52 protein-coding genes (2 of these 52 running past the window's edge) are annotated in these 57,671 nt (G+C 54.7%); 45 read left to right on the top strand and 7 right to left on the bottom strand.

The window, feature by feature from the left end; translation table 11 throughout:
• The 7 genes from fmt to FD19_RS02615 form a co-directional block, all read left to right on the top strand.
• On the top strand, positions 1 to 445 hold the end of the coding sequence (gene fmt, locus FD19_RS02645; protein WP_054749513.1) for a methionyl-tRNA formyltransferase. 512 nt of this gene lie to the left of the window's left edge; only the last 445 of its 957 coding nucleotides appear in the window; the start codon falls outside the window, past its left edge; its stop codon occupies positions 443 to 445.
• Positions 432 to 1,772 carry a 16S rRNA (cytosine(967)-C(5))-methyltransferase RsmB gene (rsmB, locus tag FD19_RS02640; protein WP_054749512.1) on the top strand — a complete coding sequence of 447 codons (1,341 nt, stop codon included), beginning with the start codon at positions 432 to 434 and terminating at the stop codon, positions 1,770 to 1,772. The genes fmt and rsmB overlap by 14 nt, the downstream gene beginning before the upstream one ends.
• Before the next feature lie 15 nt (positions 1,773 to 1,787).
• On the top strand, positions 1,788 to 2,537 hold the full coding sequence (locus tag FD19_RS02635) for a Stp1/IreP family PP2C-type Ser/Thr phosphatase (RefSeq protein ID WP_054749511.1): 750 nt from the start codon (positions 1,788 to 1,790) through the stop codon (positions 2,535 to 2,537).
• On the top strand, positions 2,530 to 4,461 hold the full coding sequence (pknB, locus tag FD19_RS02630; protein WP_056969057.1) for a Stk1 family PASTA domain-containing Ser/Thr kinase: 1,932 nt from the start codon (positions 2,530 to 2,532) through the stop codon (positions 4,459 to 4,461). The genes FD19_RS02635 and pknB overlap by 8 nt, the downstream gene beginning before the upstream one ends.
• Positions 4,462 to 4,496: 35 nt before the next feature.
• A complete protein-coding gene (rsgA, locus tag FD19_RS02625) occupies positions 4,497 to 5,399 on the top strand; it encodes a ribosome small subunit-dependent GTPase A (protein ID WP_056969056.1) in 903 nt (300 codons plus the stop codon).
• Positions 5,400 to 5,911: 512 nt separating this feature from the next.
• Positions 5,912 to 6,574 carry a ribulose-phosphate 3-epimerase gene (rpe, locus tag FD19_RS02620; RefSeq protein ID WP_054749510.1) on the top strand — a complete coding sequence of 221 codons (663 nt, stop codon included), beginning with the start codon at positions 5,912 to 5,914 and terminating at the stop codon, positions 6,572 to 6,574.
• The gene (locus FD19_RS02615) at positions 6,574 to 7,242 is read left to right on the top strand and encodes a thiamine diphosphokinase (protein WP_056969055.1); all 669 of its coding nucleotides are present in this window, start codon (positions 6,574 to 6,576) and stop codon (positions 7,240 to 7,242) included. Before rpe ends, FD19_RS02615 begins: the two co-directional genes overlap by 1 nt.
• A gap of 167 nt (positions 7,243 to 7,409) precedes the next feature.
• Here FD19_RS02615 and rpmB read toward each other — a convergent pair whose 3' ends face one another.
• Positions 7,410 to 7,595 carry a 50S ribosomal protein L28 gene (rpmB, locus tag FD19_RS02610; RefSeq protein WP_054650255.1) on the bottom strand — a complete coding sequence of 62 codons (186 nt, stop codon included), beginning with the start codon at positions 7,593 to 7,595 and terminating at the stop codon, positions 7,410 to 7,412.
• A 227-nt stretch (positions 7,596 to 7,822) separates the two neighbouring features.
• Between rpmB and FD19_RS02605 the strand changes: the two genes are divergently transcribed.
• The 9 genes from FD19_RS02605 (at position 7,823) to FD19_RS02565 (ending at position 20,232) form a co-directional block, all read left to right on the top strand.
• Entirely contained in the window at positions 7,823 to 8,188 is a 366-nt protein-coding gene (locus FD19_RS02605) for an Asp23/Gls24 family envelope stress response protein (RefSeq protein WP_054749509.1), read from the top strand.
• A gap of 99 nt (positions 8,189 to 8,287) precedes the next feature.
• On the top strand, positions 8,288 to 9,946 hold the full coding sequence (locus FD19_RS02600; RefSeq protein ID WP_056969054.1) for a DAK2 domain-containing protein: 1,659 nt from the start codon (positions 8,288 to 8,290) through the stop codon (positions 9,944 to 9,946).
• Positions 9,947 to 10,024: 78 nt separating this feature from the next.
• A complete protein-coding gene (gene recG / locus FD19_RS02595; RefSeq protein ID WP_056969053.1) occupies positions 10,025 to 12,064 on the top strand; it encodes an ATP-dependent DNA helicase RecG in 2,040 nt (679 codons plus the stop codon).
• A 12-nt stretch (positions 12,065 to 12,076) separates the two neighbouring features.
• Positions 12,077 to 13,093 carry a phosphate acyltransferase PlsX gene (gene plsX / locus FD19_RS02590; RefSeq protein WP_056969052.1) on the top strand — a complete coding sequence of 339 codons (1,017 nt, stop codon included), beginning with the start codon at positions 12,077 to 12,079 and terminating at the stop codon, positions 13,091 to 13,093.
• Between the two features lie 82 nt (positions 13,094 to 13,175).
• Positions 13,176 to 13,424 (top strand): acyl carrier protein, encoded by a 249-nt coding sequence (gene acpP, locus FD19_RS02585; RefSeq protein ID WP_054749508.1) that lies wholly within the window; start codon positions 13,176 to 13,178, stop codon positions 13,422 to 13,424.
• A gap of 146 nt (positions 13,425 to 13,570) precedes the next feature.
• Positions 13,571 to 14,266, top strand: coding sequence for a ribonuclease III (gene rnc, locus FD19_RS02580; RefSeq protein ID WP_054749507.1), 696 nt, complete (start codon positions 13,571 to 13,573; stop codon positions 14,264 to 14,266).
• 27 nt (positions 14,267 to 14,293) lie between these two features.
• The gene (smc, locus tag FD19_RS02575) at positions 14,294 to 17,863 is read left to right on the top strand and encodes a chromosome segregation protein SMC (protein WP_056969051.1); all 3,570 of its coding nucleotides are present in this window, start codon (positions 14,294 to 14,296) and stop codon (positions 17,861 to 17,863) included.
• Between the two features lie 62 nt (positions 17,864 to 17,925).
• Entirely contained in the window at positions 17,926 to 18,963 is a 1,038-nt protein-coding gene (ftsY, locus tag FD19_RS02570; RefSeq protein ID WP_054749506.1) for a signal recognition particle-docking protein FtsY, read from the top strand.
• A 9-nt stretch (positions 18,964 to 18,972) separates the two neighbouring features.
• Positions 18,973 to 20,232 (top strand): methionine gamma-lyase family protein, encoded by a 1,260-nt coding sequence (locus FD19_RS02565; protein WP_054749505.1) that lies wholly within the window; start codon positions 18,973 to 18,975, stop codon positions 20,230 to 20,232.
• Positions 20,233 to 20,391: 159 nt separating this feature from the next.
• On the opposite strand, the gene FD19_RS02560 is transcribed toward FD19_RS02565, so the two are convergent.
• Complete coding sequence (locus FD19_RS02560; RefSeq protein WP_056969050.1) at positions 20,392 to 20,958, bottom strand: TetR/AcrR family transcriptional regulator; 567 nt, start codon at positions 20,956 to 20,958, stop codon at positions 20,392 to 20,394.
• A 303-nt stretch (positions 20,959 to 21,261) separates the two neighbouring features.
• On the opposite strand from FD19_RS02560, the gene FD19_RS02555 reads away from it, so the two are divergent.
• Positions 21,262 to 22,623 (top strand): Nramp family divalent metal transporter, encoded by a 1,362-nt coding sequence (locus FD19_RS02555; RefSeq protein WP_056969150.1) that lies wholly within the window; start codon positions 21,262 to 21,264, stop codon positions 22,621 to 22,623.
• A gap of 97 nt (positions 22,624 to 22,720) precedes the next feature.
• Here the strand turns inward: FD19_RS02555 and FD19_RS02550 are convergent, their stop codons facing one another.
• Complete coding sequence (locus FD19_RS02550) at positions 22,721 to 24,799, bottom strand: Orn/Lys/Arg family decarboxylase (protein ID WP_056969049.1); 2,079 nt, start codon at positions 24,797 to 24,799, stop codon at positions 22,721 to 22,723.
• 267 nt (positions 24,800 to 25,066) lie between these two features.
• On the opposite strand from FD19_RS02550, the gene FD19_RS02545 reads away from it, so the two are divergent.
• The 9 genes from FD19_RS02545 to FD19_RS02505 all read left to right on the top strand — a co-directional run bounded on the left by FD19_RS02545 (position 25,067) and on the right by FD19_RS02505 (position 31,380).
• Positions 25,067 to 26,515: an APC family permease gene (locus FD19_RS02545; protein WP_420836026.1), complete on the top strand. Its 1,449-nt coding sequence runs from the start codon at positions 25,067 to 25,069 to the stop codon at positions 26,513 to 26,515.
• 134 nt (positions 26,516 to 26,649) lie between these two features.
• Positions 26,650 to 26,994 (top strand): putative DNA-binding protein, encoded by a 345-nt coding sequence (locus FD19_RS02540; RefSeq protein WP_054749503.1) that lies wholly within the window; start codon positions 26,650 to 26,652, stop codon positions 26,992 to 26,994.
• A 12-nt stretch (positions 26,995 to 27,006) separates the two neighbouring features.
• The gene (gene ffh, locus FD19_RS02535) at positions 27,007 to 28,440 is read left to right on the top strand and encodes a signal recognition particle protein (protein ID WP_056969047.1); all 1,434 of its coding nucleotides are present in this window, start codon (positions 27,007 to 27,009) and stop codon (positions 28,438 to 28,440) included.
• A gap of 221 nt (positions 28,441 to 28,661) precedes the next feature.
• Positions 28,662 to 28,934 carry a 30S ribosomal protein S16 gene (gene rpsP, locus FD19_RS02530; protein WP_054749502.1) on the top strand — a complete coding sequence of 91 codons (273 nt, stop codon included), beginning with the start codon at positions 28,662 to 28,664 and terminating at the stop codon, positions 28,932 to 28,934.
• 2 nt (positions 28,935 to 28,936) lie between these two features.
• Positions 28,937 to 29,179: a KH domain-containing protein gene (locus tag FD19_RS02525; protein ID WP_054749501.1), complete on the top strand. Its 243-nt coding sequence runs from the start codon at positions 28,937 to 28,939 to the stop codon at positions 29,177 to 29,179.
• Between the two features lie 78 nt (positions 29,180 to 29,257).
• The gene (rimM, locus tag FD19_RS02520) at positions 29,258 to 29,779 is read left to right on the top strand and encodes a ribosome maturation factor RimM (protein WP_054749500.1); all 522 of its coding nucleotides are present in this window, start codon (positions 29,258 to 29,260) and stop codon (positions 29,777 to 29,779) included.
• Complete coding sequence (trmD, locus tag FD19_RS02515) at positions 29,769 to 30,566, top strand: tRNA (guanosine(37)-N1)-methyltransferase TrmD (RefSeq protein ID WP_056969046.1); 798 nt, start codon at positions 29,769 to 29,771, stop codon at positions 30,564 to 30,566. Before rimM ends, trmD begins: the two co-directional genes overlap by 11 nt.
• A gap of 135 nt (positions 30,567 to 30,701) precedes the next feature.
• Positions 30,702 to 31,049: a 50S ribosomal protein L19 gene (rplS, locus tag FD19_RS02510; protein ID WP_054749499.1), complete on the top strand. Its 348-nt coding sequence runs from the start codon at positions 30,702 to 30,704 to the stop codon at positions 31,047 to 31,049.
• Positions 31,050 to 31,152: 103 nt separating this feature from the next.
• Positions 31,153 to 31,380: a YneF family protein gene (locus tag FD19_RS02505; protein WP_054749498.1), complete on the top strand. Its 228-nt coding sequence runs from the start codon at positions 31,153 to 31,155 to the stop codon at positions 31,378 to 31,380.
• An 80-nt stretch (positions 31,381 to 31,460) separates the two neighbouring features.
• Here FD19_RS02505 and FD19_RS02500 read toward each other — a convergent pair whose 3' ends face one another.
• Positions 31,461 to 32,144 carry an NAD-dependent protein deacylase gene (locus FD19_RS02500; protein ID WP_054749497.1) on the bottom strand — a complete coding sequence of 228 codons (684 nt, stop codon included), beginning with the start codon at positions 32,142 to 32,144 and terminating at the stop codon, positions 31,461 to 31,463.
• 221 nt (positions 32,145 to 32,365) lie between these two features.
• Between FD19_RS02500 and FD19_RS02495 the strand changes: the two genes are divergently transcribed.
• Positions 32,366 to 34,126: an ABC transporter ATP-binding protein gene (locus FD19_RS02495; protein WP_056969149.1), complete on the top strand. Its 1,761-nt coding sequence runs from the start codon at positions 32,366 to 32,368 to the stop codon at positions 34,124 to 34,126.
• A complete protein-coding gene (locus FD19_RS02490) occupies positions 34,116 to 35,915 on the top strand; it encodes an ABC transporter ATP-binding protein (protein ID WP_056969045.1) in 1,800 nt (599 codons plus the stop codon). Before FD19_RS02495 ends, FD19_RS02490 begins: the two co-directional genes overlap by 11 nt.
• Positions 35,916 to 35,991: 76 nt before the next feature.
• On the opposite strand, the gene FD19_RS02485 is transcribed toward FD19_RS02490, so the two are convergent.
• From FD19_RS02485 to FD19_RS02475, 3 genes are all read right to left on the bottom strand, one after another.
• Entirely contained in the window at positions 35,992 to 36,597 is a 606-nt protein-coding gene (locus FD19_RS02485; protein ID WP_056969044.1) for a TetR/AcrR family transcriptional regulator, read from the bottom strand.
• Positions 36,598 to 36,780: 183 nt separating this feature from the next.
• Positions 36,781 to 38,187: an APC family permease gene (locus FD19_RS02480; RefSeq protein ID WP_056969043.1), complete on the bottom strand. Its 1,407-nt coding sequence runs from the start codon at positions 38,185 to 38,187 to the stop codon at positions 36,781 to 36,783.
• Positions 38,188 to 38,370: 183 nt separating this feature from the next.
• Complete coding sequence (locus FD19_RS02475) at positions 38,371 to 39,021, bottom strand: lysophospholipid acyltransferase family protein (protein ID WP_054749495.1); 651 nt, start codon at positions 39,019 to 39,021, stop codon at positions 38,371 to 38,373.
• 104 nt (positions 39,022 to 39,125) lie between these two features.
• Here FD19_RS02475 and FD19_RS02470 point away from each other — a divergent pair, with 104 nt between their 5' ends.
• The 17 genes from FD19_RS02470 to infB form a co-directional block, all read left to right on the top strand.
• Entirely contained in the window at positions 39,126 to 39,863 is a 738-nt protein-coding gene (locus FD19_RS02470) for a tRNA1(Val) (adenine(37)-N6)-methyltransferase (protein WP_054749494.1), read from the top strand.
• Entirely contained in the window at positions 39,856 to 40,134 is a 279-nt protein-coding gene (locus FD19_RS02465; RefSeq protein WP_054749493.1) for a GIY-YIG nuclease family protein, read from the top strand. The genes FD19_RS02470 and FD19_RS02465 overlap by 8 nt, the downstream gene beginning before the upstream one ends.
• Before the next feature lie 224 nt (positions 40,135 to 40,358).
• On the top strand, positions 40,359 to 41,129 hold the full coding sequence (gene rpsB, locus FD19_RS02460) for a 30S ribosomal protein S2 (protein WP_056969042.1): 771 nt from the start codon (positions 40,359 to 40,361) through the stop codon (positions 41,127 to 41,129).
• 80 nt (positions 41,130 to 41,209) lie between these two features.
• Complete coding sequence (tsf, locus tag FD19_RS02455) at positions 41,210 to 42,091, top strand: translation elongation factor Ts (protein ID WP_054749491.1); 882 nt, start codon at positions 41,210 to 41,212, stop codon at positions 42,089 to 42,091.
• A 207-nt stretch (positions 42,092 to 42,298) separates the two neighbouring features.
• Entirely contained in the window at positions 42,299 to 43,021 is a 723-nt protein-coding gene (pyrH, locus tag FD19_RS02450) for a UMP kinase (protein ID WP_054749490.1), read from the top strand.
• Positions 43,021 to 43,578 carry a ribosome recycling factor gene (frr, locus tag FD19_RS02445; protein WP_056969041.1) on the top strand — a complete coding sequence of 186 codons (558 nt, stop codon included), beginning with the start codon at positions 43,021 to 43,023 and terminating at the stop codon, positions 43,576 to 43,578. Before pyrH ends, frr begins: the two co-directional genes overlap by 1 nt.
• Positions 43,579 to 43,868: 290 nt before the next feature.
• On the top strand, positions 43,869 to 44,549 hold the full coding sequence (locus tag FD19_RS02440) for an isoprenyl transferase (RefSeq protein ID WP_156639605.1): 681 nt from the start codon (positions 43,869 to 43,871) through the stop codon (positions 44,547 to 44,549).
• Positions 44,550 to 44,569: 20 nt separating this feature from the next.
• Entirely contained in the window at positions 44,570 to 45,361 is a 792-nt protein-coding gene (locus tag FD19_RS02435; RefSeq protein WP_054749488.1) for a phosphatidate cytidylyltransferase, read from the top strand.
• A gap of 40 nt (positions 45,362 to 45,401) precedes the next feature.
• Positions 45,402 to 46,640, top strand: coding sequence for an RIP metalloprotease RseP (rseP, locus tag FD19_RS02430; RefSeq protein ID WP_082619492.1), 1,239 nt, complete (start codon positions 45,402 to 45,404; stop codon positions 46,638 to 46,640).
• A gap of 60 nt (positions 46,641 to 46,700) precedes the next feature.
• Complete coding sequence (locus FD19_RS02425; protein ID WP_056969038.1) at positions 46,701 to 48,422, top strand: proline--tRNA ligase; 1,722 nt, start codon at positions 46,701 to 46,703, stop codon at positions 48,420 to 48,422.
• A gap of 119 nt (positions 48,423 to 48,541) precedes the next feature.
• Entirely contained in the window at positions 48,542 to 52,912 is a 4,371-nt protein-coding gene (locus tag FD19_RS02420; protein WP_420836025.1) for a PolC-type DNA polymerase III, read from the top strand.
• 150 nt (positions 52,913 to 53,062) lie between these two features.
• Complete coding sequence (locus tag FD19_RS02415) at positions 53,063 to 54,178, top strand: lactate oxidase (protein WP_054749487.1); 1,116 nt, start codon at positions 53,063 to 53,065, stop codon at positions 54,176 to 54,178.
• Positions 54,179 to 54,524: 346 nt separating this feature from the next.
• A complete protein-coding gene (rimP, locus tag FD19_RS02410; protein ID WP_056969036.1) occupies positions 54,525 to 54,998 on the top strand; it encodes a ribosome maturation factor RimP in 474 nt (157 codons plus the stop codon).
• A 17-nt stretch (positions 54,999 to 55,015) separates the two neighbouring features.
• Positions 55,016 to 56,236, top strand: coding sequence for a transcription termination factor NusA (gene nusA / locus FD19_RS02405; protein ID WP_054749486.1), 1,221 nt, complete (start codon positions 55,016 to 55,018; stop codon positions 56,234 to 56,236).
• A gap of 11 nt (positions 56,237 to 56,247) precedes the next feature.
• Complete coding sequence (gene rnpM, locus FD19_RS02400; RefSeq protein WP_054749485.1) at positions 56,248 to 56,547, top strand: RNase P modulator RnpM; 300 nt, start codon at positions 56,248 to 56,250, stop codon at positions 56,545 to 56,547.
• On the top strand, positions 56,544 to 56,843 hold the full coding sequence (locus FD19_RS02395; RefSeq protein ID WP_054749484.1) for a YlxQ-related RNA-binding protein: 300 nt from the start codon (positions 56,544 to 56,546) through the stop codon (positions 56,841 to 56,843). Before rnpM ends, FD19_RS02395 begins: the two co-directional genes overlap by 4 nt.
• Positions 56,844 to 56,862: 19 nt before the next feature.
• On the top strand, positions 56,863 to 57,671 hold the start of the coding sequence (gene infB, locus FD19_RS02390) for a translation initiation factor IF-2 (protein WP_056969035.1). Its footprint extends 1,951 nt past the window's final position; the window shows 809 of its 2,760 coding nt (coding positions 1–809); its start codon is at positions 56,863 to 56,865; the stop codon falls past the right edge of the window.

Raw genomic sequence — 57,671 nt, 5'->3', positions numbered from 1 at the left:
TCTGGGTCGTGACTTATTGTTGCAAACTTTACCGCACATTATCGACGGGACGGCGACCTTGACGCCGCAAGATCCCGACCAGGTCACCTTTGCACCCAACATTACCAAGGACCAGGAACACCTTGACTTGACCCTACCTGCCACCCAGGTGGACCAGTGGGTGCGCGGTTTACGGCCACATGTTGGTGGTTGGGTCAGGCTCAACGGCCAGCGCGTCAAGCTGTGGGACGTCACGCCGTTAGCGGACACGACTACCCAAGCACCTGGCACCGTGGTCGCACTGGGCAAAAAGCGTCTAGTGCTGGCTGCTGGTAAGGGTACCACGTTACAGATCAACACACTGCAACCGGCGGGTAAAGCGCGGCAGCCAATTAGTGCGTACATGAACGGAACGGGACGTCAGCTGGAAGTTGGCGCACAGGTGATAACTAATGGAGAAGAATAATGTGCGCCTGCTGGCGGTAGAGGTGTTGAGTCGAGTGGGTGGCCGCGGTGGCTACTCCAACTTGACGGTTGATAGCACCATTCGGCAGGGCCACCTGGCGGACCGGGACGCGGCACTGTTGACCAACATCGTTTACGGGGTCATTCAGCACCAACTGACGTTAGACTACTACCTGGCGCCATTTGTGGGGCGCCGGGAGCTGGACCCGTGGGTGCGCCAATTGCTGCGGACCGCGGTGTACCAGATGCACTACCTGGATAAGGTGCCGGAACGGGCCATCTTCTTTGATAGCACCGAAATCGCCAAGCTGAAGGGCCACACGGGCATTGCCAAGTTCGTGACGGCCATTTTGCGTAACATTCAGCGCAAAGGGTTGCGGGACGTCAGCGCCATCCAGGATCCCGTGAAGCGGTTATCCGTGGCGGCCTCCGTACCAACGTGGCTGGTGCAAAAGTTGTTCGACCAGTGGGGTGAACTGGAAGCAACTGCCCTGTTGAACAGCATTAATTCCGCGCCGCACGCGTCGGCCCGGGTCAACCGGACCCTGACGACGCGGGAGGCGTTAGTAACGCGGTTACAGGATCGGTTCCCTGACGTGCGGCCGAGCACCCTTGCTACTAGTGGGGTGGTTGCCCCAGGTGGCCACCTCGCGGGTACGCCGGAGTTTGCGGACGGCCTGTTGACCATGCAGGACGAAAGTTCTCAGCTAGTCGCTCCCAGTTTAGCGTTACAACCGGGTGACCAGGTTTTAGACGCGTGCGCGGCTCCGGGTGGCAAAACGACGCACATTGCGGAATGGCTGGACCCCGCAGCTGGCGGGCACGTGACGGCCTTAGACTTACACCCCCACAAGGTGCGGTTGATTGAGCAAAACGCCACGCGTATGCGCCTTGCTGACCGCGTTTCGGCCCGAACGTTGGATGCGCGTCAGGCGGTGACAACGTTTGGTGAGCAATCGTTTGACAAGGTACTGGTGGACGCGCCATGTTCGGGTCTGGGGCTGATGCGCCGCAAGCCCGAGATTAAGTATGATAAAACGATTGATGACGTGCAGAACCTCGCACGCGTACAGGCCGGTATTCTGGACGCCGTGGCCCCGGCGGTCAAAGTTGGTGGCCGGTTGACCTACAGTACGTGTACAATTACTCATGAAGAGAATCAGGACGTGGTGGCAGCCTTTTTGCAGCGGCACGGCGGATTCCGTCAGGTGGCGGTACCGACTTTAGCCCCGGTGACCCATAACCACGCGGCCCCGGCCCTGCAGATTTTGCCACATGATTATGGCAGCGATGGCTTTTTCATTGCTTGCCTGGAACGCGTGGAGTAAGGAGAACAGCAAGCAATGAAATTTGCCTACCAAACGGATGTCGGTCGGGTACGGCCTAATAACCAGGACTACGTTGGCCTTTTTCATAACCACAGTCACGCGACGTTAGCTATTGTTGCCGACGGGATGGGTGGCCACCAAGGTGGGGATGTTGCCAGTGAAATGGCGGTCTCTCACATTGGCTATGCCTTTGAAAAGACCGAGAGCAGCGATGCGGAAACCGTCGTGAAATGGTTAATGTATGAACTGCAGAAGGAAAACGAGCAGATTCTCGCCCGCGGTCAGCAGTTTAAGGACTTGACCGGGATGGGCACGACCATCGTGGCTGCCCTGATGATTGGTCACCGCTTTGTGATCGCCAACATTGGCGATTCGCGCGCCTACCTGTACCGGCACGGGCGGTTGATGCAAATTACGGAGGACCATAGTCTGGTCAACGAGTTGGTTAAAAGTGGGGACCTGACCCCCGAAGAGGCCAAGAATTTTCCCCGTAAGAACGTCATTACGCGGTCGTTAGGTATCGCGCCGGATGTAGATGCCGACGTGACCATTTACGATATGGAAGCTAACGATATGCTCTTGTTGTGCTCTGATGGTCTGACTAAGACCGTGGAGGACGACCAACTGGCCGCCATTATGGGGGCGAAGGAGACGTTAGCTACCAAAGCCAAACTGTTGGTGCAAGCGGCCAATGAGGCCGGTGGTCCGGATAACGTGACCGCACTATTGATTTACAACAATGAGGGGGGTGACGGTGATGATTGAGCCAGGGATGACGCTGGACGGACGCTACCAATTGTTTAAGACCCTCGGTGAGGGTGGCATGGCGAACGTCTATTTAGCGCACGATTTAATCTTGGATCGTGACGTGGCGGTCAAGGTTCTGCGCCTAGACCTGCAAAGTGACCCGGACGCAGCGCGGCGCTTCCGGCGTGAAGCCATGGCGACTTTGGAACTATCACACCCTAACATTGTTAGTATCTATGACGTGGGTGAGTTTGAGGGCCAGCAATACCTAGTTATGGAGTACGTTGACGGTAAAAACCTCAAACAATACATTGTGGAACACTTCCCCATTCCCTACACGAAGGTTGTGGCGATGATGACCCAGGTGCTTGGTGCCATTGAAACGGCCCACGAGCACAACATCATTCACCGTGACCTCAAGCCCCAAAACATTATGGTGGATCGCGATGGTAACGTAAAAATTGCCGACTTCGGCATTGCCGTGGCGTTGTCTGAAACGGCGGTCACGCAAACCAACTCGCTGTTGGGCTCCGTGCACTATATGTCACCAGAGCAAGCGCGCGGTTCGCTCCCCACCAAGCAGAGTGATATCTACTCCCTAGGTGTGATTTTGTACGAAATGTTGACGGGTTCAGTGCCGTTTGAAGGCGACTCGGCCGTCACCATTGCGTTGAAACACTTTCAGGAAGACATTCCGTTTGTTCGTGATTTTGACCCCCGAATCCCCCAGGCACTGGAAAACGTGGTGCTGAAGGCGACGGCTAAGGATCCGCAACAGCGCTACCCGAGCGCCGCGGCCATGGCTAGTGACCTGGCCACGTCATTGGATGCGAGTCGGGCCAACGAGCCACGGTTCGTGCCTGAAGGTAACAACGATAGTTTAGCGGCGACGAAGCGTATCGATCCGGCGGTGAAGTCGGCTGCCATTGCGGCAGCTGCTGCGGCCGGTGATCAGGAAGACCATCCATCGCGGGAAGATGCGGACAAAAAAGCGGACCAGCAGCCCACAAAAAAACGTCATCCACGGCGTCGGCGGGCGCTGATTATTGGTGGCTTAGCCGTGGTGTTGATTGCCCTAATTGCGGGGATGATCGCGGTCTTTGGCAAGGGTGATGCCACGGTACCCGACGTCACGGATGAGACCGTGGCCGTTGCCACCAACAAGCTACAAGCAGCCCACTTGAAGATTGGGGATACTAAGTATCAGGCGTCTAGTTCTGTGACTAAGGGGCACGTCATATTGACGGACCCCACTAAGGGCAGTAGCGTCAAGGAAGATTCATCCGTGAACCTGGTCATCAGTAAGGGTTCATCCCGATTTACCGTACGCGACTACAAGGGTGACAGCTACGACGAAGTACGTGACGACCTCAAGCGGGCCGGCTTTACGGTGGTGAAGAAGGTCAAGTCGAGTTCCAAGGCTACTGGCACTATCCTGAAACAGGATCTTGCTGCCGGGACCAAGGTGAACCCGAAGAAGACCACCATCACTTTGACCGTGGCCAAGAAGACCCGGTTGGTGAAAATCCCTAACTTTGTGGGTAAGAATCTCAGTACTGCGGAAGCGTGGGCCGCTGACCATGACATCATGCTCAGCCAAAATGACGATGATACTGGCAGCATGGCATACGGACGTATTACGTCGCAGGGTATTGAGGCCGGCGAAAAGGTTAAGCGGGGCAGCACACTGACGGTATACGTCAGTGTTGGGCGTAGCAGTACGCAGACCACAACTACCACCCAGCCGGATGAGCATAATCATAACAATGAGAGCAAAGAAAGCAGCAGTAGTAGCTCGTCGACGAAGAGTAGTAGCAGTAGTTCCTCGTCGTCGACGCAACGAGCGGCCAGCTCATCGACCCCGGCGGTTGCGCCAAGCGCTCAGAGTTCAAGTACTGCTTCCTCGGCGCAGACGGCCAGTTCCAACAACAGTAGTAACTAGTCGTTAAAGTTGATCGTTACTTTTGGAGGTAATTTTTGCAGGGACAAGTCATTCAGCTGCTCAGCGGCTATTACGATATTGCGGTGGGCGACCAGGTCATTAGGACGCGGGCGGCCGGCAATTTACGGCAGAAGAAGGTTTCTCCAATTGCAGGAGATTTTGTGGAGTTCACTCCGGCGCCGGATAACGGCGAGCTGGGCTACCTCACGCGCGTGTTACCACGGCGGAACGCGTTGGTGCGGCCACCCGTGGCCAATGTGGATCAGGCCATGGTAATTACGGCTGCGGCTGAACCGACCTTTGCGACGAACTTGCTGGACCGGTTCCTGGTGTACTTAGCCGGGCAACGGATTGCAGGCGTGATTACGGTTACCAAGACGGATTTGTTGGATGACACGGCGTTTGCGCGTTTGCAAGCAGTGATGAACGGTTACGAGCGCATTGGTTATCAGGTTCACTTACCCCGCCAGCCGTTTGGTGCGGCTGATCTCGAAGCGTTAAGGTCGGTCCTGAATGGACGTCTGACCATCTTTACGGGCCAGACCGGCGCTGGCAAGTCGACCCTGTTGAATCACCTCGTACCAGACCTGTCGTTAGCGACGGCGGCAATTTCCAAGAGTTTGAATCGCGGCAAGCACACGACCCGCAAGACGACCCTGTATCGGGCGTATGGTGGGTTGGTGGCGGACACGCCAGGTTTTTCCTCGTTAGAACTGTTGGATGTGGAAACGGACGCGTTGCGGGACCGTTTCCCGGAATTTGTGGCGGTTGCCGGTGACTGCAAGTTTCGTGGCTGTCAGCATTTGCAGGAGCCGCACTGCGCGGTTAAGGCCGCGGTGGCGGCTGGGCAGATCATGCAAAGTCGTTATGATAATTATTGCCAGTTCCACGCCGAGCTAGCGGCGCGGAAGCCGGTGTATGATAAGAAAAAAAGGTAGAGAGCGTAACCCCGCGGTTAAAAGCGGAAGCGTAAGGCGCTTGCCCGCAAAGGCCGGTTTTAGCCTTTGGGGGCGAGTGGTTTACGCGCTAGCTTTTGTGGGGTGGAGCTCGTTTTGGATAGAGAGAGCGTAACCCCACGGTTAAAAGCGGAAGCGTAAGGCGCTTGCCCGCAAAGGCCGGTTTTAGCCTTTGGGGGCGAGTGGTTTACGCGCTAGCTTTTGTGGGGTGGAGCTCGTTTTGGATAGAGAGAGCGTAACCCCACGGTTAAAAGCGGAAGCGTAAGGCGCTTGCCCGCAAAGGCCGGTTTTAGCCTTTGGGGGCGAGTGGTTTACGCGCTAGCTTTTGTGGGGTGGAGCTCGTTTTGGATAGAGAGCGTAACCCTGCGGTTAAAAGCGGCAGCGGCGTCCTCACCAACACGGCGGCGAGATGATGGGTGAAGCCCTTTCAACTACGCCGCCATTTGTGTATGATGAGTATAATAAATCTTGATTGGAAACGGGAGTTGATTGTTATGCAACTTGCACCATCAATTTTAAGCGCGGATTTTGGCCATTTGGCGCGGGCCGTCGATGCGGTCGAAAAGGCGGGCGCGGACCGCATACATATTGACGTGATGGACGGCCGCTTTGTGCCCAACCTGAGTTTTGGCCCGCAAATTGTCTCGGTCTTGCGGCAAGAAACTACCTTGCCCCTCGAAGTACACTTGATGGTGCAGCACCCTGAAGAATGGGTCAGCACCTTTGCCGACGCGGGGGCGGACATGTTGCTGGTGCACCTCGAAGCCACGCCGCACATTCACCGGGCGTTATCGTTGATCAAACAAACGGGGATGGATCCGGGCGTTGTGATCAACCCGGGCACCTCGGTCGATGCAATTGACATGGTGTTGCCCATCGTTAAACAGGTGCTGGTGATGACCGTTGACCCTGGCTTTGGCGGGCAGGAGTTTATCCCCGAAATGCTGGAAAAGACCGACGAGCTGGCCACGATTCGTGACCGTGATGAATCGTTGAACTTCGGCATCGAGATCGATGGCGGCGTTAACCCGGGAACCATTAAGTTGGCCGCCAAGCACGGGGTGGATATCGCCGTAGCGGGGTCAGCCGTTTACAATGGTGGTAACCCTGCGGATAACCTACACCACCTGCAAAAGTTGGCGGCGGAGGCTGAATAATGCGGTTAAACTTCATGGCTGGTGGCCCCCGGGCGTTGTTGCCGACGGACTGGACGCAAGTACCCGGTCAATGGGTGGCCATTGACCGTGGTACGCTCACGTTATTGGACGCTGGCATGCGGCCAGCATACGTGGTGGGTGACTTTGATTCACTCACCGCAGCGGAGTTTACCCGGGTCAAAACCGCCATGGGCACAGTGGAGCGGCACCAACCGGAAAAAGATGATACGGATACCCAGTTGGCACTCCAGCATGGCTTGATGGTCATGCACGCAGACGAGGTGTTCCTTTACGGTGCAACTGGTGGCCGGTTGGATCACGCATTGGCGAATTATTGGTTGCCGACCGAGCGACGTTTTCGTCCGTTTATTCGGCGTATGCATCTGATCGACCGGGATAACTACGTCCAGTACCTGGATGGTGGGCAACCGTTGACGGTCTTGCCGCGGACCGGGTACCGGTATGTGGGCGTAGCCAGTTTGACGGCGGTACGCGATCTGAACATTACCGGGGCCAAGTACCAGCTGGCCCACTATGATGGTGATAGTCCGGTCAGCTTTGCCTCCAACGAATTTGTGGGGGCTGCGCCCATGACCGTGCAGTGTGCGCGTGGGGTGGTGGCCATTATTTATAGCCGCGATCACCACGGACAGCAAGTTGATAATTAGTTAAGTAGACAAGAATGGCCCTGACGACGGGATGTCGTCAGGGCCATTGTGTTGTGCAAAGTTGTGTTTGTTTTGGCGACCGCGAGTTAGCGGACTGCGCCTCTAGGCTAGTCTACTCGCTACGCAACAAAAAAAGCGCCGCTTTCGCAGCACCTTCATCGTTGGTTTTATACGCGAGTCACTTTTCCAGACTTCAGGGCGCGAGCAGAAACCCACACACGCTTTGGCTTGCCGTCAACCAGAATGCGTACCTTCTGCAGGTTTGCTTTCCAGGAGCGACGAGAACTGTTCAGCGCGTGTGAGCGCTTGTTGCCGAACTGGGTGTGACGGCCGGTAATTACATCAACTGCCAAAGTATGACCTCCTTGCTTCATCGGACGTCTGCCCGATTTATTCACAAAAATTAGGTTATCATAGCGGGGCGGGCATTGCAAGGGTTTTGTAAAGTAATAATCATTGACACCTGCAAACTTTCCTTAGTTACTGGGCTATGCTAAAATCTATGCAACGGACTAATGGTCCTAGTGGGCCCATTCTAGGTACCCACTAATTATGAACCAGCTCATTGAGGAGGCAAATCATGGCGGTTAAGATTAAGACCAAGTACGGCGTTATCGACATTGACAATGCCGTTATCGCGACGGTTGTCGGCGGTGCAGCTACCGAGATTTTTGGGGTGGTGGGCATGGCCAGCAAGAACCAGATTCGGGACAACCTGAACGAAATTCTCAACCGGGAGAACTATTCCCGTGGGGTGGTCGTTCGCCAGGAGGATAATGGGGTGACCATTGAGGTCAACATTATCGTTGGTTATGGTACTAAGATTTCTGAGGTCTGCCGCAACGTGCAGGACAAAGTAAAGTACAATTTGGAGAGCATGCTTGGCCTCACCGCGCACGCCGTCACGGTTATCGTGCAGGGCGTCCGGGTAATTGGCGAAGACTAACAGCACCGACGCCGCCGTCAGTGCGCTTTTTGCGTTGGCCGGCGTTTGTTGCTATATGACCCCCAAACATGTGGGGGCCCTTTTAGGGAGGAACTATTTGTGACAGTCACGGAAATTTCTGCAACCGAATTTCAAAACATGATTCGTGCCGCAGCGCACCGGATCAATAAAAATGCACAGTTCGTTAACTCGTTAAATGTATTTCCCGTTCCTGATGGGGATACCGGGACGAACATGAACCTGACGTTCCAAAGCGGGGCGAAGGCCGTCCTGGAAAGTGACGATACGTCCGTGGGAGCCCTTGCGCAGCATTTGGGTAAGGGGCTCTTGATGGGCGCCAGGGGTAACTCGGGGGTTATTAGCTCGCAGTTGTTCCGCGGTTTTGCGAAGAGCGTTGCTCACAAGTCGACGCTCAATGCCCAGGATCTGGCTGATGCTTTTGCTGGTGGGGTCGAGACGGCCTATAACGCCGTCATGAAGCCTGTTGAAGGGACGATTCTCACCGTGGCCCGCAAAGCAGCCAAGGCGGGGTTGAAGTCTGCCAAGACTACCACCGATACATTGGAAGTCATGACGAGCGTGGTCGATGCAGCCAAAGTTGCACTGAAAAAGACGCCCGACCAGCTCCCCGTTTTAAAGCAGGTGGGGGTCGTTGATTCTGGTGGCCAGGGACTGACCTTCTTGTACGAAGGGTTCCGTGCCGGACTGGCAGGTGAACAGGCGGATGAAAATTACGTGCCTGATGATAACGAAATGTCGGAGATGGTCAATGCGGTTGATGCGCAAACCCAACTGAACCCCGATGACATCGTCTACGGCTACTGTACCGAGATGATGGTGGGCTTGGGCCAAAACGGTGCCACCAAAAAGTTTGATTATGATGCATTCCGCAACTACTTGGCTGATTACGGTGATTCCCTGTTGGTAATTGCCGATGACGAAGTGGTCAAGGTGCATGTCCACACTGAGCACCCCGGGGCAGTGTTCCGTTATGGTGCGCAGTTTGGTAGTTTGGATAAAATCAAGATCGATAACATGCGCCTGCAGCACCAAAGCATTATTGAACGTGATAATGCGGAGGCGGAAGCAGCCAAGCCGCTGGCCGACTTTGGGGTGGTGGCCATTGCTTCTGGGGACGGACTCGCCAAATTGTTCAAGAGTCTTGGAGTTACGTACGTGCTGTCCGGTGGGCAGACGATGAACCCAAGTACCAACGACATCTTGGAAGCCATTAAGCAGGCCCACGCTAAGCGCGTAATCGTATTGCCTAACAATGGGAACATCTTCATGGCTGCCGATGCGGCCGCGAAGGAAGCCAGTGTGGATGTGGCCGTCGTAAAGAGTAAGACGGTCAACCAGGGCCTGACCTCCTTGCTGGAATATAACCCGGAGCGGAGCCTCGCTGAGAACGCCGCGGCGATGACCGAAGCGCTCGGCAACGTGGTTAGTGGTGAAATTACCCAGTCGATTCGTGATAGCAATATTGGGGGCTTGGCAATTCACAACGGAGATTGGATCGGCCTCATTGATGGTGACATCAAGGTGGATGGGCAGGACCGGCAACAGACGACGGTTGATACGATTGAAGCCATGCTTGACGAAGATGCTGAGATCATCACGTTGATTGTCGGCACCGAAGGATCAGAAGCGGAGGCTGAGGCGATTGAAGCAGCGATTTTAAACGCGCACGATGACCTTGAAGTGGAGATCCACGACGGGGGCCAGCCGCTGTACCCATACTTGATTTCCGTCGAGTAGCAGGACTAGCACCAGCCATTTTTTGATGATAACACCCTATTGCCACGCTGGCAGTAGGTAAGAAAGGAGGCGTTGACCATGCCACTTAGCGATACGGTCGGAGTTCTGCCTGGTGTTGGCCCTAAACGGGTCGCGGCCCTGGCGGATCTCGGTATCGTCACGGTCGGCGACCTGCTTTTTTATTTTCCCTTTCGTTATGACGATCTGCAGGAGCGGGACCTCGCAACCGCGGTGGACGGTGAAAAGCTGACGGTCAAAGGAACGGTGGTCACGGATCCCGTTATTGCACGGTTTGGTCCCCATAAGGTGCGGGTGACCATTCGGCTCCAGGTCGACCGGACCGTGATCCTGGTGTCTTTTTTCAACCAACCCTGGTTGAAGGATCGGTTCCATCGGGGACAGGAAGCGGCTATTTATGGTAAGTGGAATGCGGGTCGGAACGCCTTAACGGCCATGCGGCTAGTGGCCACGCAGGACCAGGATGCGCCCTCAATGGCCGCCATTTACCCGTTGAGTCAGTCGGTGCACCAGAAATTTTTGGTGAGCGCCATTAAAACGGCGTTTGATCACTACGCGGACGAGATTCATTCGGTGGTACCCGAGCAATACCGTCAGCGGTTGCAGTTACTGACGGACCGGGAACTGGTGCGGCAAATGCACTTTCCCGCCAACCCGGCGGAGGCGACCGCAGCACGACGCTCCGCCATTTTTCGGGAATTTTTCCTGTTTGAGGCGCAATTACAGGCCATTAAGCAGCGCGATACGGCGCAGGTTAACGGCTTACGCATTCCGTTTGATAACCAGCGGGTGCGGGCCTTCATCCGTACCTTGCCGTTTACTTTGACGAACGCGCAAAAACGGGTGGTCAACGAAATTTGCGCGGATATGCGGAGTACGAAGCATATGAACCGGCTTTTGCAGGGGGACGTTGGTAGTGGGAAAACCATCGTTGCGGCGATCTGTATGTACGCGGCGGTGACGGCCCATTTTCAAGCCGCCTTAATGGTCCCTACGGAAGTGTTGGCGGAACAACATTACGCCAAGTTGAGTCGCCTGTTTGCCCCACAGCACGTGAGTGTGGCGTTGCTAACGGGGGCCACCAGTGCGGCCGACCGGAAGGACATTCTGGCCCGATTGCGGTCTGGCGCCCTGGACATTGTGATTGGGACGCACGCCCTGATTCAAAAAGGGGTGGACTTCAACGCTCTTGGTTTCGCCATTATTGACGAGCAGCACCGTTTTGGGGTGAAGCAACGGGAAATTTTGCGGGCTAAGGGACTCAAACCAGACGTGTTATCGATGACTGCCACGCCCATTCCGCGGACACTCGCCATCACGGCGTACGGTGAGATGGACGTGTCAACGATTGACGAAATGCCCGCCGGCCGACTACCGGTTAAAACGCTGTGGTTGCACAAGCAGCAACAGCCACGGGCGGTCCGCATGGTCGCGGCTGCGGTCGCGGCTGGTGGCCAGGCGTTCGTCATCACGCCGTTGATTGCAGAATCCGAAGCGGTGGACCTCAAGAACGCCGAAGCGGTGTACGCGGATATGCAGCAGACCTTTGCGGGTAAAGCCACGGTCGCCTTACTGCATGGGCAAATGAAACCGGACGAAAAGGACACGATCATGCGCGACTTTGCGTCGGGCAAGACCGCCGTGCTCGTGTCCACGACTGTCATTGAAGTCGGTGTGGACGTTCCCAACGCCACGATGATGCTGATTCTGGACGCGGACCGGTTCGGCTTGGCACAATTGCACCAGTTACGCGGGCGGGTCGGCCGTGGTGATAAACAGGCGACCTGTATCCTGGTGGCCGACCCCAAGAACGATACCGGGGTGAGCCGGATGGAGACGATGGTGGCCACCAATGACGGGTTCAAAGTAGCACAGCGGGACCTTGAACTGCGGGGCCAAGGTGATATCTTTGGTGCTAAGCAGTCGGGGTTACCTGACTTTCGGTTGGGGGACCCCGTGGGTGACTTCAACATTTTGGATACGGCTAATAAGGTCGCGGCCGCGATTTTTGCCGCCGATCCAGACTTACAGGCGCCCGCAAACGTGACGCTGGCCACATATGTGCACAGGCGTTTGGCCCAAGCCGAGAGCCTTAATTAGGAGGATAATTCGATGAAAATTGCTGTTGACGCAATGGGCGGTGACAACGCCCCTGACGTAGTCGTTGCGGGTGTCGAACGGGCCCGGGACGAAGATTCGCAGCTGGAATTTTTGCTGTTTGGTGACGAGGCGCGGGTGCGTCCCCTGATCCAAAACGACGAGCGCATCACCCTGGTGCCGACCACGGAGGAAATTTCCGGTAACGAGGCACCAGTGCAGGCCATCCGGCGCAAAAAGGATGCGTCCATGGTGCGGGCCGCGCGGGCAGTCAAAGACGGCGAGGCGGACGCTTTGTTGTCCCTGGGGAGCACGGGAGCGCTGTTAGCCGCGGGACTGTTTATCGTTGGGCGTATTAAGGGCGTTGACCGGCCGGGGCTCATGCCGACTTTGCCGGCAGCTACTAACGATCATGGCTTCGTGATGCTGGATGTCGGCGCCAATGCGGATAACCGCCCGGTACACCTATACCAGTACGCGGTTATGGGGAATTTCTACGCGAAGGATGTGCGCGGAATCCCTAACCCGCGGGTCGGATTGCTCAACAACGGCACCGAGCCCCACAAGGGTGATGAGTTGCACCAGGCGGCTTACCAGTTGTTGACGGAAGCGTCCGGGCTAAACTTTGTCGGTAACGTGGAAGCCACGGGCCTGTTGGACGGCGTGGCCGACGTGGTCGTGACTGACGGTTTTACGGGCAATGCGGCCCTCAAAGCGGTTGAGGGGACGGCCCACACGCTGTTGCACGCGCTCAAGGACACCATCATGAATAGTGGGGTCAAGGGCAAAGTGGGTGGTTTGTTGCTCCGAAACGAGATCCGCGGGGTTGCGGACAAGTTTGACGCTTCACGGTATGGTGGTGCGGTACTACTCGGCCTCCAGGCGCCGGTGGTGAAGGCACATGGGGCAGCGGACGTCCGGACGGTGTACTACACCATCAAGCAGGTGGCAGACATGGTTTCTAAGCAGACCATTACGAAGTTTGTGCAGTATTTTGATGCGCACAAAATTGCAGTGCCCGAAGAGAAGTAATTTCGGCGTTGTCGTGGAAAAGTTATGGACATCCGGGAATTTTTAGAATATAGTGGTTCGGTAATTAGTGAGGAGGTTTACCGTGAGCGAACAAGAAATTTTTGACCAGATCTCATCGTTATTGCAGGACCACTTTCAGTTACAGCCGGGTACTATTACCCGTGACTTAAACTTTAAGCGCGACCTGGATGCCGATTCAATTGACATCGTGGAGTTTGTCTTGGAGTTAGAAGATACGTTTAACGCCGAGATTCCGGATGAGGACGCTGAGCAAATCCAGACGGTCGGGGATGCGGTCGATTACATCGCCGCGCACCAGTCGGATAAATAAATTAAGCATGCAATCAATGGCCGGATTCTTTGGAATCCGGCCATCTTTTTTGCCTAGACCTGGTGGAGTTGCGACAGCGCGTCCGCAACCTTTTAGTTACGGGTGATATTTAGTATAATGAGAAACAGTATTGGAGGAGGCAACGTATGGTCGCGATAGAGTTTACGCGTGAATTACATAGTCGTTTTGGCATCGATTTTGATCACGTTGAGATCCTTGAGGAGGCGTTTACCCACTCAAGTTATGCTAATGAGCACCGTGAATTAGGGGTGCACGACAACGAACGGTTAGAGTTTCTTGGTGATGCCGTGTTGGAACTGACCGTGTCGGAGTACCTGTTCAAAAAGTACCCCGATGTGCCCGAAGGTAAGTTGACCCGGATGCGGGCTGCAGCGGTACAGACCCGGAGCTTTGCGCGTTTTTCCCGTGAGGCCCACTTTGACCGTTACATCCGCCTGGGGCACGGTGAGGAAAACGCCGGTGCGCGGCAGCGGGATACCTTGCTTGAAGATTTATTTGAGGCCTTTTGTGGCGCGTTGTTTTTGGATCAAGGACGCCAAGCCGTAATCAAGTTTTGTGAGCAAATTATCTGGCCACACATCGACGCGGGCGAGTTTGAGGATACGCGGGACTTCAAGACCAAGTTGCAAGAACGCCTGCAGCGTGGTGGTGATGTCGATATCGAGTATAACCTCTTATCCGAAGAGGATGCAGCAAATAATCAACGCTTGTTTACCGTGGCCGTCACTGCTGACGGACGCGAGTTGGGCCGGGGAACGGGTACCAGCAAGAAGCATGCGGAACAAGATGCGGCCCACCGCGCGTTAGCAACCTTAGCGTAGCGTTAGGTTGGCCCGAGGAGTAGTTGGATGTACCTGCAGGAACTGACAATCAATGGTTTTAAATCATTTGCGGATAAAACCCAAATTAAATTTGATCCCGGGTTGACCGGGGTCGTGGGCCCCAATGGTAGTGGTAAGAGTAACATTACGGAAGCCATTCGCTGGGTGCTCGGGGAGCAAAGTGCCAAGAGCCTGCGTGGTGAGCGCATGGGTGACGTCATCTTTGCCGGCACCGACACGCGCCCGGCACTGAACCGGGCGGAAGTAACGATGGTCTTCAATAACGACGACGGGTACCTGGAGCAACAACCAAGCCAGGTCAGTGTGACCCGGCGCCTTTTCCGTAATGGTGACAGTGAATTCTTATTGAACAACCAGCAAGTGCGGCTCAAAGATATCGTGACCTTGTTCATGGATAGTGGACTGGGGCGCGACTCTTTTGCGTTCATTTCCCAAGGGCGGGTTGAAGCAATCTTTAACAGCAAACCCGAAGACCGGCGCGGCATCTTTGAAGAGGCTGCCGGGGTACTGAAGTACAAGAACCAGAAGGCCAAGGCCCAGGCTCAACTGGACGAAACCGACGATAACCTGGACCGGGTGCACGATATTGTGCATGAACTTGCGGTACGGCTGGAACCCCTCGCGGAACAGAGTTCCATGGCGCGGGAGTACCAGCGCCAGTCCACAGAGTACGCGCAGTTACACCAGCAGTTACTGGCACGGCAGGTGCAAAGCATGGTCGCCCAGCAACGGGAAGTGCAAACCGCGGCTAAGGCCACTAAGCGGCGCATTGAGGAACTGAACGGCAAGATTAAGGGCTTGGAAGCTGATTCGGATCGCCGAACCAAAGCAGCGGCGGACCTCGATCATCAGTTGGCCCAGGTCAACGACGACCTGCTCGCAAAGTCCATGAAGCAGCAAAGCCTTAATGGTGAAGAGGACGTCAGCAACGAGCGGGTGCAAAATGCCACGTCACGATTGGCCGATCTGCGGGAACGACTGGCGCAAGCCCAAGCGGACCAACAGGACGCCCAGCAACACCTCCAGGACGTGAAGCAGCAGCAAGACGAGCTGGCGCAGGCTATTAAGACGACCCGGGCGCAGTTGCGGACTGTAGAACAAGCCGCCAGCACGCCGGCGGAGCTCAATGCTCAGCTGGAGACAACGCAACAAAATTACATTGATACGTTGCAGCAACAAGCCAATAACCGTAATGCAATTGCGGCGCTATCCAAAGAGGCTCAGTTGGCAGCGAGCCAACAAGCGGCGACCCAAAGCCGGTTGGCAGAGTTGAATGCGCAAATCAAGCAGTTGACCGCCAAGCAGGAAACTGCGGATGCCGCCCTCAAAGCAGCCCAGGCCGAGCAGAATCAGGCTACAGCCGCGGTGCGGGCAGCGGAAACCGCACTCAGTGATGATCAGGAACAATATCAGCGCCTTAACCAGCAACTAATGGAGCACAGTCAGGCGTATACCCAGGCCAGCGCGCGCTACAAAACGCTCAAGGAACTGAACGATGACTACGCGGGCTTTTATTCCGGGGTGCGGACGGTGTTGAAGAATAAGGGCAAGTTACCCGGGGTCGTTGGGGCCGTGGCGGAACTGCTCAAAATTCCTGAACGGTACCAGGTCGCCTTTGATCAGGCCATTGGGGGCAGTTTGCAGGCAATCGTGACGGCGAATCAAGGTGCCGCCAAGCGCGCCATTAGCTTTTTGAAGCAACGGCGCGCCGGGCGGGCGACTTTCCTGCCGGCGGATGTGATTCGCCCGCGTAGCCTACCGCAAAGTATTCGCAATCAGGTGGCTGGGCAACGAGGTTTTATTGGTGTGGGTATCGACCTGGTTGGCTTCGATCAGCATTTAACCAACGTGATTGCCAGCTTAATTGGCACGCTAATTGTGGTCGACAACCTGGATAATGCGGTGCCCATTGCCAACAGCTTGCACCACCGTTACCGGCTGGTGACCCTCGACGGGGATATCCTTAATGCTGGTGGTTCGATGTCAGGTGGGGCGCAACACAGGGGGAGTAGTTCGCCGCTAGCGCGCACACAGGAAGCACAGCGGCTACACAAGCAGTTAGCGGCAATGGCTACCAAACTGGATGAAGAACGTGCAACCTTGGCTCAACTTGAGCAGCAAAGCACCGCGGCAGACGCCACGTTACGTGCTGCTAGTGATCACCTCACGACAATGCGCGACCAGACCCACAGTGCGCAGGCAGACAGTCAGCTAGTGGCGCAGCAGGTTACGCAGCTGCGGCAACAGGTGGCGGCGCTGCGGGTCAACCTCCCGCAGGATGAGGATGATTACGCGCACCGTCAAGCCGAGTTGACGGCACAGGGTGACACTATTCAGCAGCACTTGGCCGAGCTGCAACAAACCATGACGGATCTGCGTGCCGCTTTGGCGGATCAAAACAGCCGGGCGGCCGATCACCAAGAGCGGCTGACGCAACTCAAAACGGCACTGGCCGTCAAGCAGGAAGCTGCGAAGACCGCTGCTGCCCAGTTAGCGCAGTGGCAGGAGGCAGAACGCACGGCCGTAACGACCGCTAACCGTCTGGAGCAACGCATCGCCGCCATTGAAAAGGCCGCGAATGAAACTGCACAGGAAAAGGAACAACGTGGGGCCACGCTGGCGCAACTGGCACGTGACATTCAGCAACTGCAAGAACAACAGGCTAAGTTAAACCAACAGAAAGCTACGGCCCGGACCGAATTGAGTCGGGTTTCCGCCAGCATCACGACGGCGTACAATGAGCGGCAGGAAGTCATGGCCACCAGTGAGACCCAGTCGGTCCAGCTTAACCAGTTGAAGATGCACCTGGATACCGCATTATCCACGTTAAGCGAAGAGTATCAGACCACGTACGAGGCGGCTATTGCGGCCGTGCCGGCGGATCCGGTGGGAATTCCTGAACTGCAAAGTCAGCTGAAACTATTGAAACGGGGCTTAGACGAACTGGGGCCCGTCAACATGAACGCCATCGACGAGTACCAGGAGGTCAAGGAACGTTATGACTTCCTCACGGCGCAACAGAATGACCTAGAAGACGCCAAAGCACAGTTATTGAACACCATGGGTGAGCTGGACAAAGAGGTTCAGGAACGCTTTACCGCGGTGTTTGAAGCGACGAGTACGGCGTTCAGTGAGATCTTCCCGCAGATGTTTGGCGGTGGACATGCTGAATTGCAACTGACGGACCCGGAACACCTGTTAACGACGGGCATCGAAATCGTGGCCCAGCCGCCGGGGAAGAACCATACGCGGTTGTCGTTGCTGTCCGGTGGTGAGCGGGCGTTGACCGCCATCACGTTATTGTTTGCCATCATCAAGGTCCGGCCGGTACCGTTTTCTGTGCTGGATGAGGTTGAGGCTAGTTTGGATGAAGCTAACGTGGACCGCTTTGGCGATTTCTTACGGCATTACTCGAGTAACACCCAGTTTATCGTTATTACCCACCGGCGTGGGACCATGGCGGCTGCTGACATCCTTTACGGGGTGACCATGCAGGAGTCAGGCGTATCCCGGATGGTTTCAGTGAGCCTGGATGATGCGGCGGCGGCCGTTGGTGCTGAGCATCAGGCCGGTTAGGTTCCTGTGCGTACGGATGGATGCGCAAGTGTGAGTAGGCCGGAAGCAAAGGAGTGTGTGTGATGGGATTATTTGATCGAATTAAGGCCGCTTTTTCCGGCAAGGAAGAAACTGCCGAAACGGCGAAGTATGATGAAGCGCTCACCAAGAGCCGGCAAAGCTTTGGTGACCGGCTAAACGCGCTGTTCGCAAATTTTCGGACGGTGGACGAAGATTTCTTTGATGACCTCGAGGATACGCTAATTGAGGCGGACGTCGGCTTTGACACCGCGGTGCGCCTAACGGATGAACTTCGCGAAGAAGTGAAGTTAAAGAATGCGCGTGATCCCAAACTGGTTGTGCAGGTCATTGTGCAGAAGCTGGTTGACCTGTACGACGAGGCTGGTGTGGACGAGGATAACAGTCTCCACTTTGCCCCTGAGGGCCAGGGCCCGACCGTGTTCTTATTCGTCGGCGTGAACGGGGCCGGCAAAACGACTACCATTGGTAAGTTAGCGAACCGGCTACAACGGGAGGGTCACTCCGTCCTTTTGGCGGCGGGTGACACCTTTCGGGCTGGCGCCATCGAACAGTTACAGGTTTGGGGCGAGCGTGACCACGTGCCGGTGGTAGCTGGCCCAGCAGGCGGTGATCCGTCGGCCGTCGTCTTTGACGCGGTGAAGAAGGCCAAGGACGAAAACTTTGACGTCCTGATTGTGGATACCGCCGGGCGGTTGCAGAACAAAGTCAACTTGATGACCGAGCTAGCCAAAATGAAGCGGGTCATTCAGCGCGAATTACCCGACGCACCGCAGGAAGTTTTGCTGGTGGTCGACGCTACGACGGGACAAAACGCCTTGTCCCAAGCCAAACAGTTTAACAAGACGACCGACATGACGGGGATTGTACTGACCAAACTCGATGGTTCCGGTAAGGGTGGCATCGTGTTGGCGGTACGGAACGAGTTGCACGTACCCGTTAAGCTTGTTGGCCTCGGTGAAGGTATGGATGACCTCGCTGACTTTGACCCTACGAAGTTTGTTTACGGACTGTTTAAGGGCTTGATTGACGCGCCACCGGCAGACGAGACGGCGGCGACGGATCAGGTAGAAGGTAAGTGAGGTAGAAAAATGAGTTGGCGGGATCAGTTTGACCCGAAGTTAGTGGCGTTGGTGGACCAGGTGGATGCGCAAATTGCACCCCGGTTGGCGGCCATTGATGACCAAATTGTCGAGAACCAGAACAAAGTATTGCAAAGCTTCCGCAAGCACCACGTGGCGGAAAGTTACTTGACCGGTTCGACTGGTTACGGGCACAGTGACGAGGGCCGTGACGTATTGGAAAGCATTTATGCTGACGTGCTCGGTGGTGAGGATGCTATTGTTCGGCCACAAATCGTCTCGGGTACGCATGCCATTGGGGTGTCGTTGTTAGGGCTCGTCCGGCCCGGTGATGAAATTGTTTACATCACCGGCAAGCCCTACGACACCTTGCAGGAAGTGCTGGGGCTCGCGGGCAACGGTGTGGGTACTCCGAAAGAATATGGTATTGGGGTAGATTACGTAGACCTGCTGCCGAACGGCGAGGTTGACATTCCCGCCGTGCAGCGGCGCGTGACCCCCAAAACTACGGTGGTGGCCATTCAGCGCTCACGCGGGTACGCGACGCGGGATTCCTTCACTATTGCTAAGATCAAAGCCATGATCGACGCGGTACGGGCCGTCGCACCAGACGTGACCATTTTTGTTGACAATGCTTATGGCGAATTTTCCGAGACGGTGGAGCCTCTACAAGTTGGGGCCAACCTCATGGCCGGGTCCTTATTTAAGAACGCGGGTGGGGGCATGGCTAAGACCGGTGGGTACATCGTCGGGGATGCCGACCTGGTGGAAAAAGTTAGTTACCGCTTCACGGTGCCGGGGTTAGGCGCTGCGGAGGGGGCCACGGTGTCGGCCTTACCCGATATGTACCAAGGGTTCTTCATTGCCCCACAAACCACGGGTAATGCCATTAAGGGCGCCATCTTTGAGGCAGCTTTGTTTGCCGCGCTAGGCATGAGCGTCAGCCCAACGTGGGATGCGCCGCGAACAGACATCGTGCAGACCGTTAACTTTGGTAACCGTGAAGACATGGTGCACTTTGCCGAGGCGATTCAGGCTAACTCGCCGGTGGATTCCTTCGTCACGCCGATTCCAGAGCGGATGGCTGGCTACGAGGACGAAGTGATTATGGCCGGTGGGTCCTTCGTGCAAGGCGCTACGATCGAATTTTCTGGTGATGGGCCCATTCGGCCGCCGTATACGATCTACTTGCAGGGGGGCTTAACGTACGCCCACGTTAAGCTAGCGACAATTGGTGCGGCGCAGAGCACCTTCTTTGATCAACACTAGACACACAAACAGCGTGTTTCCCGAAGGAAGCACGCTGTTTTGGTAGGGAGCCGAGCCCGCGGTCAAAAGCAAAAACGTCAGGCGCTGGAGCCGCAAGGCCCAGATTTGGTCTTGGGGTTCGAGGGGTTTACGCGGTAACTTTTACGGACATCGCGCGTTTTAGAACAGGGTGGCACTGATCTGCTGAATATTGCGCAACATCCGCGCGGCGGTGGGCATTTTTTGATGGGTAAGGATAAAATCCAACGTGCCCAGTATTAGGGCGTTGAACAGGCTGGCCTGGATGGCCAAATCTTCCTGGTCAGGGGTCACATCAGCAAAGTATTGCCGGTAACGGTGTTCAATTTGGCGTTGGAGGCGGTCCCGGAAGTCCAGTGAGGATCCGCGGAGGGTCATTAGTGCCGTTAACAGTGGTGTGTGGGCAGCCACGTAAGTGTGCACGAGGTTGCTCACGACCCGCAACGACTTTTGTTGGTCATGGTCGTGGTTGGCGGATAACTGTAACCGTGCAGAAATGGCACGATCAAATTCAACGACGGTTTGACGCACTAAATGTTCAGCCAGCGCGTATTTGTCCGCGTAATGACGGTAAAGGGTTTGGCGGTTGACATGGGCGGTATGCGCCAGTTGCGTGATCGTGATGTGGTCAAATCCGGTTTGGTTGACCAGGTCCACAAAGGCGGTTTCAATCAACCGGTTGGTGCGTTGTGTGCGTAAATCAGTCATAGGCAAACCTCCCGGCATTAATTAGCACTAACCGACCGGCAGAGGGACTGATTAAGTGCGACAACTACTCCCCAAATGTCACGTAATGGCCTGATTGTGGGTTGTTTCTCGTCCAATCAGTTGAAAATACTAGAAATCAGGGTTGCCTAAGTTCTCGAGATGTTATAATGTTTATCCGTTGGTAGGTGTAGCAATACTTGCCGCTACACCGATGAATCGCCCAAACGGGGCACTCAATTCTAAGCCAATAGAAAAGAGGGAACCATTTTGAAAAATGAATCAAAAGCTCGTCAGCACAAGCAGGTGAACGACAAGCGTGTCCACTTTGCGACCGAAACTACGGAGTCGTCAAAGAGTTTGGCGGAAGTTAATGGTTCCGTTAACGTACCCATGGATGGTGGGTACTGGAAGACCTTACTAGCATACATTGGTCCGGGAGCCTTGGTGGCCGTCGGGTACATGGATCCCGGGAACTGGATTACGTCGATTGCCGGTGGTGCTAGTTACAAGTACACACTGTTATCTGTAATCCTGATTTCTAGTTTGATTGCGATGTTGCTCCAAGCCATGGCGGCCCGGTTAGGTATCGTGACCGGTAAGGACTTGGCCCAGATGACCCGTGAGCGGACGTCAAAGGGTATGGGCATCTTCTTGTGGATCGTCACGGAATTAGCCATCATGGCGACCGATATGGCGGAAATTATCGGTTCTGGGATTGCTATTAAGTTGTTGTTCAATATCCCGTTAATTATTGGTATTGCCATTACGTCGCTGGACGTGCTGATTCTTCTGTTACTGATGAAGTTGGGCTTTCGTAAGATCGAAGCGATCGTTGCGACCCTGGTGGCGGTGATTCTCTTCGTCTTTACCTACGAAGTACTATTGTCGCAGCCAAGCATCGGCGGCATTCTCCGCGGGTACATTCCAGATCCCAACATCGTGACCCATTCCTCCATGTTGTACCTGGCACTGGGGATTGTGGGTGCAACCGTGATGCCGCATAACCTGTACCTGGGTTCGTCAATTTCCCAAACGCGGGAGATCGACCGGAGTAACCCGCAACACGTCGCGCGGTCGATTCGTTTCACGGTGACTGACTCCAACATACAGTTGACGGTAGCATTTATCGTGAACTGTTTACTGCTCATCCTGGGTGCCGCATTGTTCTTTGGGACTAACAGTCACTTGGGCCGGTTCGTGGACTTGTTTCACGCCCTGAATAACCCGCAGATCGTGGGTGCCATTGCCAGTCCGGTGCTCAGCATGCTGTTCGCCGTGGCCCTGTTGTCATCAGGTCAAAGTTCCACCATTACCGGGACGTTGTCCGGACAGATCATCATGGAAGGATTCATTCACCTGAAGATGCCGCTGTGGGCGCAACGCTTGCTGACCCGGCTGCTGTCCATCACACCAGTGTTGATCTTCGCGTTTATCTATCATGGTAATGAGGCGAAGATCGAAAGTCTGCTGACCATTTCGCAAGTCTTTCTCAGTGTGGCGTTACCGTTTGCCATCGTGCCGTTGGTGCTGTTCACCAGTGATAAAAAAATCATGGGGCAGTTCGCCAACCGTGCCTGGGTCAAGTACACGGCCTGGACCATCGCGATCGTGCTCACGATTCTGAACGTGTGGTTGATTGTTTCCACACTGCAATCCGTGTTCTAATCAGTTTCAGTTAGTTGCATTAGTTTCACAAAGGCCCGGTGAGGTCGCCACCATGTAGTGGCAGTCTCACCGGGCCTTTGCTGTGCTGACGGTTTATTTAATGACGGACGACATGGACCATCGGGGTACCGTCGGCAGCGACGGTCACGCCCTGAATTTCCGGAGTGAATCCGGGGAATCGTGCCACGGCGCCGTAGAGCGTGGTAAAGTAGTGCACCGCTGCGGCAGTCCAGGTCTCGCCGGGAACCACGACGAAAATGCCGGGTGGGTATGGTAGTGCACCCTCGACGGCAATGCGACCCACCGCCGATTGCAGGGGGATGGTCTCAAAGTTACCCCGCATAAACGCGGCATCAGCGTCCGCGGCCCGCAGCGGGCTGTCATGATTATTGCTACCCTGAAATAGCACGGCTTGTTGAGCTGCAAGGTGGTGGTCGTTAAAGTAGTCGGATAGCTCCTGGGCGAGTTGCCGCAAGGTCATGTTGGCGTACCGGTCACCGGTTTCGGCCACCAATTGGGGAAGCACGCTAGCCACGGTCCGGTCAGCAAAGTAGTCGTCTTCAAATTGGCGCAAAACGGTGAGCAGTTGCTGCCAGTCCTTATGCCCACTACCTGGGGTAACCAGGAACAAGACGGAGTTTGGGTCCGCTTTTTCAGGCACGATGTTGTGGTCGAGCAAGTATCGGTCCAGCACCCAGCCCGACACCCCCAGTTCATGGGTGTGCGGCAATGTAATCGTGACTTTGCCGGCATCCAGGTAGGCCTGGCCGGGTCGTAGTTGGTGCATACCGTGCCAGTCGTCGTTGGGGGCCAACGCCCACACTGCCGGGTCCGTGACGGCTTGGTCGTCGGGCGTGGTCAGCAAGCTAGGAGCATTAAGGGCGCAGAATAGGCGCGTAGATTGCAGATCGCGACGAAATTGCTGCGCGTCGATAACGGCCCGCTGCCAAATGGCTTGGCCGTGGTCGCCTGCGTTGAGGGCAACGTTCACGGCCAGCGAGGCGTACACGGGGTAGGAGTAACTCGTGGTCACGTGTTTAAGGTACGCGTGGTTAAACTGTGCGTGGCTGATGTAGCGGGCCTGACCCTTAATGTGATGGTCCTTTTTGTGGATCTGGGAGGTTTGGGCTAGCCCGGACTGTTGCTTGTGGACTGATTGGGTAACGAAAATACCCGGGTCATCCGGACCTAGTTCCAACTGGAGGGGGTCGGTAGGGCGCATGGCCGGGATGAACGGCTCGTAGCCACCCCAGGCCGCGTCAAAGGCGATGTAATCACACAGCGGCCCAAACTGGTCGAGGAGCATGCGGACGTCGGGCACGATGCCGTCGAAGGTTTCCAATTCCAAGACTGCCAGCCGGAATGGGCGCGCGCGGTTGGCCTTTTCCGGGGCAACTTTGCGTACCGCCGCCCGTAAACTCTCCGTGGTTACCGTACTCAAATCGACGGGACCAATCAGTCCCTGACTGGTGCGCAGAGTGTCGAGGTAGACCGGGATGGCGCCGTTAAGGACCAACGCCCCGTTATAAAAGGATTTGTGGTTGTTGCGGTCGAATAGCACCAGATCACCTGGTTGCAGGGCGGCACTCGCGACAATGTTGTTGCTGCCAGTGGTGCCATTCGTGACGAAGTAGGTCTTGTCGGCATGGAACAGCTTAGCGGCGGCCTGCTCCGCGGCGAGTGGGGTGCCACCGTGGGTGAGCATGTCGCCCAGCGCGGTGACCACATCACTGGTGTCGCTGGCGAAGAAGGTGTCGCCGTATGCCTGGTGAAAGAGGTAACCGGCCGGCGCGAGGTCGTCGTAGTGGCCCGCGTGGTGTCCCGGGGTAGCAAAGGTTGTGGGGTTGGCGTGACTAAACTGCAGCAAGTCATGCAGAAACGGCGGCACCTGGGCGGCTTCGTATTTCTCCGCCGCCGCGGTTACGGCTGCCATGGTGAGTTGGTTGACGGCAACCGGGGTCACTTGCAGGTTGTGGGGATCACCAAGGTCGTGTGTGCCGAGTACAAAGGTGGGGATGGGGAGGGCCGTGGCGGTTAGCTGGGCCCACGCTTCGCGGTCATCGTCGGTAATGATGGCCGCCCCTATGGCGCCAGGCACCAGGTCGTGCAGGGGTGTGCCGGTAATTTGCGGGGCTTGTTGCGCCGCGGCGGCGGTAATTCCAAGCTTGAGATACATAAATTAATCAGGACCTTTCAGAAAATATATACTGTAGTATAAAATTCGGGTATAATATGACGGTTATCGGATAATGATTGAATTTGTGGCAGCAGTGATACGGTTTGTGGTCGCTGGATGCTATACAACCACTAGAATACATATTTAGGTGAGCGAAGTGAATATAAGTTACGGATATTTTCACAATAAGCCGCCGTGTGCGTAAATGTTGGTCGTGTTGACGAGCATTTGAGAATACGAGGTTAAGATATTATGCAAGATGCACCAATGTTGGGTCAACCACGCCAAAAGTATATGGCGTGGCCAGTACTAGGCTTACTGGTCTTTGTGACGGTAATCGGGTTCGAAAATATTTTGTACCCGTTCCAGAATCAGGGACTGTCGGTCATTTTTTCCTGGATCTTTTTGCTACTAGCGTACATTATCCCCTACGCGCTGATTTCCGCTCAGATTGGGACTACCTTTACCCAAGATGGTGGTGGCCTGGCCACGTGGGTGCGCCACACTTCTGGGGACACGCTGGGCTACGTCGTTAGTTGGATGTATTGGTCCAGTACGCTACCGTACCTGATTGATGTTTCCAACTCGGTCATCGTGGCGATCTCCTGGTTGGTATTGGGTAACAACACGCTGGACAAACACATGTCGACGTTGTGGTTCGGTATTTTCACCTTCCTGGTAATTTTGATTTTCATTATTTTGGAGAATGTGTTCAGCCGGTCGATGGAAGTGATGTCGCTGATTGGCGGGGCTGCCATGTTCTTGATGGCCGTGCTGTTCGTGGCGCTTGCCGCGGCAGGAATTGCCAAAGGCTACCACCCAGCCAGCAACTTGTTTGATCTGAGTGCGTACAAGCCACATTTCTCCACGCACTACTTCTCCACCACGGGGTTGCTGATTTTTGCTACTTCGGGGGCGGAATTAGGGGCGACGTACATTCAGCAAGTACGCAACCCGAAGAAGGAGTTTCCCAAAGCCATGTGGATGCTGGCCATCATGACGGGATTCCTCATCATCTTTGGGTCGCTGGCACTCGGGGTGTACTTCGATGCCAACCACCTTCCCAACGACTTGAAGATGAACGGTTCCTACTATGCCTTCCACTACCTGGGTGAACAATGGGGCGTTGGCAACCTGTTCATGTACATGTTTGCGGGGACGCAATTGGTGTTCATGTTGGCCCAACTGGCGGTGCTGATCGACGCGGCCAGCCGGGTGCTGTCGGCAGATACCGCCGCGCGGTTCATGCCGCAGTGGTTACTCAAAAAGAACCGTCAAGGCCGGCCCATTCATTCTTACATCTTTACGGCGAGCCTGTGTCTGTTCCTCTTATTGTTGAGTAGCACCTTGCCCAACATCAACACCATCTTTAACTGGTTACTCAACCTGAACGGAATCGTATCGCCATACAAAACTTGCTGGGTGTTCTTCGCCTTCCTGGCGCTACGAGCTCAAGCGGACAAGTTCCAGTCGGGGTACACGTTCATTAAGAACAAGCCCGGCGCCATGCTGGTTGGTGGCTGGTGCCTGTTGTTCACCTTTGTGTGTGCGACAATGGGCTTTATGCCGCAAGAGGCTGCGTGGGGCACCCACGCGTTTACCCACCAACTGTTGATGAACTGCGTTTCCGTCGTGGTGCTGTTTGGTTTAGGGTTCGTGATGCCGATGATTGCGCGCTATGAGGCTAAGAAACATGGCCGCCAGCTGATGGATTAATGCGATTTTAATTGTGACGCAACTGACTGTGGTCAGTTGCGTTTTTTGGTGTGCGGACCCACGTGAACTTTCGCGCTTGCAAGTCGTCGCCCCCGTCGGTAGAATTGTATAAGTACAAAAAGGGGCTGAGAAGCGTGGAACTAGCTAAAACTAACCGGATGAACAGCCTATTCGATTTTTATCACGGGTTGTTAACGGCCAAGCAGCAAGAGTACCTTGAGCTGTATTACGGCGATGACTATTCCCTCGGCGAAATTGCGGAGGAGTTCGGCGTTAGTCGTCAGGCGGTGTACGATAACATTCGGCGCAGTGCCGCTGCATTGGAAGAGTACGAGCGGCAGCTACACATGCTGGCCGACTTTGAAGCGCAAAACGCGGCCGTAGATGCGCTCGGCGCCTATGTTCGCAGTCACTATGCGGACGATCAGGAGTTACAACAATTACTCGCACGGGTTGAAAACCGTGTGGCTGAAGAATAAAAGGGGAAGACTATGGCTTTTGAAGGTTTAACGGAACGGTTACAAAATGCCTTTAGTAAGTTACGGCGCAAGGGTAAGGTGTCCGAAAGTGACGTGCGTGATGCCATGCGCGAAATTCGGTTGGCCTTGCTTGAAGCCGACGTTAACTTCAAGGTGGTCAAGGACTTCGTAAAGGAAGTGCGGACCAAGGCAGTGGGCACGGAGGTGCTGGAAAGCTTAACGCCAGCCCAACAAATCATCAAAATCGTCAATGACGAATTGGTCAAGACGATGGGGGAATCCGCGGTACCCCTCAATAAAGCCCCGCATATTCCCACTGTGATCATGATGGCAGGGCTGCAAGGTGCTGGTAAAACGACTACGGTCGGTAAATTGGCCAAGTATTTGCAGGAAAATGACCACGCACGGCCGTTGCTGATTGCCGCCGACGTGTACCGTCCGGCTGCCATTAAGCAGTTACAGGTAGTAGGCGCGTCGGTTGGGGCACCTGTCTTTGAAATGGGCACGGACACTGATCCCCGCGAAATCGTGCGGCAGGGGATGGCCCAAGCAGCGGCGAACCATAATGATTATGTGTTGATTGATACGGCTGGGCGGTTGCAAATTGACGCCAAGTTGATGCAGGAATTGCAGGACATCAAGGAAATCGCGCACCCCAACGAAATCTTACTGACCGTTGACGCAATGACCGGGCAAGCCGCAGTGGACGTGGCCCAGGGTTTCAACGACCAACTAGATATCACGGGGGTCGTGCTGACCAAGTTGGATGGTGACACCCGTGGTGGTGCTGCGCTGTCCATCCGGTCGGTTACCGGCAAGCCAATTAAGTTTATTGGTCAGGGTGAAAAAATGGACGCGCTGGACGTCTTCTATCCGGACCGCATGGCTAACCGGATTCTGGGCATGGGGGACATGCTCACCCTGATCGACAAGGCCCAGAAGAACTTTGATGAAAAGCAGGCCGCCGAGGTGGCGGAAAAGATTCAGGCCAACACCTTTGACTTTAATGATTTCATCGACCAGATGAATCAAGTCCAGCAAATGGGTGGCATTGAGGACATCATGAAGATGATCCCCGGTATGGCCAACAACCCCCAGATCAAGAACATGCACGTGGACACCAAAGATATGGATCACATGAAAGCCATCGTGTATTCCATGACCGAGCAGGAACGGACGCACCCAGACATTCTCAACCCGTCACGGCGGCGCCGTATTGCTGCTGGTTCTGGGCGGCCGGTGTTGGAAGTGAACCGCATGATCAAGCAGTTCAAACAGGCCCGCGACATGATGAATAAGATGAGCAAGGGGAACATGGGCGGCATGGACCAGCTGATGGGCGGCGGCATCCGCGGCCGCATTGGCAAGATGGCCATGCGGTCGATGGTCAAAAAGCAGAAAAAACGCAAGCAGAAGCGCCTCAAGATCAAGCATCACAAGTCCTAGTGTGCCCACCGGCCCCACGAGCCGAGAGAATATATGCTTGACACGTACCAAGCCTGCCAGGCAGTCAGGCAAGCAAGTGTGGGCCTCTCACTAGCCTGCACTTACGTTCTCGCGTTCTTCCCGCGGGGCGTCATTTTCTGCCGTAAAGAAAAAAACCTTTACACCGTTCTCTACGTCTGGTACACTATTGCTTGTTAAGAATTAGTAGGAGGATAATACACATGTCTGTAAAGATTCGCTTGAAGCGCATGGGTTCCAAGAAGAACCCATTCTACCGTATCGTCGTTTCCGACAGCCGCTCACCTCGTGACGGCCGGTTCATCGAAGAGGTTGGTTACTACAACCCATTGACTGAACCCGTTACGGTTAAGTTGGACGAAGACTCTGTCTTCAACTGGCTGCAGAAGGGTGCTCAGCCTTCAGATACTGTTCGGACTTTGCTGTCCGCCCAGGGTATCATGAAGAAGTATCACGAAGCACGCTACAGTAAGTAATCATGGTCTCAATTGAATCGTTGATCCGTGATTTAGTTGTACCGCTGGTGCACAATCCCGATGCGGTTCAGATCACGCGACGTGAAGAAGAACGGTTTATGGTGTTTGACCTCACCGTGGATGCCCACGATATTGGTGCCGTGATTGGTCGCGGTGGCCAGGTTATTCGTGCTATTCGCACGGTGGTGTATGCCGCTAAGAGTCCGTATTCTAAACGGGTACGGCTTAACGTGGTCGATGCATAGAGCGCATGTAAACTGATACAGTGGGGTCGGGACAATGTCCTGGCCCCTTTTTCACCACTTTGGTGACGAGGAGAAAATATGTCTGCATACTTACACGTAGGTAAAATTGTCAATACCCACGGAATCCGTGGTGAGGTGAAGGTGATGCCCAACACCGACTTTGCCGCCCAACGTTTTGCTGCAGGCGCTGAGTTGGTAGTTTTGACCACCCCGCCGGTGACGGTGACGATTGCCAGCGTCCGCATTCACAAAGGGTTGCCGTTATTGACGTTCCGGGGCTACGACGATATCAACCAGGTGCTGCCGTTCAAAGGCGCCATGCTGGGGGCTACTGGCACGCCTGACGTTGAGCTCGAAGACGATGAGTTTATGTACAAAGATGTGATTGGTCTAACCGTCGTTGATACTGACGGCCACACCATTGGTACCGTGCGAGAAATTCTCAGTCCTGGTGCCAACGATGTGTGGGTGGTGGATCGTCCCGGGCACCAAGACTTGTTGTTACCATACCTGCACTCGGTGATGTTGAACGTTGATTTGACGCACCAACAGGTCATTGTTGACGTACCAGAAGGGTTGGATCCAGAAGATGCAAATTGATGTACTAACGCTATTTCCCGAGATGTTTGCCCCGTTGACGCAATCGCTTATTGGCAAAGCCGTGGAGGACGGGTTGCTTGACTTGAACTTGATCAACTTTCGGCAGTATACGCACGATAAGCATCAGCACGTGGACGATACGCCTTATGGTGGGGGTGCCGGGATGTTACTCAAGCCCGACCCACTGTTTGAGGCCATGGACGCGGTGAACGCGCAGGATTCGGGCCCTAAACGGGTCATCCTGCTCGATCCAGCGGGTAAGCAGTTCAACCAGGCTGCCGCCGATGATTTGGCACATGAGCAACACCTGGTCTTTATTTGTGGGCATTATGAAGGGTACGATGAGCGTATCCGGACGCTCGTGACCGACGAGTTCTCACTCGGCGACTTTGTGCTCACGGGCGGCGAAATTGCGTCGATGGCCATGATTGACGCCACAGCGCGCCTTGTGCCCGGGGTTTTGGGCAACTCCGTGTCCCCCGAAACCGATAGTTTCCAAAATGGGTTACTGGAATATCCCCAGTACACGCGACCGGCGGAATACCGGGGCATGCGTGTGCCTGAAGTCTTGCAAAATGGTAACCACCAGTTAATTAACCGGTGGCGACTGAAGGAGAGTTTACGCCGGACATACTTACGACGGCCAGACCTACTCACGGGGTTGACGCTAAGCACGGAGGCGCAGAAGTTGCTGCGTGAGGTGCGTGGTGAAGAAGCCACCAAACAGGCGGCGGCCCGGCTGCAAGCCAGCGATGATACTCATGATGATGTTCATCCGGAGGTCTAGGGGTATTTGCCAAGGTGTGCCCCTTTACAGCCGCGGATGCAGATGGTAGACTTAACCATTGTGGTACGCCACTAACAACGATATTCCGCTGGTCACAGAGGGTGGTTATTGAATGTCGGCAAAGGAGAAAGAACTATGAATCAATTGATTAGTGATATTACTAAGTCCCAGTTGCGGGATGACGTTCCTGACTTCCGTCCTGGTGACACGTTGCGTGTTTACGCCCGGATCGTCGAAGGCGACCGCGAACGTATCCAACTGTTTGAAGGTGTCGTTATTAAGCGCCACGGCGTTGGTATCTCCGCTACTTACACGGTGCGTAAGATTTCAAACGGGGTCGGCGTTGAACGTACTTTCCCACTCCACTCACCACGGGTTGAGAAGATTGAGGTTGTTCGTCACGGTGCCGTCCGTCGCGCCAAGCTTTACTACCTGCGCGCACTGCGTGGGAAGGCAGCTCGTATTCGCGAAAAGCGTCGTTAAAGCTGTTTCGAGGCGACCGTTCCGGTCGCCTTTTTTTGGTCAAACTTGGGCCCAACTATGGTAAGCTTAAGTCATTCATCGACTGTGGGGAGGATTTACCGGCATGATTGGTATGTTGATCTTAGGAATTGTTATTGGTGCTATTGTTGGTTTGATTGGTGGTTTCTTCGGTGCGCGTGCGTATATGAAGAAGTACTTCCAGGACAACCCGCCAATTAACGAAGAAATGATGCGCACCATGATGATGCAGATGGGGCAGAAGCCATCCGCCAAGAAGCTCAACCAGATGATGAACCAGATGAAGCAGGCGCAAAAGCGTAGCAACAAGTAGTCTGGTACCGCATCATGAACAAGCAAAGGCGCTGACGATTCCGTGAGGAATAATCAGCGCCTTTTTGTGGGTCGTGGGGGTCACTGCAGGGCGGCAAACACCTCAGTGGCGTCGCCGATAATCATGTGCCCACCCGCTGGCAAGGGCAATGGCGTGCGGTTGACCGCGGCAATGACCGCGTTAGCGCCAGCGTATTGAATCAATCCGGCAAACGGGTACACTGCCAGACTGGTGCCGACAACCACAATGAGGTCGGCAGCGGTAATAGCCTGGATGGCAGCTTGTACCACCTGTTCGTCAATGGGTTCGCCGTACAACACGATCCGGGGACGAATCAGGCCGTGGTCCGTTTGGTGAATATAACTTTGCTGGTACTCCGCCAGTGTGAACGGCTGACCGCACTGGGTGCAGTACAGGTCGTATTCGTTCCCATGAAATTCGACCAGGTGCTTGGTCCCGGCTTGCCGATCGAGCCCGTCAATGTTTTGCGTCACGACCGTGCCTTTACGGTTGGTAATAGCCGCCATCTGGCGGTGAATGATGTTTGGCTGGGCTTGGGGGTAGTACATGTGGTGGATCATGAAGTCGTGAAAAGCGGCCGGATGGTCCCGCAGATTATCAGCCGACAAGGAATATTCCGGGTGTTGGCTGTAGATGCCGGTGGGGGACCTAAAATCGGGAATCCCCGAAGCAGTCGAAACGCCGGCCCCGGTCATAAAACACACGTGATTAGCCTGATCAATGGCGTTTTGTAATGAGAACATCATGGTGGCCTCCTCTAGTGGTGCAACTAACGTCCGCACCCTCATTATACGCCGGCGGCAGTAGGGTGGCGGTTGGGGCTATGGCTCGCCCAAACGGATTGACGTGTGGGCCCGTGACCAAAAACTAATGACATTTTAATTTTGTTTTAAGTCTTGAATTTATTTTTAACCCGCTATACACTTGCTTAATTGATGTACGTGATGGAGAGGAGTTGATGCAGTTGGGTATCTTTAAACGCTTGGGGTGGTTTTTCCGCGCACAGCGACGTAACTACGCAGTGGGTATTCTGGCCCTGTTTATGACCTCACTCATGAACCTGGTGCCACCGAAAATTATTGGGACCATGGTTGACGCGATGAACGATCACACCGTCACGGCGGCCAAATTACTACTATGGCTGGGTGTCTTGCTGGTTGCCGCCATCCTGCAGTTCCTCTTTCGGTATGGTTGGCGGACCCACATCTGGGGTGGGGCGGCCACACTGGAGCGGACATTGCGGACGCGCTTGTTTTGGCACTTTATGCGGATGGACACGACGTTTTATCAGCGTCACCGCACGGGGGACTTGATGGCCCACGCAACCAACGACCTGAACGCGATTCAAAACGTTGCTGGTGGTGGTATCCTGACCCTCTTTGACTCGTTCTTGACCGGGGGTACGACTTTGATCGCGATGGTACTGGTCGTTGATTGGCGCCTGACCCTGGTGGCGATTTTGCCGATGCCATTACTGGCCGTGATGGCCCGGAAACTGGGGCGGCGCCTACACGACGCCTTTATTGAGTCGCAGGCGGCTTTTTCCCGGTTGAACGACAAGACCCAGGAATCGGTGACGGGCATCAAGGTCATCAAAACGTTTGGCCAGGACAAAGAGGACACTGAGGACTTTAATAACATCGTTGACCGGACGATCAAAATCAACCGGCGCGTGAACATGATCGACGCGTTGTTTGATCCCACCACGACGTTGATCATGGGTATCACGTACCTGATTACGATTGTGTTTGGTGGCTATCTCGTCATGCAGCGGCAGATCACCATCGGCCAGTTGGTCTCCTTCGTGGCGTACGTCGCCGCGTTGGTCTGGCCCATGTTTGCCATTGGCCGCCTGTTCAACATTCTGGAGCGGGGGAACGCCAGTTATGACCGCGTAGAAAAGTTGCTGGCGGAAAAGAGTGCCGTGGTGGAAGCACCGCAGCCAATCACGACGCCGGCCGCGGGCGACATCCGCTATGCCATCAACAAATTTACTTACCCCGGTGATGATCACGCCGCGTTGGTTGACGTACACTTTACGCTGCACGCTGGCCAGACGTTGGGGATTGTTGGGCGTGTTGGTGCAGGCAAGAGTACGATTTTTAAGCTCTTGATGCGCGAATTTGACCACTATGATGGCGTGATCGAGTTTGGTGGCCACGATATTCGGGCTTACTCACTGGACGCATTGTTGGACGCTATCGGCTACGTACCGCAGGACAACTTCCTGTTCTCCACCACCGTGGGGAATAATATCCGCTTCAGTGCTTACAACGAGAGTGCGGCGGCGGTAGAAGCAGCGGCGCGTACTAGCGCGGTGCACGATGACATTCTGGGCTTTCCGGAGGGTTACCACACGGTGGTTGGTGAACATGGGGTCAGCCTATCCGGTGGGCAAAAACAGCGTTTGGCCATCGCCCGGGCCGTTATTGGCGGGCCCGAATTGCTGATCCTTGATGATGCGCTGTCGGCGGTCGATGCGCGTACGGAGGAAGAAATTCTGGACCACATGCAGACGGACCGGGCAAACAAGACCACAATCATTGCGGCGCACCGCCTCAGCTCCGTGATGCACGCCGACCAAATCATTGTCATGGACGGTGGGCGCATTATCGAGCGGGGGACGCACGCACAGCTGCTAGCTAACCACGGTTGGTACGCACAAATGTGGTCGTTGCAACAATTAGCGAACAAGGTTGAAGGGGGTGACACTGATGCCGGATAAGGATCAATACCAGTCGGCATGGTCGCAAAGTATCCCCGCGCGGGAACAATTTAAAATAATTCGCCGAATGTTTACGTACGCCAAACCGTACAAGCGGCAGTTTGGGTGCGCCATCGTCGGTGTGATTGGCATGTCCGCCATGAATATTGCCTTGCCGTTCATTCTGCAAGAATACATGGACCGCTACTTGCGGAACATGTCCGCGACCACGGCCGTTATTCTGGGAGTAGCAAGCCTCTACGGTATGGGCACGATTATCAAGGCCTTCACCCAGTTTTTCCAGTCGTTTCTGTTTCAAATGGGCAGTGAGCGGGGCCTAGAAGATGCCCGGCGGCAACTGTTCGCCAAGCTGCACCAGTTGGGCATGCGTTACTTTGACCAGACGCCTGCCGGTTCGATCGTATCACGGGTGACTAATGACACGATGACCTTTGCAGATTTTGCGAACGTTTGGCTGACGGTACTCGTGGGTTTGACCAGCATCGTCACTTCGTTTGTCACGATGATGGTGATGGCCCCCAAAGTAGCGGCTCTCGTACTGATTTTTTTGCCCATCCTGATGTTTGTGGTGTGGTACTACAATCACTTTGCCAGCCGCGTTTACCGGCACATGCGGGAACGGTTATCAGAACTGAACACTAAGCTCAATGAATCAATTGAGGGTATTCAGATTATTCAGCAATTCCGGCAAGAGCACCGGATCAGCGATGAATTTGAAGAAATCAACTCGGATTACTTGCGTTCGCGGCGGATGATGATCCGTACCAACAGTGTGTTCCTCGGCTCCATGATCAGTTTTCTGTACAGCCTGGCGTTGGTGGTGGTACTGGCCGCATTTGGGGTCACCTCGTTGCACAGCTTTGTGGCTGCAGGAATGGTCTACGCGTTTACCACTTACGTGCAGAACTTCTTTAACCCGATGACCAACATGATGGATAACCTGACCTTCCTGCAGGATGGGGTGGTTGCGGGCAGCCGTATCTTCCACATCCTGGATAGTAAGGAGTACGCCCCGGCACAAAATCCTGGTGCGCACGCGGTCATGCAGCAGGGCAAAATTGAATTCCGCCATGTCAGCTTTGCTTATGACGGTGAACACGAAATTTTGCATGACATTAGCTTTGTGGCCAATCCCGGTGAAACAGTGGCCCTGGTTGGACATACCGGTAGCGGGAAGAGCTCCATTATTAACGTCATGATGCGCTTCTACGAGTTCGGTCAGGGTCAGGTCTTGATTGACGACGTGGATATTCGGGACTACCCGGCCGCGGAACTGCGGCGCAAAATTGGGCTGGTACTGCAGGATTCGTTTATGTTTTATGGTGATATTAGTAGCAACATTCGTCTGTATAACAAAGATATTACTGACGCCCAGGTTGAAGCCGCTGCTAAGTTTGTGCAGGCGGACGGTTTTATTGAACAGTTACCGGGCGGCTACCACGCCAAGGTGATTGAAGGTGGCAGCCAGTTTAGTTCTGGTCAGCGGCAGCTGATCTCCTTTGCCCGGACCGTGGTGACCGACCCTAAGGTACTAGTGCTTGATGAGGCTACGGCCAACATCGATACTGAGACCGAGAACCTCATTCAGGAGGGGTTACACCGGCTGCGGCAGGGGCGGACCACCATTGCCATTGCCCACCGACTGTCAACCATCAAGGATGCTAACCTCATTCTGGTACTGGATGCGGGGCGCATCGTTGAACGGGGCACCCACGATGAATTGATTGCCCAAAAGGGTCGTTATTACGACATGTATGAATTACAAACAGGACGTGAGCACCTCGACTAGGATGCGTACCCCCGTACCCCCATAGTAAAAGCGGATCACCCGGTGGTGGTCCGCTTTTGTGGTCCGTAGTTACTTATTAGTTCAAAGGTTGCTGTTCTGGCTGCTTGACGAGCCCCGCACCGGTCAGCCCGCCCACCATCAGCTTCATTAACCAGTCGCGAATGTCCGCTACGCTCATGGTGGTGGTGCCAGCCGCGTGGATGCGTACCATCAACATCATGTTGGAAACGATGAAGTTGGCGATCAGGGCCGCTTCACCGCTGTCCTGGTGCACCTGGGTGACTAGTTCATCCTGTAAAAACGTGGTCAGTTCGTGCTGTACGCGCCGCGCCAGGAAGCTATACTCGCCGCTGGTCATAACGTACGTGTAGAATTCACGGTTACTCGTAAAGAATTCGTCGAAGACGTGCATGAAGAGTTCCCAATTGTTTTGGTAGTCCTCCATGCTGTGGACGCGCAACCGGGCAATCAGGTCCTGCGCGATGTCGTCTACGTAGGAATCCGCTAGGTCTACGATCGAATCGTAATGTAGATAGAAGGTTTTCCGGTTAATACCGGCGTGCGCTGCGAGCTCGGATACCGAAATACCATGGCCATCGTGATCGGCCAGCACCATTTCCTCAAAGGCCTGCTTAATGGCATGCTGCGTCCGGATAACGCGACGATCATGCTCATTCTTCATGTTGCCATCTCCCCATAAAAAATATTCTCCTCAATCTTACTACTTTTGTTGCATAAACGACAATAATCAACTAAGTGTGTAGCATCAGTCAAGACTGAATGGCGGCGGTGTAAAAAAAGGCACCCCCAACAAGTGGGGATGCCAGGTAGTACGGTCAGCCAAGCGCACACGGGACGCTTAATGTTACTGGTCACGTTGTGGAGATTGCGGTGTTGGTAACTGACCGTGCCGGTAGCCGTAGGTAAAGTAGATAACCAGGCCCAGTGCAAACCAGATGCCACTCATCATCCAGGTTTCCTTGCTGAGCTGGCTCATGAACACCAAGCAGAAGATAAAGGACAGCACCGGTACGACGGGGTAACCGGGAACCCGGAAGCCCGTATTATGGATATCACCATGGCGCCGTAAAGGAATGATGCCAATCGAAACGAAGGCAAAGGCAATCAGGGTCCCAATGTTGACCAGGTTCACAAGTTGATCCAGCGGGATGAAGCCACCCATCACCGCAATGATGGTCGTGACGACCCACAAGGAGTTGTTGGGCAGCTGGTTGCGCACGTGGCCAAACCACCGTGGCAGCAAGCCATCGCGACCAATGGCGTAAACCAATCGACTGGAACTGTAGACCATCGTCAACATCATGGTGAACATGCCGGCCATGGCGCCAATGGCAATAATACCGGCCAGTTGGGGCTGGTGCACGACCTGCAGGGCAAAGGACACGGGGTTGGCCACGTCCAAGCGGGTGTATTTCACCATCCCGGTGAGAACAACGGCGACTGCCACGTACAAGATGGTGGCAATAATCAACGTACCAATAATCCCACGTGGGAGGGTATGCTGCGGTTTCTTCACTTCGGGCGCACTAGCAGAAACAGCGTCAAAGCCGAGGTAGGCGAAGAACACGGTCGAGGCGCCACCCAGCACACCTTTGAAACCAAACGGCATGTAGGGGTGCCAGTTAACGGGCCGGATGAAAAACAGCCCGACGCCGACAAACAGGATGATAATGGCAATTTTGATGAGCACCATGGTACGTGAAACCACCATTGACGTCTGCATGCCCCGACTGAGCATTAGGCCGACGATGAGTACCACGATGATGGCCACCAAGTTAATGTATGTACCGTGCGCCGGATCGAACGCACCGCTGATAGCGCGAGGCAGGTGAATACCGAAGCCAGACAGCAAGCTACTGAAATAACCCGCAAAGCCGGTGGAAACGGACGCGACGGCGAGCATATACTCCAGAATGAGCGCCCAACCGATGATCCAACCGATGATCTGGCCAAATACAATGTTCCCATAGGCGTAGGCCGAGCCGGCAATTGGTAGTGACGACGAGAATTCGGCGTAACACATGGCGGCGAGGCTGCAGACCACGGCTGCCAGAATAAACGAAATCGCGATTCCTGGTCCAGCGGTGGTAGCGGCGACGGTCCCGGGTAGAATAAAGATCCCGGTACCAATAACAGCACCAATGCCCAGCGCGATGAGGTCGCGGGTGGTCATGGTACGAGCAAGTTGATGATCCGCGAGGACGGCAGTGTGCACATCCTGCTTACGGAAGATTTTGGACCAGAAAGACATAACTTGGTTCCTCCAAACTGATGTGGTTGAAATTACGTTGTCGTTAGCTGGCAATTAAGTCCGATTATAGCACGGTTAGGGATTAGTTCGAGGATAGGTTTGCGCGACTAACGGCTGCCGGCACAAAAAAAGCGCTTGTTGTACCCATTAGGTGGGTCAACAAGCGCTTGTGTCTGTGCGGGCTTAAACTTCTCCGTGCTCTTTTTCTTCGGCGTACTTCTTGGTGTCCGTCACGTATTTAAAATTAGGGTCGATCTCTTGGTCAAGCTGGTCAAAGGCGCTCTGCATCCGGTTGCCCATCTCTTTTTGTGCGGCGTCGTCCAGTTTGCCTGTGAGCATGGGGATGGGGTCGCCAAAGCGGACGGTGATCCGCTGGCGGCGCAGTAGGTCGCGGAAACGCAGCGGGCCTTGGTAAACAGCTGGTACGAGCGGTACACGGGCCATCTTGGCAATCAGGACGGCGCCACCTTTAAGTTCGTTGGAGTAGCGTGAGCCACTAGGGAACATAATCAGGGCTAGCTGGCCTTGGCGTAATTTCCGGACCGGCGTCTTGATGGCACTGGGACCAGGGTGTGCCCGGTTAACCGGAAACCCATTGGCATGAACCAGAATCCAGCGTATTATCGGATTATGAAATAATTCTTCTTTGGCCATAAACATATAATCGCGCGGTGCCCCTGCGAGGGCAAACATAATGGGGTCCCACCAGGTACGGTGGGGGCCGACCAGGACGTACGGCCCGTCAGGCAGCGCGGACTTATTTTGGTAGTGGGTATTGCCATTCAGTAGCCATACCACAACGCGGACAATGCCGCGGGCGATTGAGTAAAACACGGGGAAACGCCTCATTTCTTCGTCAGTCAAGGCGCAAACGCCTTGTCAACAATTATTATATCATTGATGGTTGTATCTGTAGGCATGGGTGACAGGAGTAAACAATGGATTTAGCAGCAAACGAACGTATTGATGAATTACGGCGTGATGGTACCAAAATTATTCAGAGCCCCGGCGTGTTTGCCTTCTCCCTGGACGCGGTGTTATTGGCCGACTTTGCGGTGGTGCACCCCCGGGACCAAGTGGTCGATCTCGCTGCCGGTAATGGCGCGGTCGGCCTATTTGTGGCGGGGCGCGTCCCGGGTGTGCACGTGACGATGGTCGAACTGCAAGCACAGCTGGCCTCAATGGCACGGCGGAGCGTCAGTCTGAACGGCTTTGATGACCGCGTGCAGGTGATTCAGGGCGACCTGGCGGATACCTGGTCGGTGGTTTCCAAGGATTCGGTCGACGTGGTGACGTGCAACCCACCATACTTCAAAGTGCAGCCAGGTAGCGTGCAGAATCCCAATACCGCGCTGGCGTTGGCCCGGCACGAATTGACCACCGACTTTGCGACGGTCGTGCGCATTACGGCGGGGTTATTGAAGACGGGTGGCAAGGCGTTCTTCGTGCACCGGCCTGACCGACTAGTGGAATTGCTCTCGACGCTAGCCGCCGCTGACCTGGCACCCAAACGTATCCGCTTCGTTCACCCCAAGGCCGGTAAGGAAGCCAACATGGTGCTCATTGAAGCCATCCGGTCTGGCCGGCCAGACGGGGTGCGGATCCTACCGCCATTTGTGGTGTACCGGGCGGACGGTCAGTATACGGACGAAATGGCGGCGATTTTCGATGACTGAAGCACGGGCGGCGTATTACTTTTACGTGGTGCAGTGTGCCGACAATACATTCTATGGCGGCTATTCGACCGACGTGCAGGCACGCGTGGCCACCCACAATGCGGGTAAAGGGGCGAAGTATACGCGGCAACGGTTGCCCGTCACGCTGATTTACGCTGAGCAATTTGCCACTCAGCACGAGGCCTTGTCGGCCGAGTGGCACTTCAAACACCAATCCCGGCGAGCCAAGGAAGCCTTTTTGGCTGCACACGGTGCACACTGGCAGCGATAAACGTGCGGCCTGGGGCTAGATCACAGTGGGTGGTGAGCACAGCAACCTAACCGGCAGACTTTGTCGCCGTCAACGCTTGCGTAGCGCGGCGTTATCGGGTATACTATCATGCGTGTGCAAAACACAAGCTTACATTGAGGCCGGATTGCAGGATCGGTGCGCGCGAGCGTCTTCCTGTGAGTTGATGGCGTCAAGAAGTCAAACCATATTATGGAGGATTTATCATGTCAGTATTAAGCATGAAGCAGTTGCTTGAAGCTGGTGTCCACTTTGGTCACCAGACCCGTCGTTGGAACCCTAAGATGAAGCCATTCATCTTTACGGAACGTAATGGTATCTACATCATTGACCTGCAGAAGACGGTCAAGATGATTGACGACGCCTACAACTTCGTTAAGGACGTTGCGGCCGACAACGGTGTGTTCTTGTTTGTTGGTACTAAGAAGCAGGCTCAGGACTCCATTGCTGAAGAAGCAACCCGTGCGGGCCAGTTCTACGTTAACCACCGTTGGCTTGGTGGTACCTTGACCAACTGGACGACCATCCAGACTCGGATCCGTCGCCTCAAGAGCATCAAGCGGATGGCTGATGACGGTACCTTTGACCGTCTGCCAAAGAAGGAAGTTGCTTTGCTGAAGAAGCAGCAGGCCAAGCTTGAAAAGTTCCTTGGCGGGATCGAAGACATGCCGCGGATTCCAGACGTTATGTTCATCGTTGACCCACGCAAGGAAAAGATTGCGGTTGCTGAAGCCCACAAGCTGAACATCCCGATCGTTGCCATGGTCGACACGAACACTGACCCAGATGACATTGACGTTATCATCCCATCAAACGATGACGCGATTCGTGCCGTTCGTCTGATCACTTCCACGATGGCTGACGCTATCATCGAAGGCAAGCAGGGTGAAGAACAGGGCGCTGACGATGCCAACGCCGACGCAGCCACTGATGATGCCGCAGCTACTGACGCAGCCGCTGCTGACACTCAGGACTAATATTAACTAAGTAATTAAATAAGCTGTCTGGGCCTGGTGCTCCAGGCAGCTTTTTTCAAACTCAAGGAGGATTGCCAGCTATGGCTAAGATTACCGCAGCACAAGTAAAGGAATTGCGTGACAAGACTCAGGCCGGAATGATGGACGCCAAGAAGGCGTTGGTTGAGGCTGACGGTGACATGGACAAGGCCGTTGACGTTTTGCGTGAACGTGGCTTGGTCAAGGCCGCGAAGAAGAGTGGTAACACCGCTGCCGAAGGTTTGGCTGCCGTGGCCGTTAAGGGTAACGTCGCCGCAATCGTGGAAGTTAACTCCGAAACCGACTACGTTGCGTCCAACAAGGAGTTCACTAGCTTCGTTAAGGAAGTTGCCCAGGTTATTGCTGACAACGCGCCAGCCGACATGGACGCGGCTTTGAACTTGAAGATGGCTAGTGGCGACACGATTGACATGGCGGCCAAGTCATTGACGGCTGTGATTGGTGAAAACATCAAGCTACGTCGCTTCAACGTCATCAAGAAGGGTGACGACGAAGTGTTCGGTTCATATTTACACAACGGGGCACAGATTGCGGCGGTGGTTACGCTGAAGGGTGCCGATGAAGCAACTGCCCGCGACGTGGCCATGCACATTGCGGCTATCAACCCGAAGTACATGACGCGTGATGACGTGCCTGCTGACGAACTGCAGCACGAAACTGACGTGTTCACTGAAGAAACTAAGAACGAGGGCAAGCCAGAAAAGATTGTGCCACGGATCGTTGAAGGTCGGGTGAACAAGTGGTTGTCCGAAATCTCATTGGTTGACCAGGAATTCGTTAAGGATCCTGACCAGACCGTGGGCAAGTTCGTTGCTTCCAAGGGTGGTACGGTGGAAGCCTTCACCCGTTACGAAGTTGGCGAAGGGATCGAAAAGAAGGCCAATGACTTCGCTGAAGAAGTTATGGGTCAGATCAAGAACTAGTGATTGTTTGATAGCCGTGGCGGCGACGCTGCGGCTTTTATTTTGACTAGGTTGTAGTACTATGGGTCACCCCCCTGGGGCGTGTGGATCCTTTTTCGGGGAGATCGTCACAGTGCCAAGAAGCATGCTCAGGCCTAATGGTAGACGTGGCCGCGTCTCGAGGACTATGGTAAACTAGTTGGTAGTAAACATAGAGGAGTATTGTTCATGGTTAAGTATAAACGTATCGTTCTTAAGATTAGTGGTGAGGCCCTGGCCGGTGATGCCGGTTTTGGGATCCAGCCACCAGTCATCGCCAAAATCGCCAAAGAAATCAAGGCCGTTCACGATTTGGGTGTGCAGATTGCCATCGTTTGTGGTGGTGGTAACATGTGGCGTGGTGAAGCTGGCGCTGCAATGGGCATCGAACGGGCCCAAGCGGATTACATCGGGATGTTGGGCACCGTTATGAACGGATTGGCCCTCCAGGACGCGTTGGAACAGATTGACGTGCCAACGCGAGTCCAAACCTCGATTGAAATGCGGCAGATCGCGGAACCATACATTCGCCGGAAGGCCGTACGGCACCTGGAAAAGGGCCGCGTCGTGATTTTCTCGGCTGGGACTGGTAACCCGTACTTTAGTACGGATACTACCGCTGCTTTGCGCGCCGCTGAAATTAATGCGGACGTTATCTTGATGGGTAAGAATGGGGTCGACGGTGTCTACTCTGCTGACCCGGCCAAGGATGCTACTGCGGTGAAGTACGACCACTTGACCCACATGGATATTATTGCCAAGGGGTTGAACGTGATGGACACCACGGCCAGTTCCCTCTCCATGGATAATGACATTCCGTTGGTAGTCTTTAACATGAACGAACCGGGCAACATTGAACGGGTGGTCAAAGGCGAAAACGTCGGGACCACCATTGAAGGAGGAGAATCATAATGGCTAACGCTGCGATTAACGATGCCAAGGACCGGATGGACAAGTCTTTGAAGGCTTTGTCGCGCGATTTGGGCTCTATTCGGGCCGGTCGTGCCAACGCCAGTTTGTTAACGGGAATTAACGTTGATTATTACGGGGCACCAACGCCATTGACCCAGATGTCCGCCATTACCATTCCGGAACCACGAGTCCTGCAAATCAGCCCTTACGACGAGTCCAGCTTGAAGAACATTGAGACGGCGTTGCTCAAGTCCGACTTGGGGATCAACCCCCAGAACGACGGCTCGGTTATTCGCCTGGTCATTCCGCAACTGACGACGGAAACCCGTCAGGAGCTGGCCAAAGAAGTAGGCAAGCACGCAGAACAGGGAAAAATTGCCATCCGTAATGTGCGTCGCGAAGCCATGGACAGCCTCAAAAAGCAGGAAAAGGACGGCGACATTAGTGAGGATGAACTCCGGCGTCTCGAGAAGGACGTACAGAAGATCACCGACGACGCCACCAAGTCCGCCGACGACATGGCTGCCGCCAAGGAAAAGGAAATCACTGAGGGCTAGTGGTAACGCTGAACGTTAACGGTGGTTAACTGAATTAGCAATGCGGTAGTGTTGCGGTGGCATGTTTGCCCCTACACTACCAGGATGACCCTAAAGTGCCGTTGGTGCCTTTAGGGTCATCTTCATTTTTGGCGCGAACCCATTAATCGGGTTTAATGGTTGGTGGGGCGCGCAGACTCTGCTAGAATATAACCTGATTAAGAAACGGAGGCGTTGGTTTGTTTAAAGCCAAAGAAGCGGCGGGTGTCACGGTTGATCCGGAGCGGATTCCCCGGCACGTCGCTATCATTATGGACGGCAACGGGCGCTGGGCACAAAAGCGGCACCTGCCCCGGATTGCCGGTCACAAGCAGGGAATGGAAAATGTGCGCACAATTACCCGTGCAGCTAGTGACCTGGGTGTGAAGGTACTAACGTTGTACGCGTTCTCGACCGAAAATTGGGGCCGACCACAAAAAGAGGTCTCGTACCTCATGAGTTTGCCGGTCACGTTCTTCAATAAGTTTGTGCCGGAATTGATTGACCAGAACGTGCGCGTCATGGTGATGGGTAACATTGACCGGTTACCCGAGTCAACCCGCACGGCCACCCTTAACGCCGTACGGGATACGGCCGATAATACGGGCATGGTACTTAATTTTGCTCTGAATTATGGTGGCCGGGACGAAATCGTCCGGGCTACCCAAGCCATCGCGACGGACGTAGCGGCGGGGCAGCTGCAACCGGACCAAATTGACATGCAGGCGGTGAGCGACCGGTTAATGACCGCGCCACTGGGTACATTAGCGGATCCAGATCTATTGATTCGGACCAGCGGTGAGGAACGTATTTCCAACTTTTTGCTCTGGCAGTTGGCGTACACCGAAATGGTTTTTACGGACGCATTGTGGCCGGATTTTGGCCCTGATGAATTAACGGCGGCCGTGGGCGAATACCAGTCCCGTGACCGGCGCTTTGGCAAAGTTAAATAAAAGAAGGGGTTAAGTCAATAATGAAGCAACGTGTAATTACGGCGGTAGTCGCCCTCATCATCTTTATTCCCATTCTGATTGCTGGTGGGTTTTGGGTGGATCTAGCGGCGGCCGTCTTGGCACTGGTGGGGATCGGTGAAATTTTCATCATGCGCAAAAAGATCATCGTGTCGGTGGAAGCCCTACTGGCGGCCCTGGCCACGTTGGTCGTGGTGTCACCAGATCAATATTTGCAGTGGATTTTGCGAACCGGTCTCAGCCGGGTAGACTTGCTGGGTATCTTCATGATGCTACTTCTGTTACTGACGGTGACGAGCAAGAACAAAACCAATTTTGATAACGTTAGTGTTACCATGCTGGGTATTTTGTACGTAGGCACGGGGTTCCATTACTTCGATGTGGCGCGGAACCAAGGTGGTCTGGCATTACTCATGTTCGGCATGTTGATTGTGTGGTTGACCGACTCGGGGGCCTACATTTTTGGCCGCGCGTTCGGTAAGCACAAGTTGTGGCCGGCCATCAGCCCCAACAAGACCTGGGAAGGTTCGATCGGCGGCGTCATCGTGGCGATGATTTTTGCCGCCATTTACGGGCAATTCTTCACCTTTGGTTACAGCTTGCCCATCCTGATTCTAATTGCCTTGTTCCTATCTATTTGGGGCCAACTTGGCGACCTCGTGGAATCAGCGTTGAAACGGTACTACGGGGTTAAGGATTCCGGAAAGATCTTGCCGGGTCACGGTGGCATCCTGGACCGGTTCGATAGTATGTTATTCGTATTGCCGATGCTTCACTGGTTGGGCTTCGTTTAAGCCTGATTGGTCGCAGATATTCCCGAGGAGGGGTTTCATGCTGGTGACAATCATTTGGTTTATCATCATTTTTGGCACCATCGTCATCGTGCACGAGTTTGGTCACTTCTTCTTTGCTAAGCGGTCTGGTGTGCTGGTCCGTGAGTTTTCGGTCGGGATGGGGCCCAAATTACTGAGTACCCATCATCACCACACAACGTACACCCTACGCCTATTACCGTTAGGTGGGTACGTCCGCATGGCCGGCTGGCAAGATGAAGAAGTCGACATCAAGCCCGGTACGCAGGTGACCGTTACGACGGGTGACGCGGGTCAAGTGACACGCATCAATACTAGTGACCGGATGACTCTTACTGGTGGTATTCCGCTGGTGGTGGATAAAATTGACCTGGTGCACAAGCTCACCATTACCGGTTACGTGAATGGAGACGAGGATGACGCCCGGACCTTACGGGTGGATCACGATGCGACCATCATTGAAGCTGATGGCGTGGAGGTGCAGATTGCCCCGGAGGACGTTCAGTTTCAAAGTGCGCCGTTATGGCAGCGGATCCTGATCAACTTTGCGGGGCCGCTGAACAACTTTTTGCTGGCGGTGGTTACTTTCTTTGTGGTGGCACTAGCCTTCGGTGGTACGCCGTCGAACAGTAACGTGATCGGTGGTGTCGAGCAGCATTCAGGTGCCGCCGTTGCGGGCTTGCGGGCCAGCGACCGCATCGTGAAGGTTGGCCAGCACAAAGTCGCGGAGTTTACCGACATTGCGGCGGCCATTAAGCACGATCAAAATAAGACCGTGGCCGTGACCGTACGGCGTAATGGGGCCACGAAACACTTACGCGTGCACCTGAAGCAGGGTGTTCTGGGGGTGTATAGTTCCCGAAACACGGGCGTGGTGAACGCCGTTAAATATGGGGTCACGCAGCCGTGTATGATCACCAAGCAAATTTTTAAGGCGCTCGGCTCGTTGATTTTTGGCGGCTTTTCACTGAACAAGCTGGCCGGACCAGTGGGCATTTACACTATGACTAGTGAGGTCTCCCACGAGGGGATCTACACGATTCTGTACTTCATGGCGTCCCTGTCGATCAACCTGGGCATCATGAACTTGTTGCCAATTCCCATGCTTGATGGTGGCAAGATCCTGTTCAACTTAATTGAGTTGGTTCGGGGTAAAGCGGTCAAGCGGGAACATGAAGCCATGGTGACCCTGGTTTTTGCCGGGTTGCTGATTGCGTTAATGGTGGCGGTCACCATTAACGATATACTACGGATTTTTTAACGGATAATGCGTGTGGGGTGCCTAGTGCACCTATACATAGATTTGAGGAGGAAACGTTTAATGAAACAGAGTCGTATGTTCATTCCCACGACCAAAGAAGTACCGGCCAACGCCGAAGCAAAGTCCCATCAGTTAATGTTGCGTGCGGGCTACATCAACCAGGTGGCAGCGGGGGTGTATGCCTACTTGCCATTGGCCCAGCGTGTGTTGGACAAGATTGAAGCCATTATTGACCACGAAATGGACAAGATTGATGCCGTCAAGATGACGCAGCCACATTTATTGCCGTCCGAACTGTGGGAGGAATCGGGCCGTCTAGCTACTTACGGGCCGAACTTGTACCAGTTATCCGATCGGCACGACCGGGGGATGATTCTCGGCCCGACGCACGAAGAAACTTTCACCGCGATGGTGCGCAACCAGTTGACCAGCTATAAGCGGATGCCCTTGGTGCTTTACCAAATCCAAACGAAGTTCCGTGATGAAGACCGCCCGCGGTACGGTTTGTTGCGCGGCCGCGAGTTTGTGATGCAGGATGCTTATTCCTTTACCAGTAATGAACAGGACCTGGACACGGTCTATCACGACATGGAGCGGGCTTACACCAACGTGTTCAACGCATTGGGGCTTAACTACCGCGTCATCATTGGCGATGGGGGTGCGATGGGCGGTCAAGATTCTAAGGAATTTTCTGCCATTGCGCCAATTGGTGAGGACACCATCGTGTACTCCGATGGTTCAACTTACGCCGCTAACCTGGAAATGGCCACGTCAATGACGGTGCCAACCGCTGCTAATACCGCTGAACCCGGCAAACTTGGGCTGGTGGACACGGGTGATGCCAAGACGGTCGATGAAGTCGCTGCCAAGTTGGGTGTCAACGCTGACCAGATCATCAAGGCGGTGCTGTTTATTGCCGACAAGGAACCAGTGCTAGCAATCGTGCGCGGTAATTACGAAGTAAACGACGTGAAGTTAAAGAACCTGCTGGGTGTGGACTTCCTGAATATAGCTACGCCCGAACAGGTTCAGCAATACATGCACGCGCAACCTGGTAGTGTGGGTCCGATTAACGTTGATGACGACGTCAAGATCATTCAGGACCAAAGTGTGAGCGAGATGGTCAACGCCTTTGCCGGGGCCAATCAGTCCGGGAAGCACTACCAGAACGTGAACCCTGGGCGCGACTTTAAGGCGACGCAGGTGGCCGACATCCGCTTTGTGACTGCCGGTGAAATGTCACCGGACGGCCAGGGCGTGTTGAAGTTTATGCGGGGAATCGAAATTGGGCACATCTTTAAGCTTGGTACCCGTTACAGTAAAGCGATGGGCGCTAACTTCCTGGATGAAAATGGTCGGAATCAGCCAATCATCATGGGTTCCTACGGTATCGGGGTATCGCGTTTGTTGTCCGCTATCGTTGAACAACATGCGGACGATCATGGTATCGTTTGGCCCAAGAACATTGCCCCATTTGATGTCCACGTGCTGCCAATGAACGTGAAGAAGGCGGAGCAGATGCAATTGGCCGAAGCCGTCACACAGCAGTTGGAGGACGCGGGTTACAGCGTGCTCCTGGACGACCGGAAGGAGCGGCCGGGCGTGAAGTTCGCGGATGCGGACTTGATCGGTCTACCGGTGCGGGTCACGGTCGGCAAGAAGGCCGCCGACGGAATCGTCGAGGTCAAGCTCCGGGCCCACGGGGATGCTATCGAGGTTAAGCAAGAAGAACTGGCTAACTCGATTGCCATCCTGCTCAAGGGCGAAGACGACGCTGACTAAGCGCACACACTGAATCAGATAGCGCCACATCCGGTTATGGGTGTGGTGCTTTTTGGTTTGGGTACCGCAACGGCTCGGTGATAACCAGTCGATTTAGGACCCGGGTTTGCGTTACAATGATGGTTAGTTATTTGCCAACCAACGGAAGGATTTTTGCCATGCTCAGTAAGCGCGAAATGTTTGAAAAACTGGTCGAACAAATCGACCTTGATCCTGGAATCACCAACGCCCCGGCGTTCAGCACCGCAACGGTGGACCAGGTGGTCGTGCACAAAGAGTCGCGGCGGTACGAGTTTACGTTCACGATGGGCGAGATTTTGCCCTTTGCCCTGTTTAAGGAGTTCGGGAACACCCTCGCGGCTGCCTTCAAGGACATCGCGGCGGTGAACGTGCACATCAAGGTGGCGCGGCCCGTCTATGATGAAGGCCTTGTGCGTGGCTATTGGGACTACGTCGTGCAACACGCTGCCGTGGCGTCGCCCCTCGTGCGCCAACAGTGTGAACGCGTGACGCCAACCATTCAGGGGCACGATGTCCTCATTAACGTGGAGAACGAACCGGTTGCACAGTTTTTCTCCGACCAGGGCATTCCGGCGCTGGAAGCCGCTTACGCTGATGTCGGCTTTGCCGGCTTGCACATGCGCGCGGTTGTTGATCAAGCCGCGGAGGCCGCCAGCCTCGAAGCGTTTAACACCAAAAAAGCGGCAGAGACGGCCGCCATGGCGGAACGCGCCGCGGCTACGATTCAGCAGTCCAAAGCGGCCACCGCGGACCGCGAGCAAAACGTCAAGGTGCAACTGGGGCGGACCATCAAGGCTGATGAAGAGCCCCAACAGATGGTGACCATCAACGAAGAGGAGCGGCGGGTACTGATTGAAGGCTACGTCTTTGACGCCGAAGTGCGCGAACTCCGGAGCAAGCGTAAGCTGCTCACCTTTAAGATGACCGATTACTCTAGCAGCTTCCTCGTGAAGAAGTTTAGCAATAATGCTAACGACGAAGCGGTGTTTGACCAGATTCACGCCGGCATGTGGCTGCGGGTCCGCGGTAGTGTGCAAGAAGACAGTTACAGCCGCGAGTTAACCGTGAACGCCCAGGACGTGGTGGAGGTCAAGCACGCTGAGCGCCAAGACACTACTGAGGGTGAAAAGCGCATTGAGTTGCACCTGCACACCAACATGAGCCAGATGGATGCCATCCCTAGCATCTCGGATTACGTTAACCGGGCAGCCAAATGGGGATACGAAGCCATTGCGGTGACAGACCATGCCGTCCTGCAGGCTTACCCAGAGGCCCACACGGCCGCGGGCAAAGCGGGCATCAAGATGCTCTACGGGGTAGAAATCAACCTAGTTGACGACGGCACGCCCGTCGCGTACCGGGCGGATACGCCGGCAGTTTTAGCGGACCAGACCTACGTCGTCTTTGACGTGGAAACCACCGGTCTGTCCGCGGTGTATGACAAGGTCATCGAATTAGCCGCCGTGAAAATGCGTGATGGGGCCGTCATCGATCAGTTTGAAGAGATGATCAACCCTGGCTTTGCCCTGTCTGACTTCACGATCAACCTGACACACATTACCAATGAGATGGTGCAGCAAGGCGGTCAAGAAGCCGACGTCATGCAGAAGTTCATTGACTTCAGTCAGGACGCCATTCTGGTCGGTCACAACGTTACGTTTGACGTGGGGTTCCTGAACGCGGCGTACGACCGGATGGGCGCTCCGGCGATCAGCCAACCCGTCATCGATACTTTGGAGCTGTCGCGTTCGTTGCACCCTGAGCTGTCCAACCACAAGCTGGATGCACTGAGTAAGCGGTATAACATTTCCCTCGAGAATCACCACCGGGCTAACGCCGATGCCGAGGCGACTGGTTACGTAATGTACGCGATGTTCAAAGAAGCACAGGCAATGCATGGCTGGACCAAGTTGAACGAACTCAACTCCTTGGTCGGTCAGGGGGACGCCTATAAACGGGCGCGCCCGAGCCACGCCATCGTGCTGGCAAAGACCCAGGCGGGCTTAAAGAATCTGTTTAAGCTGACTAGTGAGTCGATGACGCAATACTTTTACCGGGTGCCCCGCGTGCCGCGCAGCCGGCTCAACGCATTGCGTGAAGGGCTGATCGTTGGGTCCGCATGTGATCGCGGCGAGGTCTTTACGGCCATGATGCAAAAGGGGACGGCCGAGGCGGCCGACAAGGCCAAGTACTACGATTACCTCGAAGTGCAGCCATTGCCGAATTATTCCCAGTTGTTGGAAGGTCAGCTAGTATCGGGGCCAGCCCACCTGAAGGACATCATTAGTAAAATTGTCCAGATTGGCCACGACCTGGACAAGCCCGTCGTGGCGACGGGTGATGCCCATTACTTGGATGATCACGACGCTATTTATCGGCACATCCTGATCAACAGTCAGGGTGGCGCCAACCCACTCAACCGGTACCCGTTGCCCGATGTACACTTCCGCACAACTGACGAAATGTTGCACGAGTTTGCCTGGTTAGGTGCGGACACCGCGCGGGAACTGGTCATCACTAATACCCACGTGGTGGCCGACTGGATCGACGGTGACATCACTCCCGTGAAGGATAAGTTGTACACGCCAGAAATTCCCGGGGTCAACGAAAACTTCAAGCGGGACGTTATGGCAACGGCCCACGAGTGGTACGGCGAGCAGTTGCCGGAATTGGTGGCGACCCGGATTGACAAGGAACTGAAGAGTATTATCGGTAACGGGTTTGCGGTGATTTACAACATCGCGCAACGGCTGGTACAGAAGAGTAACAAGGATGGGTATCTGGTTGGTTCCCGGGGGTCCGTTGGGTCTAGCCTAGCGGCAACTTTGTCCGGCATCACCGAGGTTAACCCCTTGCCGCCGCACTACCGTTGCCCTGAATGTCAGTACAGTGAGTTCTATACTAAGGGTGAGTATGGTTCCGGCTTTGACTTGCCCGACAAGAAGTGCCCCAAGTGTGGGGCCGACCTCATTAAGGATGGGCACGATATTCCCTTTGAAACCTTCTTGGGCTTCCATGGGGACAAGGTGCCTGATATTGACCTGAACTTCTCGGGTGACTACCAGCCAGTGGCGCACAACTACATTAAGATCCTGTTCGGGGAGGACCACGCGTTCCGGGCCGGGACGATCGGTACGGTGGCAGACAAGACGGCGTACGGGTACGTGAAGGCCTATGAGCGGGACACGGGCAAGGTGTTCCGTGGCGCCGAAGAGGACCGACTGGCCAAAGGAGCGACGGGGGTTAAACGGACCACCGGCCAGCATCCGGCGGGAATTCTGATCGTACCGTCCAACATGGATATTTATGACTTTTCGCCGATCCAGTACCCAGCCGATGACCAAAACGCGGCCTGGCGCACGACCCACTTTGATTTCCATTCGATTCACGACAACATCCTGAAGATGGATGTACTGGGGCATGATGATCCAACGATGATCCGTATGTTGCAGGACCTGTCGGGGGTCAACCCGAAGTCGATTCCAACTGACGACCCAGGAGTGATGAAGCTGTTTTCGGGGACGGAGTCGTTGCACGTGACGGCGGACCAGATTGGTACCAAAATGGGTACTTTGGGTATTCCTGAGTTTGGGACGCGTTTTGTCCGGGGGATGCTTGAAGAAACTAAGCCGTCCACCTTTGCCGAGTTGCTTCAGATTTCTGGCCTGTCACACGGGACCGACGTGTGGTTGGGCAACGCTGAAGAACTGGTACAAAACGGGACCATCACCCTCAAGGATGTTATTGGTTGTCGTGACAACATCATGATGGACTTGATCCACTGGGGCATGGATGACTCCATGGCCTTCAACATTATGGAGCACGTGCGTAAGGGTCGGGGAATTCCCGACGAGTGGCAACAGGCCATGCGCGACAACGACAACGTGCCGGACTGGTACATTGACTCCTGCCTGAAGATCAAGTACATGTTCCCGAAGGCCCATGCCACGGCCTACGTCATGATGGCCTTACGAATCGCTTGGTTTAAGGTCTACTACCCGCTGGTCTACTACGCAGCATACTTTTCCGTGCGCGCAGAAGACTTTGATTTGGTCGCAATGTGCCGGGGCAAAGACGCAGTCAAGGCCGCTATCAAGGAAATTAGCGATAAGGGTCGGGATGCGTCCGCCAAGGAAAAGAACCTGCAAACGATCCTGGAAATTGCTAACGAGTGTTTGGAGCGTGGGTTTAAGATCAAGATGGTGGACATCGAGCATAGTGACGCCCATGACTTTCAAATCGTGGATGACCACACGTTATTGGCCCCGTTCCGGGCAGTACCGGGCTTGGGCGAAAACGTGGCCAAGCAGATCGTGTCGGCGCGTGAAGAAAAGCCGTTCCTATCCAAGGAAGATTTGGCGAAGCGGGCCAAGGTTTCGCAGACATTGATCGACTACATGACCACACAACACGTGTTGGACGAGCTGCCGGATGAGAACCAGTTAAGCTTGTTTGATAATTTATTCTAATTAATAATGTAGCGACGGGTGCTGGCCATGTAGGTCAGCACCCGTTTTTTGGCAAAAAATTTTGATTGTCGGTTTACTTTTAAAAAGTAAGTGCTATACTAAGTCGCGTAAGCAATTCATCAGGCAACAAGACAAGAAAGGTGATTAATTATGACGTTAACAAATGGCTATGAACAAAGTGACCGTGAAGAGCAGTTGCACATTTTGAACCTCCCGTCCCTCGAGGCAGCCGCTAAGAAGATTATTCCTACTGGTGGTTTCGGCTATATTTATGGCGGCGCTGAGGATGAGTGGACGTTGAAGGCCAACACGCAGGCGTTTAACCACGTCCAGATTGTGCCGCGGGCATTAGCGAATATTGATCATCCAGACTTGAGCACCGAGATTTTTGGGTTGCACTTGGACACACCGGTGATGATGGCGCCCGCTGCGGCACAAGGGTTGGCCCACGCGAAGGGTGAGGTGGATACAGCCAAAGGGGTCGCGGCCGTTGGCGGCTTGATGGCACAAAGCACGTATAGTTCCACGTCCATTGCGGATACGGCGGCCGCCGGTGACGGCGCACCACAATTCTTTCAGTTGTACATGAGTAAGGACTGGACGTTTAACGCCAGTCTGCTCGACGAAGCTAAGCGTGCTGGTGTGAAGGCCATTATTTTGACGGTGGATGCAACGGTGGATGGTTATCGTGAAGAGGATATCGTCAATAACTTCCAGTTCCCGATTCCAATGGCCAACTTGGAAAAGTTCGCTAACGGTGACGGTAAGGGCCAAGGTATTGGCGAAATTTATGCGGCCGCAGCTCAGAAAATTAGTCCAGATGATGTGCGGCGGATCGCTGATTACACGGACCTGCCTGTCATTGTGAAGGGCATCCAGTCTCCAGCTGATGCGCTGCGGGCCATTGGTGCCGGTGCGGCCGGGATTTATGTTTCCAATCACGGTGGTCGGCAGCTCAATGGTGGTCCAGCCTCATTCGACGTCTTAGCGGACATCGCCAAGGCGGTTAACCACCAGGTACCAATCATCTTCGACTCTGGCGTGCGCCGGGGAAGTCACGTCTTTAAGGCGCTGGCTGCGGGTGCCGACTTGGTCGCCTTGGCGCGGCCGGTAATTTACGGTTTGGCGCTGGGTGGCGCACAGGGTGTCCAGAGCGTCTTTGAAGCCCTGGACCACGAGCTCGCCATTACGATGCAACTGGCGGGCACGAAGACAATTGAGGACGTTAAGCACGCTCCGTTGACGCATTTTCGGTATGACGATTAACATTTATTGAGTACCAAGAGTTCCGGTGGCGCCGTATGGTGCCGCCGGAACTTTTAATTTATGGTTTACGGTTGGTGGGGGAATGTAGTTCCGGTAGGTGGGACGTGCTCCGGGGCCGGTGTTGCGGGTAGCGGTCATTGACAAGTGGTTCACTGAGCCGTACCAATTCAGCGTCCTTCCTACTAATTAGGATGCGCACTGTTAACCCGTGTTCTGACAAGGAGTAAGCCTTGCCACCTCGGGAGGGGTATGGTACAATAACAATTGATTTTAAGACCTCGGTCGAGTGAGCAGCGATGCTCACTCTTTTTATTGCCGGGTGTCATGACCGAAAGGGGGCACAGTAATGAGTACGGTGGTTGATACGGTGACGGCAATCGTGCAGCCAATTGTTGACCGGCACAACTTTTTTCTAACCGACGTTGAGTTTGTGAAGGAGGGCGCTGGCTGGTACCTGCGTGTTTACATTGACAAGCAGGGCGGCATCACCCTTGATGATTGTGTGATGGTCAATGACGAACTGAGCGAACAATTAGATGCAATCGAACCTGACCCAATCCCGCAGGCCTACTTCCTGGAGGTCTCGAGTCCAGGTGCGGAACGACCGCTTAAAACCGCTGAAGATCTAACGCATGCGGTGGGTGAGTACATCCATATCAGTCTGTTTCAGAAACAGGATGGACAAAAAGTCTTTGAGGGTACGTTAACGAACCTGACCGATACGGAGTTAACGCTTGCCTACAAGGTCAAGGGCCGCCCACGCACGGTAACCGTTGCGCGGGATAATCTGGCTAATGCACGGATGGCCATCGAGTTCTAGGTAAAGGAAGGATTAGCATGTCAAAAGAAATGATTGAAGCGCTCGATGCGCTCGAAACCGAGAAGGGCGTCAAGAAGGAAATCGTCATCGACGCGTTGGAAACGGCTTTGCAGACTGCCTACAAACGGAACTACAACCAAGCCCAAAACGTTGAGGTCGACTTCGACGCCAAAAAGGGTGACATTAAGGTTTACGCCGTGAAGGAAGTTACGGATGAAGTCTTTGATTCCCGGTTGGAAGTCAGCCTGAAGGACGCCACGGCCATCAACAAGGCGTACGAGATTGGTGACCACATCAAGTTTGAGGTGACCCCGAAGAACTTTGGCCGGATCGCCGCCCAGACGGCCAAGCAGGTGATCATGCAGCGAGTACGTGAAGCTGAACGGGCTAACGTGTATGACGAGTACTCCCAGTATGAGAACGAAATCATGCAGGGCACCGTGGAGCGGAAGGACAACAAATTTGTCTACGTTTCGTTAGGCAAAGTGGAGGCCGTCATGCCACGGTCGGACCAGATGCCACGCGAAGAGTACAAGATGCATGAGCACATCAAGGTCTACGTTTCGAAGGTCGAGAACGCAACGAAGGGCCCACAGGTCTTTGTTAGCCGGACGAACCCGGGAATGGTCAAGCGCCTATTTGAAGAAGAAGTACCGGAGATTTATGATGGTACTGTTGAGATTGTGGGCGTGGCGCGTGAAGCCGGCGACCGTTCCAAGGTGGCAGTGCGGAGTAACAACGAAAACGTTGACGCTGTGGGGACCACGGTTGGTCCTCGGGGCGCGCGGGTCCAAGCTGTTGTTAACGAACTGTCTGGTGAAAACATGGACATCGTGCAGTGGGAAGACGACCCGTCGGACTACATTGCTAACGCCTTGAACCCAGCTGAAGTCATTGCCGTGCAGTTTAATGATGAGGACAATGAACGCAGCGCAACGGTCATCGTCCCCGACTACCAGTTGTCGTTGGCAATTGGTAAGAAGGGTCAAAATGCCCGCTTGGCTGCGAAGTTGACCGGTTTTAAGATCGACATCAAGCCTGAATCCGAGGTTGAGTTTGTTGATGATGACGAACTGACCGCCGAGGACCAGGCTGAAGAAGCCGCAGAGGTCGCAACTGACGTCGATACAACGGACGCTAATGAAGATGCGGCTACCGAAGCAGCTACCGATGCAGCGGCTGATCCGGACGATGATGCGGCTACTACCGCGTCAGACCCAACGGACACCAACGAATAGGGGGTGGGCCAATGAAGCCACGGAAAGTGCCTATGCGTAAGGATTTATTGACTGGTACGATGCAACCGAAAAAGTCCATGGTGCGTATTGTGAAGGTTGATGAGCAGACGGTCGCCATTGATCCGACGGGTAAGCAGTCGGGTCGTGGAGCGTACGTTGCGTTGGACCCGGAGGCCGTCAAGGCGGCTAAGGGTAAGCACATCATTGAGGGGGCCTTCAGCATGAAGATTGACCCCTCTTTCTACGATGACTTGTATGCGTACGTTGACCACCAGAAGGCGCGTCAAGAACTATTTGGCAAGCAAGGATGAACCAGGAACGGGTAACCAACATGGTGGGTTTGGCCCAGCGCGCGGGACAGTTAGTGACGGGTACGGAGTTCGTACTCGGTGCAATTGCCGATCACCGCGCACGCTTGGTCATCCTGGCTAGCGATGCGAGTGCCAACCTCACCAAGAAAATAAACGATAAGGGTAGCTATTATGACGTACCGGTGGTGCAACCGCTGACCGTCATGGAGCTCAGCGCCGCCATCGGCCACCAACGCAGTGTTGTTGCGGTGGTTGATGCGGGATTCGCCCAAGCGCTAAGTAAGCTACTGACCTAAAAGATCGGAGCGTGAAGAGATGGGCAAAAAGCGTATTTACGAATTTGCTAAGGAGAACAACGTCACGAGTAAAGAAGTTATTGCAGCTGCAAAGAAGGCCGGTTTGACCGGTATTAAGTCCAGCATGAATTCCATTGACGACAACGACGCCAGCAAGGTGAGCGCAGTCTTGAAGGATGCTAGCACGTCCAGTGCGGCCCCGAAAGCTGCAGCCAAGCCTGTTGCTAGTGCTGTGCCCGCCAAGAGTGCGGCTGCGCCGGCTAGTGCCGCGGCTAAGCCTAGTGCCGAAGCCAAGAAGCCAGGGACAAGCCATGCACAGCACAAGACTGCAGATGGCAAGACTTTGATTAGTCGGAGCGCGATTCGCCGTCCGGGGACGCAAAACAATCATAACGCGACCCGGAACAACCACCAGGGCAACCGGAACCAGGGCGGTAACAACCGCGGCCAGGGTAACAACGGTAATCGTGGTCAGAATGATAACCGTAACCGGAACAATGGTGGTAACCGTAATAACAACGGTGGCCGCAACGATAACCGGCGTGGTGGTAACAACCGCAACGACAACCGTCGTAATGACAACCGTCGCGGTAACAACCGTCAACCAGAAGCACCAATGCCACGTGTTTCGCGGGCCGCTGCTGCTGCAGCACGGCTGCGCCAGCACCAGCAGACGGAATTCCGCACGTCGAGTGCACCAATTGGTCGCTTTGAGGAACCAAAGCCACAGCGTTCAGCTGCTGCATCGAGTGCAGCGACTAAGCCAGCCGCAGCAGCTTCCCAGTCCCGGCAGGCACTGTCTGCTGCTAAGCCAGCGGCTAAGTCGGC

The sequence above is a fragment of the Lacticaseibacillus thailandensis DSM 22698 = JCM 13996 genome (genome assembly GCF_001436135.1).
Taxonomy (GTDB): domain Bacteria; phylum Bacillota; class Bacilli; order Lactobacillales; family Lactobacillaceae; genus Lacticaseibacillus; species Lacticaseibacillus thailandensis.
Note: the sequence above shows the minus strand (reverse complement) of the source record. Positions and strands in the feature narration are given on the sequence as shown.

Excerpts from the sequence above, each read along its gene's own strand:
- rsmB (WP_054749512.1), top strand. The coding sequence starts at position 432 with ATGGAGAAGAATAATGTGCGCCTGCTGGCGGTAGAGGTGTTGAGTCGA.
- FD19_RS02635 (WP_054749511.1), top strand. The coding sequence starts at position 1,788 with ATGAAATTTGCCTACCAAACGGATGTCGGTCGGGTACGGCCTAATAAC.
- pknB (WP_056969057.1), top strand. The coding sequence starts at position 2,530 with ATGATTGAGCCAGGGATGACGCTGGACGGACGCTACCAATTGTTTAAG.
- rpe (WP_054749510.1), top strand. The coding sequence starts at position 5,912 with ATGCAACTTGCACCATCAATTTTAAGCGCGGATTTTGGCCATTTGGCG.
- FD19_RS02615 (WP_056969055.1), top strand. The coding sequence starts at position 6,574 with ATGCGGTTAAACTTCATGGCTGGTGGCCCCCGGGCGTTGTTGCCGACG.
- FD19_RS02605 (WP_054749509.1), top strand. The coding sequence starts at position 7,823 with ATGGCGGTTAAGATTAAGACCAAGTACGGCGTTATCGACATTGACAAT.
- recG (WP_056969053.1), top strand. The coding sequence starts at position 10,025 with ATGCCACTTAGCGATACGGTCGGAGTTCTGCCTGGTGTTGGCCCTAAA.
- plsX (WP_056969052.1), top strand. The coding sequence starts at position 12,077 with ATGAAAATTGCTGTTGACGCAATGGGCGGTGACAACGCCCCTGACGTA.
- rnc (WP_054749507.1), top strand. The coding sequence starts at position 13,571 with ATGGTCGCGATAGAGTTTACGCGTGAATTACATAGTCGTTTTGGCATC.
- smc (WP_056969051.1), top strand. The coding sequence starts at position 14,294 with ATGTACCTGCAGGAACTGACAATCAATGGTTTTAAATCATTTGCGGAT.
- ftsY (WP_054749506.1), top strand. The coding sequence starts at position 17,926 with ATGGGATTATTTGATCGAATTAAGGCCGCTTTTTCCGGCAAGGAAGAA.
- FD19_RS02565 (WP_054749505.1), top strand. The coding sequence starts at position 18,973 with ATGAGTTGGCGGGATCAGTTTGACCCGAAGTTAGTGGCGTTGGTGGAC.
- FD19_RS02560 (WP_056969050.1), bottom strand. The coding sequence starts at position 20,958 with ATGACTGATTTACGCACACAACGCACCAACCGGTTGATTGAAACCGCC.
- FD19_RS02550 (WP_056969049.1), bottom strand. The coding sequence starts at position 24,799 with ATGTATCTCAAGCTTGGAATTACCGCCGCCGCGGCGCAACAAGCCCCG.
- FD19_RS02545 (WP_420836026.1), top strand. The coding sequence starts at position 25,067 with ATGTTGGGTCAACCACGCCAAAAGTATATGGCGTGGCCAGTACTAGGC.
- ffh (WP_056969047.1), top strand. The coding sequence starts at position 27,007 with ATGGCTTTTGAAGGTTTAACGGAACGGTTACAAAATGCCTTTAGTAAG.
- rpsP (WP_054749502.1), top strand. The coding sequence starts at position 28,662 with ATGTCTGTAAAGATTCGCTTGAAGCGCATGGGTTCCAAGAAGAACCCA.
- FD19_RS02525 (WP_054749501.1), top strand. The coding sequence starts at position 28,937 with ATGGTCTCAATTGAATCGTTGATCCGTGATTTAGTTGTACCGCTGGTG.
- rimM (WP_054749500.1), top strand. The coding sequence starts at position 29,258 with ATGTCTGCATACTTACACGTAGGTAAAATTGTCAATACCCACGGAATC.
- trmD (WP_056969046.1), top strand. The coding sequence starts at position 29,769 with ATGCAAATTGATGTACTAACGCTATTTCCCGAGATGTTTGCCCCGTTG.
- rplS (WP_054749499.1), top strand. The coding sequence starts at position 30,702 with ATGAATCAATTGATTAGTGATATTACTAAGTCCCAGTTGCGGGATGAC.
- FD19_RS02505 (WP_054749498.1), top strand. The coding sequence starts at position 31,153 with ATGATTGGTATGTTGATCTTAGGAATTGTTATTGGTGCTATTGTTGGT.
- FD19_RS02500 (WP_054749497.1), bottom strand. The coding sequence starts at position 32,144 with ATGTTCTCATTACAAAACGCCATTGATCAGGCTAATCACGTGTGTTTT.
- FD19_RS02490 (WP_056969045.1), top strand. The coding sequence starts at position 34,116 with ATGCCGGATAAGGATCAATACCAGTCGGCATGGTCGCAAAGTATCCCC.
- FD19_RS02485 (WP_056969044.1), bottom strand. The coding sequence starts at position 36,597 with ATGAAGAATGAGCATGATCGTCGCGTTATCCGGACGCAGCATGCCATT.
- FD19_RS02480 (WP_056969043.1), bottom strand. The coding sequence starts at position 38,187 with ATGTCTTTCTGGTCCAAAATCTTCCGTAAGCAGGATGTGCACACTGCC.
- FD19_RS02470 (WP_054749494.1), top strand. The coding sequence starts at position 39,126 with ATGGATTTAGCAGCAAACGAACGTATTGATGAATTACGGCGTGATGGT.
- FD19_RS02465 (WP_054749493.1), top strand. The coding sequence starts at position 39,856 with ATGACTGAAGCACGGGCGGCGTATTACTTTTACGTGGTGCAGTGTGCC.
- rpsB (WP_056969042.1), top strand. The coding sequence starts at position 40,359 with ATGTCAGTATTAAGCATGAAGCAGTTGCTTGAAGCTGGTGTCCACTTT.
- tsf (WP_054749491.1), top strand. The coding sequence starts at position 41,210 with ATGGCTAAGATTACCGCAGCACAAGTAAAGGAATTGCGTGACAAGACT.
- pyrH (WP_054749490.1), top strand. The coding sequence starts at position 42,299 with ATGGTTAAGTATAAACGTATCGTTCTTAAGATTAGTGGTGAGGCCCTG.
- frr (WP_056969041.1), top strand. The coding sequence starts at position 43,021 with ATGGCTAACGCTGCGATTAACGATGCCAAGGACCGGATGGACAAGTCT.
- FD19_RS02440 (WP_156639605.1), top strand. The coding sequence starts at position 43,869 with ATGGACGGCAACGGGCGCTGGGCACAAAAGCGGCACCTGCCCCGGATT.
- FD19_RS02435 (WP_054749488.1), top strand. The coding sequence starts at position 44,570 with ATGAAGCAACGTGTAATTACGGCGGTAGTCGCCCTCATCATCTTTATT.
- FD19_RS02425 (WP_056969038.1), top strand. The coding sequence starts at position 46,701 with ATGAAACAGAGTCGTATGTTCATTCCCACGACCAAAGAAGTACCGGCC.
- FD19_RS02420 (WP_420836025.1), top strand. The coding sequence starts at position 48,542 with ATGGTTAGTTATTTGCCAACCAACGGAAGGATTTTTGCCATGCTCAGT.
- FD19_RS02415 (WP_054749487.1), top strand. The coding sequence starts at position 53,063 with ATGACGTTAACAAATGGCTATGAACAAAGTGACCGTGAAGAGCAGTTG.
- rimP (WP_056969036.1), top strand. The coding sequence starts at position 54,525 with ATGAGTACGGTGGTTGATACGGTGACGGCAATCGTGCAGCCAATTGTT.
- nusA (WP_054749486.1), top strand. The coding sequence starts at position 55,016 with ATGTCAAAAGAAATGATTGAAGCGCTCGATGCGCTCGAAACCGAGAAG.
- rnpM (WP_054749485.1), top strand. The coding sequence starts at position 56,248 with ATGAAGCCACGGAAAGTGCCTATGCGTAAGGATTTATTGACTGGTACG.
- FD19_RS02395 (WP_054749484.1), top strand. The coding sequence starts at position 56,544 with ATGAACCAGGAACGGGTAACCAACATGGTGGGTTTGGCCCAGCGCGCG.